The sequence below is a fragment of the Rhodospirillales bacterium genome (assembly GCA_016699855.1).
Lineage (GTDB): Bacteria > Pseudomonadota > Alphaproteobacteria > Reyranellales > Reyranellaceae.
On record CP064988.1, the window covers coordinates 852255 to 909925 of the forward strand.

49 protein-coding genes, 1 tRNA gene and 2 pseudogenes (2 of these 52 cut by a window edge) are annotated in these 57671 nt (G+C 70.4%); 16 read left to right on the forward strand and 36 right to left on the reverse strand.

All coding sequences use genetic code 11. The features are described from left to right. The 5 genes and pseudogenes from IPK81_04070 to fgd form a co-directional block, all read right to left on the reverse strand. Positions 1–349, reverse strand: a pseudogene (locus tag IPK81_04070) (alanine--glyoxylate aminotransferase family protein); it reaches 838 nt to the left of the window's first position. Positions 350–430: 81 nt separating this feature from the next. Next, positions 431–1090: a 2-phospho-L-lactate guanylyltransferase gene (gene cofC, locus IPK81_04075; protein ID QQS13432.1), complete on the reverse strand. Its 660-nt coding sequence runs from the start codon at positions 1088–1090 to the stop codon at positions 431–433. After that, complete coding sequence (locus IPK81_04080; GenBank protein ID QQS13433.1) at positions 1087–2037, reverse strand: 2-phospho-L-lactate transferase; 951 nt, start codon at positions 2035–2037, stop codon at positions 1087–1089. The genes cofC and IPK81_04080 overlap by 4 nt, the downstream gene beginning before the upstream one ends. Further along, positions 2034–2807: a coenzyme F420-0:L-glutamate ligase gene (cofE, locus tag IPK81_04085; GenBank protein ID QQS13434.1), complete on the reverse strand. Its 774-nt coding sequence runs from the start codon at positions 2805–2807 to the stop codon at positions 2034–2036. The genes IPK81_04080 and cofE overlap by 4 nt, the downstream gene beginning before the upstream one ends. Positions 2808–2824: 17 nt before the next feature. Further along, positions 2825–3829: a glucose-6-phosphate dehydrogenase (coenzyme-F420) gene (fgd, locus tag IPK81_04090; GenBank protein QQS13435.1), complete on the reverse strand. Its 1005-nt coding sequence runs from the start codon at positions 3827–3829 to the stop codon at positions 2825–2827. Positions 3830–3936: 107 nt separating this feature from the next. Here fgd and IPK81_04095 point away from each other — a divergent pair, with 107 nt between their 5' ends. Next, on the forward strand, positions 3937–4821 hold the full coding sequence (locus IPK81_04095; GenBank protein ID QQS13436.1) for an LLM class F420-dependent oxidoreductase: 885 nt from the start codon (positions 3937–3939) through the stop codon (positions 4819–4821). Between the two features lie 12 nt (positions 4822–4833). On the opposite strand, the gene IPK81_04100 is transcribed toward IPK81_04095, so the two are convergent. Further along, positions 4834–5694, reverse strand: coding sequence for a TIGR03620 family F420-dependent LLM class oxidoreductase (locus IPK81_04100; protein ID QQS13437.1), 861 nt, complete (start codon positions 5692–5694; stop codon positions 4834–4836). Positions 5695–5728: 34 nt separating this feature from the next. Continuing rightward, positions 5729–6829 carry a TIGR03617 family F420-dependent LLM class oxidoreductase gene (locus tag IPK81_04105; GenBank protein QQS13438.1) on the reverse strand — a complete coding sequence of 367 codons (1101 nt, stop codon included), beginning with the start codon at positions 6827–6829 and terminating at the stop codon, positions 5729–5731. Between the two features lie 198 nt (positions 6830–7027). Here IPK81_04105 and IPK81_04110 point away from each other — a divergent pair, with 198 nt between their 5' ends. Further along, positions 7028–7861 carry a hypothetical protein gene (locus tag IPK81_04110; protein ID QQS13439.1) on the forward strand — a complete coding sequence of 278 codons (834 nt, stop codon included), beginning with the start codon at positions 7028–7030 and terminating at the stop codon, positions 7859–7861. A gap of 6 nt (positions 7862–7867) precedes the next feature. Here the strand turns inward: IPK81_04110 and IPK81_04115 are convergent, their stop codons facing one another. From IPK81_04115 to IPK81_04130, 4 genes are all read right to left on the reverse strand, one after another. After that, the gene (locus IPK81_04115; protein QQS13440.1) at positions 7868–8038 is read right to left on the reverse strand and encodes a hypothetical protein; all 171 of its coding nucleotides are present in this window, start codon (positions 8036–8038) and stop codon (positions 7868–7870) included. 72 nt (positions 8039–8110) lie between these two features. Next, on the reverse strand, positions 8111–8392 hold the full coding sequence (locus IPK81_04120; protein ID QQS13441.1) for a hypothetical protein: 282 nt from the start codon (positions 8390–8392) through the stop codon (positions 8111–8113). Positions 8393–8427: 35 nt separating this feature from the next. Continuing rightward, a complete protein-coding gene (locus tag IPK81_04125) occupies positions 8428–9453 on the reverse strand; it encodes a hypothetical protein (GenBank protein ID QQS14948.1) in 1026 nt (341 codons plus the stop codon). Positions 9454–9535: 82 nt separating this feature from the next. After that, positions 9536–11068: an ABC-F family ATP-binding cassette domain-containing protein gene (locus IPK81_04130; protein QQS13442.1), complete on the reverse strand. Its 1533-nt coding sequence runs from the start codon at positions 11066–11068 to the stop codon at positions 9536–9538. A gap of 422 nt (positions 11069–11490) precedes the next feature. On the opposite strand from IPK81_04130, the gene IPK81_04135 reads away from it, so the two are divergent. After that, positions 11491–11820, forward strand: a complete 330-nt coding sequence (locus IPK81_04135) for a hypothetical protein (protein ID QQS13443.1) — start codon at positions 11491–11493, stop codon at positions 11818–11820. Position 11821: 1 nt separating this feature from the next. Then, positions 11822–14065, forward strand: coding sequence for a N,N-dimethylformamidase (locus tag IPK81_04140; GenBank protein ID QQS13444.1), 2244 nt, complete (start codon positions 11822–11824; stop codon positions 14063–14065). 15 nt (positions 14066–14080) lie between these two features. Here the strand turns inward: IPK81_04140 and IPK81_04145 are convergent, their stop codons facing one another. The 5 genes from IPK81_04145 to IPK81_04165 form a co-directional block, all read right to left on the reverse strand. Beyond that, a complete protein-coding gene (locus IPK81_04145; protein QQS13445.1) occupies positions 14081–15604 on the reverse strand; it encodes a long-chain fatty acid--CoA ligase in 1524 nt (507 codons plus the stop codon). A gap of 219 nt (positions 15605–15823) precedes the next feature. Beyond that, positions 15824–18187, reverse strand: coding sequence for a hypothetical protein (locus IPK81_04150; protein QQS14949.1), 2364 nt, complete (start codon positions 18185–18187; stop codon positions 15824–15826). Positions 18188–18367: 180 nt separating this feature from the next. After that, the gene (locus IPK81_04155) at positions 18368–20686 is read right to left on the reverse strand and encodes a mechanosensitive ion channel family protein (protein ID QQS13446.1); all 2319 of its coding nucleotides are present in this window, start codon (positions 20684–20686) and stop codon (positions 18368–18370) included. Between the two features lie 70 nt (positions 20687–20756). Continuing rightward, the gene (locus tag IPK81_04160) at positions 20757–21524 is read right to left on the reverse strand and encodes a hypothetical protein (GenBank protein ID QQS13447.1); all 768 of its coding nucleotides are present in this window, start codon (positions 21522–21524) and stop codon (positions 20757–20759) included. A 306-nt stretch (positions 21525–21830) separates the two neighbouring features. After that, on the reverse strand, positions 21831–23264 hold the full coding sequence (locus IPK81_04165; GenBank protein QQS13448.1) for a DUF1254 domain-containing protein: 1434 nt from the start codon (positions 23262–23264) through the stop codon (positions 21831–21833). Positions 23265–23529: 265 nt separating this feature from the next. On the opposite strand from IPK81_04165, the gene IPK81_04170 reads away from it, so the two are divergent. Further along, on the forward strand, positions 23530–25659 hold the full coding sequence (locus IPK81_04170) for a HAMP domain-containing protein (GenBank protein QQS13449.1): 2130 nt from the start codon (positions 23530–23532) through the stop codon (positions 25657–25659). A 19-nt stretch (positions 25660–25678) separates the two neighbouring features. Here IPK81_04170 and IPK81_04175 read toward each other — a convergent pair whose 3' ends face one another. From IPK81_04175 to IPK81_04195, 5 genes are all read right to left on the reverse strand, one after another. Next, positions 25679–26440 carry a hypothetical protein gene (locus IPK81_04175; protein QQS13450.1) on the reverse strand — a complete coding sequence of 254 codons (762 nt, stop codon included), beginning with the start codon at positions 26438–26440 and terminating at the stop codon, positions 25679–25681. A 171-nt stretch (positions 26441–26611) separates the two neighbouring features. Next, positions 26612–27514 carry an OmpA family protein gene (locus tag IPK81_04180; protein ID QQS13451.1) on the reverse strand — a complete coding sequence of 301 codons (903 nt, stop codon included), beginning with the start codon at positions 27512–27514 and terminating at the stop codon, positions 26612–26614. A 359-nt stretch (positions 27515–27873) separates the two neighbouring features. Then, positions 27874–28647 carry a DUF3313 family protein gene (locus IPK81_04185; protein ID QQS13452.1) on the reverse strand — a complete coding sequence of 258 codons (774 nt, stop codon included), beginning with the start codon at positions 28645–28647 and terminating at the stop codon, positions 27874–27876. Positions 28648–28679: 32 nt separating this feature from the next. Then, positions 28680–29495, reverse strand: a complete 816-nt coding sequence (locus IPK81_04190; protein QQS13453.1) for a DUF2950 family protein — start codon at positions 29493–29495, stop codon at positions 28680–28682. Between the two features lie 118 nt (positions 29496–29613). Next, positions 29614–31044, reverse strand: coding sequence for a DUF3300 domain-containing protein (locus IPK81_04195; protein ID QQS13454.1), 1431 nt, complete (start codon positions 31042–31044; stop codon positions 29614–29616). Positions 31045–31383: 339 nt separating this feature from the next. Between IPK81_04195 and IPK81_04200 the strand changes: the two genes are divergently transcribed. The 4 genes from IPK81_04200 to IPK81_04215 all read left to right on the forward strand — a co-directional run bounded on the left by IPK81_04200 (position 31384) and on the right by IPK81_04215 (position 36091). Next, entirely contained in the window at positions 31384–32475 is a 1092-nt protein-coding gene (locus IPK81_04200) for a patatin-like phospholipase family protein (GenBank protein QQS14950.1), read from the forward strand. 358 nt (positions 32476–32833) lie between these two features. After that, on the forward strand, positions 32834–34138 hold the full coding sequence (locus IPK81_04205; protein QQS13455.1) for an efflux RND transporter periplasmic adaptor subunit: 1305 nt from the start codon (positions 32834–32836) through the stop codon (positions 34136–34138). Continuing rightward, positions 34135–35382 carry an ABC transporter permease gene (locus IPK81_04210; protein ID QQS13456.1) on the forward strand — a complete coding sequence of 416 codons (1248 nt, stop codon included), beginning with the start codon at positions 34135–34137 and terminating at the stop codon, positions 35380–35382. The genes IPK81_04205 and IPK81_04210 overlap by 4 nt, the downstream gene beginning before the upstream one ends. Next, on the forward strand, positions 35375–36091 hold the full coding sequence (locus tag IPK81_04215; GenBank protein QQS13457.1) for an ABC transporter ATP-binding protein: 717 nt from the start codon (positions 35375–35377) through the stop codon (positions 36089–36091). Before IPK81_04210 ends, IPK81_04215 begins: the two co-directional genes overlap by 8 nt. 119 nt (positions 36092–36210) lie before the next feature. Here the strand turns inward: IPK81_04215 and IPK81_04220 are convergent. Beyond that, positions 36211–36286 (reverse strand) — tRNA-Phe (locus tag IPK81_04220). 237 nt (positions 36287–36523) lie between these two features. On the opposite strand from IPK81_04220, the gene IPK81_04225 reads away from it, so the two are divergent. Beyond that, positions 36524–37627: an amidohydrolase gene (locus tag IPK81_04225; GenBank protein QQS13458.1), complete on the forward strand. Its 1104-nt coding sequence runs from the start codon at positions 36524–36526 to the stop codon at positions 37625–37627. Between the two features lie 24 nt (positions 37628–37651). Here the strand turns inward: IPK81_04225 and yacG are convergent, their stop codons facing one another. The 13 genes from yacG to IPK81_04290 all read right to left on the reverse strand — a co-directional run bounded on the left by yacG (position 37652) and on the right by IPK81_04290 (position 46363). Beyond that, positions 37652–37843 carry a DNA gyrase inhibitor YacG gene (gene yacG, locus IPK81_04230; GenBank protein QQS13459.1) on the reverse strand — a complete coding sequence of 64 codons (192 nt, stop codon included), beginning with the start codon at positions 37841–37843 and terminating at the stop codon, positions 37652–37654. Then, positions 37840–39060, reverse strand: coding sequence for a ribonuclease E/G (locus IPK81_04235; protein ID QQS13460.1), 1221 nt, complete (start codon positions 39058–39060; stop codon positions 37840–37842). The genes yacG and IPK81_04235 overlap by 4 nt, the downstream gene beginning before the upstream one ends. After that, positions 39042–39620 carry a septum formation protein Maf gene (maf, locus tag IPK81_04240; protein QQS14951.1) on the reverse strand — a complete coding sequence of 193 codons (579 nt, stop codon included), beginning with the start codon at positions 39618–39620 and terminating at the stop codon, positions 39042–39044. The genes IPK81_04235 and maf overlap by 19 nt, the downstream gene beginning before the upstream one ends. 70 nt (positions 39621–39690) lie before the next feature. After that, on the reverse strand, positions 39691–39909 hold the full coding sequence (gene infA, locus IPK81_04245) for a translation initiation factor IF-1 (GenBank protein ID QQS13461.1): 219 nt from the start codon (positions 39907–39909) through the stop codon (positions 39691–39693). 75 nt (positions 39910–39984) lie between these two features. Beyond that, a complete protein-coding gene (locus IPK81_04250) occupies positions 39985–40428 on the reverse strand; it encodes an arsenate reductase ArsC (GenBank protein QQS13462.1) in 444 nt (147 codons plus the stop codon). A 12-nt stretch (positions 40429–40440) separates the two neighbouring features. Then, on the reverse strand, positions 40441–40920 hold the full coding sequence (locus IPK81_04255; GenBank protein QQS13463.1) for a UPF0262 family protein: 480 nt from the start codon (positions 40918–40920) through the stop codon (positions 40441–40443). Between the two features lie 13 nt (positions 40921–40933). Next, positions 40934–42235, reverse strand: coding sequence for a histidinol dehydrogenase (hisD, locus tag IPK81_04260; protein ID QQS13464.1), 1302 nt, complete (start codon positions 42233–42235; stop codon positions 40934–40936). Then, positions 42225–42920 carry an ATP phosphoribosyltransferase gene (locus IPK81_04265; protein ID QQS14952.1) on the reverse strand — a complete coding sequence of 232 codons (696 nt, stop codon included), beginning with the start codon at positions 42918–42920 and terminating at the stop codon, positions 42225–42227. The genes hisD and IPK81_04265 overlap by 11 nt, the downstream gene beginning before the upstream one ends. A 109-nt stretch (positions 42921–43029) precedes the next feature. Further along, positions 43030–43776 carry a ubiquinone/menaquinone biosynthesis methyltransferase gene (locus IPK81_04270; protein QQS13465.1) on the reverse strand — a complete coding sequence of 249 codons (747 nt, stop codon included), beginning with the start codon at positions 43774–43776 and terminating at the stop codon, positions 43030–43032. After that, positions 43766–44233 carry a DUF2948 family protein gene (locus IPK81_04275; protein QQS13466.1) on the reverse strand — a complete coding sequence of 156 codons (468 nt, stop codon included), beginning with the start codon at positions 44231–44233 and terminating at the stop codon, positions 43766–43768. Before IPK81_04275 ends, IPK81_04270 begins: the two co-directional genes overlap by 11 nt. Continuing rightward, complete coding sequence (gene murA, locus IPK81_04280; protein ID QQS13467.1) at positions 44230–45513, reverse strand: UDP-N-acetylglucosamine 1-carboxyvinyltransferase; 1284 nt, start codon at positions 45511–45513, stop codon at positions 44230–44232. The genes IPK81_04275 and murA overlap by 4 nt, the downstream gene beginning before the upstream one ends. 21 nt (positions 45514–45534) lie before the next feature. Further along, a complete protein-coding gene (locus tag IPK81_04285) occupies positions 45535–46089 on the reverse strand; it encodes a dCTP deaminase (protein QQS13468.1) in 555 nt (184 codons plus the stop codon). A gap of 85 nt (positions 46090–46174) precedes the next feature. Further along, positions 46175–46363: a hypothetical protein gene (locus IPK81_04290; GenBank protein QQS13469.1), complete on the reverse strand. Its 189-nt coding sequence runs from the start codon at positions 46361–46363 to the stop codon at positions 46175–46177. Positions 46364–46427: 64 nt separating this feature from the next. Here IPK81_04290 and IPK81_04295 point away from each other — a divergent pair, with 64 nt between their 5' ends. The 5 genes from IPK81_04295 to IPK81_04315 all read left to right on the forward strand — a co-directional run bounded on the left by IPK81_04295 (position 46428) and on the right by IPK81_04315 (position 51239). Beyond that, positions 46428–47330: an alpha/beta fold hydrolase gene (locus IPK81_04295; protein QQS13470.1), complete on the forward strand. Its 903-nt coding sequence runs from the start codon at positions 46428–46430 to the stop codon at positions 47328–47330. 124 nt (positions 47331–47454) lie between these two features. Then, positions 47455–48264: a hypothetical protein gene (locus tag IPK81_04300; protein ID QQS13471.1), complete on the forward strand. Its 810-nt coding sequence runs from the start codon at positions 47455–47457 to the stop codon at positions 48262–48264. Between the two features lie 45 nt (positions 48265–48309). Further along, positions 48310–49113, forward strand: coding sequence for an alpha/beta hydrolase (locus IPK81_04305; protein ID QQS13472.1), 804 nt, complete (start codon positions 48310–48312; stop codon positions 49111–49113). Positions 49114–49125: 12 nt separating this feature from the next. Continuing rightward, complete coding sequence (locus IPK81_04310) at positions 49126–49803, forward strand: VOC family protein (protein QQS13473.1); 678 nt, start codon at positions 49126–49128, stop codon at positions 49801–49803. 410 nt (positions 49804–50213) lie between these two features. Continuing rightward, positions 50214–51239, forward strand: a complete 1026-nt coding sequence (locus IPK81_04315) for a hypothetical protein (protein ID QQS13474.1) — start codon at positions 50214–50216, stop codon at positions 51237–51239. A gap of 15 nt (positions 51240–51254) precedes the next feature. On the opposite strand, the gene typA is transcribed toward IPK81_04315, so the two are convergent. Further along, complete coding sequence (gene typA / locus IPK81_04320; protein QQS13475.1) at positions 51255–53075, reverse strand: translational GTPase TypA; 1821 nt, start codon at positions 53073–53075, stop codon at positions 51255–51257. A 329-nt stretch (positions 53076–53404) separates the two neighbouring features. Between typA and gltB the strand changes: the two are divergent. Further along, a pseudogene (gltB, locus tag IPK81_04325) lies at positions 53405–57671 on the forward strand (glutamate synthase large subunit); it runs 381 nt beyond the window's last position.

The following is a 57671-nucleotide window of genomic DNA, read 5'->3' on the forward strand; positions in this document are numbered from 1 at the left end:
CCCGGCGCATGCCGCCCTGGAGGACCTCGACCTCGACGCCCATGCGGCGGGCGGCGTCGCCCCAGCCGATCGCGAAACGGCCGCTCTCCAGCACCAGGACCTTGTCGCCTTTGGACAGGGTGTTGGTGAGGGCCGCCTCCCAGGCGCCGTGGCCGTTGGAGATGTAGATGTAGGTCCGGCCCTTGGTGTTGAACACGCGGCCGAGATCGCGCAGCAGGCCGTCGGTCAGCGCAAGCAGCGGACCGGAATAGATGTCCACCGCCGGCCGGTGCATCGCCCGCAGCACCTCGTCCGGCACCACCGTCGGCCCGGGAATCGCCAGGAACTCTCGACCCGCGCGCACAGTCATCCCACAAGTCCTCCTAGGAAGGCAGCCCCTATACCACGCGCCGACTCGGATGGAAGGGGCGCGCGCCCAAGCCGGCCGCCCCTACTCCAGTCCGAACCCCTCCAGCAGCGCCCGCGTGCGCGTGCCCCGCGACTGCGGCAGCCGCAGGAAGGTCCGGAGATCGACGGGATGGTCGATATCCATGGCGATACCGGGCTGGCGGACCACCACGGGCTCGATGCCCTGCCGGCGGGCGGCGTCGAGGTGGGGGAAATAGCTATCCTCGCCGAACCGAAGCGGCACCGAATCCGGCGGCGAGCAAACGACGGCGTTCGACCCGAGATCGTCGTGCGCCGGCGAGATGGTGAACGACGGCGCCGGCAGGTGGGCGGCCAGCACCGCGTCGATCTCCGCTCCGGTGGCCGCCGGGATGTCCCCGGGCATCGTGATCATCCCACCGCGTCCCTCGCGGGCGAGAATCCGCAGTCCCGCCGTGACGCTGCCGGTGTGGCCGTCGCGCGCGCCCTCGGTCTCGACCCGCGCGCCGATCCGTTCGGCGAGCGCACGGGCCCTCGGCTCCAGCGTCACGACCATCACGCCGGCGAGGCGGCGCGCGGCGGCGACGGCGTCGAGAACGTCCGTCAGCATCGTCTCGGCGAGCGCGCGGCGTTGATCCGGCGACAGCAAGCCCGACAGCCGGTGCTTGGCGCCGTCGAACTCCTTGACCGGGATGACGGCCCAGATGTCGCCACCGGCGCTCATCCGGGGCGGCGCGCGGCGTCTGCGGCGTCGAGCGCGACGCGCGCCAGCGTCTCGCGGTCCTCCAGCGTCGTCATCAACGTCCGGGTGGAGGCGACTGTGATGCCCAGGTCCGCGACGCCTTCGGCGTCTGTGTGGTCGACGACGTAGGCGTCGAGCAGGTCGCCGTAGCGCCGCGCGACCGCGGCCGCGCTGACCTCGAGGCCGAGTTCCGACATCATCTTCGCGGTCGGACCCTTGACCGCCGCGCCGCCGATGATCGGCGACACCGCCACCACGGGCGCGCCGCTCCCGCGGATGGTCTCGCGCATGCCCGGAAGCGCCAGGATCGGCTCGACGCTGATGAACGGGTTGGACGGGCAGACGACCACCGCGCGCACGCCGCCAGCCCGCAACGCGGCGATCGCCGCGGCTTGCGGACGCGCTTGCGCGGCGCCCTCGAACGCCAGCTCGCGCACCACCGGCCGGCATTGCTGGCGCACGAAATAATCCTGGAAGTCGATCCACCCGGCATCCGTCCGCACGCGCGTGCGCACGCGGTCGTCGGTCATCGGCACGATGGGCGCGCCGATCCCGAGCCGGCGGCGGAAATCGTCGGTGACCTCGGACAGGGTGGCGCCGGCGCGCAGCCGACGGGTGCGCTCGACATGGGTGGCGAGATCGCGGTCGCCGAGGCGAAACCAGTCCTCGCCGCCCAGCGCCGCGAGGCCCTCCATGAAGGACCAGGTCTCGTCGCGCCGTCCCCAGCCGGTGGCCGGGTTGTCGATGCCAGCCAGCGCGTAGGTCAGCGTGTCAATATCGGGCGAGACGCTGAGGCCGAGATGCTCGAAATCGTCGCCGGTGTTGGCGATCACCAGAAGCTCGTCGGGCGGCAGCACCCGGCTCAGGCCGAGCGCCAGCTTGGCGCCGCCGACGCCGCCGGACAGCGCCACCACCAACCCGCCGCTCATCGGAACATGTCCTCCGAGGCCGGCCGGACCAGCTCGGCCGCGCCGGTCGGCGCGCCACGCCACGACAATCCGCGCACGACGACGACGGGCTGGCCTTCGGCGCCCTGCCCTTGGACCAGCGACGCGGCGGCGGCGATCTCGTCGGCGTGGCCTGTGATGCTGACCTGCAGCGTGCGGCCGAACAGATCGGGATCGCCGCGCAGATCCATCAGCGCCGGCAGTCCCGCGGCGCCGAGCGCGACGCCGACGGTGCCGCGGCGCCAGGCGCGCCCGAAGCTGTCGTTGATGATCACCGCCAGCCTGGCGCCGAAGCGCCGCGACAGCGCCGCGCGCAGCGTCTCGGCGCTGCCGTCGGGATCGACCGGCAGCAGCAGCGCCATCTGCGGGCCATCGGGATTGGCGACATTGGACTGGTCGATGCCGGCGTTCGCCATGACGAAGCCGAGGCGGTGCTCGACGATCAGCACGTTCGGCCGCGCGCGCACGACCCTGACGGCCTCCGACAGGATCAGGTGCACCAGACGCGGGTCCTTCTGCGTCGTCTCCGCGAGCGCCACCGACTCGGCGGACGGCGTGACAGTGGCGAGGTCGACCATCCGGCCCTCGGCCTTCGACACGACCTTCTGCGCGACCACGAGCACGTCGCCGGTACGCGGGACGATTCCGCCGCGCGTCAATCCATCCGCGATCAGCGCCGCGAGGTCGTCGCCGGCGCGCACAAGCGGCACGCCGGGCACGGCGATGATCTCGACGCCGCCCGTCCGGTCCATGCCGCCGCTCCGTCCCGTCAACCGAACCGCTTGCGCAATCGCGGCAGCACGTGCTCGCCATAGAGCCGCAGGAAGCGCGCCTGGTCGGGCCCCGGCGCGTGGAACACGAGGTGGTGGAAGCCGAGACCGACATAGTAGCCGATGCGCTCGACATGCTCGTCGGGATCGCTCGACACGATCCAGCGGCTGGCGGCGCGCTCCAGCGGCAGCGCGTCGGCGAGGCGCTGCATCTCGACCGGATCCTCGACCGTCATCTTCTCCTCGGGCGTCAGCGCCAGCGCGGCCCAGTGCCGCGTGTCCTGGAGCGCCCGCTCCTTGTCGGTGTCGAACGACACCTTCACCTCGATCATGCGGTCGTAGCCGTCCGAGGGCTTCTCGGCGGCGGCCAGACCCTCGGCCACCTTCGGGAGGAGCGTCTCGGTGTAGAGCTCCTTCTTCTTGCCGCTGGTGCAGATGAAGCCGTCGCCGGAGCGGCCGGCGTAGCGCGCCACCAGCGCGCCGGCGGCCGCCACGTAGATCGGCACCAGCGCGTCGGGCCGGTCGTAGATGGTGGCGTTCTCGGTGCGGTAGTACTGGCCCTCGAAGCTGACCCGCTCCTGCGTCCACAGCGTGCGGATCAGGGTCACGGCCTCGCGCATGCGCGCGAAGCGTTCCTTGAACTCGGGCCAGGGCTGGCCGGTCGAGGGCACCTCGTTGAGCGACTCGCCGGTGCCGATACCGAGGATGACGCGGCCCGGGAACATCGAGCCCAGCGTGCCGAACGCCTGCGCCACGATCGATGGGTGGTAGCGGAACGTCGGCGTGAGCACGCTGGTGCCCATGACGATGCGCGACGTGCGCGCGCCCAGCGCGCCCAGCCACGCCAGCGAGAACGGGGCGTGGCCGTCGACGTGCTTCCACGGCTGGAAATGGTCGCTGACGAACACCGACTCGAAGCCGGTCTCCTCCGCCAGGCACGAGAATTCCAGCAGCTTGCCCGGCGCGAACTGCTCCGCCGAGGCCTTGTATCCGAGCTTGAGCACCGCGCCGCCTCCCGCCCCGCGCCGGGTGGGTCCGGCGCCGTGGTTCCGAGCGCGGAAATCTATAGACTGCCGCCCCGCAGGCAAACCGCCAAAGCGAGGAAACGACCATGCGACTTGGAATCGCCCTGCCCTTCGGCGATATCGGTGGCGACGGCCCGACCGTGCGGGAATACGCGCAGCTCGCGGAGGCCGAGGGCTACGACGGCCTGACCCTGGCCGACCATGTGCTCGGCGGCGCGAAGGCGCCCACCGGACGGCCGGTCGCCTCGCAACTCTTCCATGACCCCTTCGTGGCGTTCGCCTTCATCGCCGCCTGCACCGAGAAGGTCGAGCTATCGACCCAGGTGCTGATCCTGGCGCAGCGCCAGACCGCGCTGGTGGCCAAACAGGCGGCCAGCCTCGACGTGCTCAGCGGCGGGCGCTTCCGCTTCGGGGTCGGCGTCGGCTGGAACGAGCTGGAGTTCACCGGCCTGAACGAGAATTTCCACGACCGCGGCAAGCGGTCGGAGGAACAGGTCGTCCTCATGAAGAAGCTGTGGGCCGAGCCGTTCGTGAAATTCGAGGGCAAGTGGCACACCATGCCCGACGCCGGCATCAACCCGCGGCCGGCCAAGGGAAGCATCCCGCTGTGGTTCGGCGGCCACATGGACGTCACGTTGCGGCGCATCGCCAAATGGGGCGACGGCTGGATGATGCTGTCGCAGCCGCCGGGCGACGCCGCCGTGGCGGAGTTCGACAAGCTGCGCCGCTACGTCGAGGCCGAGGGCCGCGACCCCGCCTCGGTCGGCCTCGAGGTCTGGACGTCGACGGGCACCGGCGACGAGTCGGACTGGCGCCGCGAAATCGCGTTCTGGAAGAAAGCCGGCGTCACCCACGTGACGCTGCACAACACCTTCGGCGGCTACCACCACCGCCGCATGAAGGGCACGACCATGGCCGAGCACGTCGATGCCATGCGCCGGTACCGCAACGCCGTGGTCGACCTGCTGTAGCCCCGCCGGTCCTCAGGTGTCGGCCAGCGCCGCCAGCATCGCGTCGCGGGCGGCGAAATCGCCGTCGGCGTGGACGGGCTGCAGGCACACATGCGTCGCGCCGGCGTCGAAATGCGCCCGCAGACCGCGCTTGATCGTGGCGGCGTCGCCCCACAGCACCATGGCGTCGATGAAGGCGTCGCTGCCGCCGTCGGCCAGATCGGCCTCGGTGAAGCCCTGCCGCAGCCAGTTGTTGCGGTAGTTCGGCAGGACCATGTAGCGCGACAGCTCCTTGCGGCCGAGCGCGCGGGCCTTCACGGGGTCCGTCTCCAACGTCACCTTCTGCTCGACCGCCAGCCATTTCGACGGTCCGAGGATCGCGGCGGCCTCGGCGGTGTGCTTCGGCGTGACGTTGTACGGCACCGCGCCGCGCGACCGCTCGGCGCTCAGCGCCAGCATCTTCGGTCCCAGCGCCGCGACCACCACCGGCGGCGCCTCGCCCGCCGGCAGGTCCTTGTGGACGGCGTCGAGATAGGCCCGCATCGTCGCGACCGGCTTGTCGTAGCGGTGGCCGCGCAGGCCCTCGACCATCGGGATATGGCTTACGCCGAGGCCGAGGATGAACCGGTCGCCGTGCAGCGCGTTGAGCGACACCATGGCGCGGCGCGCCGTGAAGGCGTCGCGGGCGTAGATGTTGGCGATCGAGCTGCCGACCACCAGCTTCGCGCTGTTCGACAGCAGATAGGCCGCCAGCGACATCGATTCGTAGCCGCGCGACTCGGGGTACCACAGCGCCGCGTAGCCGTTGCCTTCGACCGTCCTCACGAGGTCGCGCAGCTGGGAACCGTCGAGCTTGTCCGTCGAATACCAGACGCCGAGGCGGCCGAGTTTCATGGCGTTTCCCTTCCGTTTGCTATGGCGGCGCCGGCTAGGCCGCCGCGCCCGATATCGTCCGCCGCGCCCGCGCGGTGCCTTCGGCTTGGATGTCCTTCGCGAGCCCGCGCAGAATCTCCCGATCGGCGTCGTTCTTCACCGCGATCGAGAATTCGCAGTTGGTCACGACGCCGCCGTAGCGGTCGCACAGCTTGCGCGCGACCGTGTCGTAGGTCGCGATCGTCACGAAGGTGTGGAGCACCTCGTCGTCGATGTGCTGGGGCATCTCCTCCCAGCGCTGCGCCCGCGACAGAAGCTTCAGCCGGTCCGCCAGATCGCCGAGGCCGAGATGGTCGAACGCGGCGCGGTATTGCGGCGTCGAGGCGTAGAAAGCGATCCGCGCGCGGGCGTCGCGCACCTTGGGGACGAGCTCCGCCTCGTTGGCCGCCACCGCGACCAGCGGCTTCATGCAGACCTGGAACGCGTCGAGCGGGCGGCCGGCCTTGGCGGCGCCGGCGCGCGCCGCCGGCAGCATGACCTTCTCGATGTAGGACGGCGTGCACACGGGATGCGGACGGATACCCTCGGCCACCTCGCCCGCCACATGGCACATCACGGCGTTGACCGCCGCGATGTGGATGGGGATGCGGGGATGCTCGATCGGACCGGGGTCGAACAGCGGCGCCATGAGGTTGATGTTGTAGTGCGCGCCGCGCACGTCGAGCGGCGTGCCGTTCTGCCAGCGGTCCCACACCGCCCGCACGGCCGCCACGTACTCGCGCATCCACGGGCCGGCCGGCGACCAGGGCATGCCGAAGCGGCGCTCGATATGCGCCTTGACCTGCGTGCCGAGGCCGAGCGTGAAGCGGCCGCCGGAGAGCTTCTGGAGCGTCCACGCGCTCATCGCGGTCACGGTAGGGCTGCGCGGGAACGCTATCGCGACGGAGGTGCCGAGCTTCAAGGTCCGCGTGGTCTGCGCCGCCAGCGCCAGCAGGACGAAGGGATCGTCCTTGGTCTCCTCGACCACGAGGCCGTCGTAGCCGATTTCCTCCAGCAGGCGCGCGTCGGCGGCGATGCTGTGGAGATCGAGCGGCGTCTCCGGCGCGCGTAGACCGGGGTCGACCTTGCCGAGCGGAAGAAGCGTCTCGAGGCGCACGTCGTGGCTCCATGGCGTCGCGGCCCGTCGTCCGGCCGTCGCGGCGCATCATGGCAGGCGCGCGGACGGAGGCAACCGCCCGCCCGGCGTGCCGGCGGTCATGTCCGCTTTGCGCCAAGGCCATCGGCACCCTAGGCTCGCCGACTAGCGGGCGGTGGACTCCGATATTTGCCGCGAAGCGACCGACGGAGCGACGACGTGGACGCATCTTCGAGGATCGAGGCGCCGCCGGGCGGCTGGATCGAGCCCTACGCCGGACTCGCCTACAAGCCTCGCCAGATGGCGGTGGAGGCCGCGACCGAGCATCGGGCGCTGCGGCTCTGTGGCATCGATCCCGACGTGTTCGGCGACGCGGTCGATCCATCGACGTTCATCTCGTACGCGATTCAGGAGGGCGTCCGCAACGGCGTCCACGCCAACGGCACGGTCAACATGGCGCAGCGCCTCGTCCAACGCGACAAACTGCGGCTCGGCGAACGCCTCACTGTCACGGGTACGATACACACGGTCGAGGAGGTGCCGCGGGGCAAGGTCGCCGTGAGCGAGACCTGGTTCGCTGGCGCCGACGGGCGCCCCGGCGTGATGTCCGGCCGGCGGTCGTTGCGACCCGATCCGGCCAAGGTCGAGGCGCGCGGCGCCGGCACGCGGACTGCGCCGATCGTCGACAATCCCCTGGCGCTGCGAGTCCTCGGCGAGGTCGCGCTGACGCCCGCGAACGTCGTGGCCTACGACTCCGAGGGCGTGAACCCGATCCACTCCGATCCCGACGCGGCGCGGCGTGCCGGCTTCCGCGCGCCGATCATCGGCGGCGGCATGGGTGTGCGCTTCCTGACGGCCGCGATCTGGCGGCGTTTCGCGCCGGTCGGGATCGAGCTCGACATCCAGTTCCGCCGGCCGATCTTCTGGGACGATTCGCTCGAGATCCGGGTCGACGAGCGCGACGGTGAATGGCGGGCGATCTGCCTCGTCAAGGACGGCAAGGTGGCGACCGAGGCCGCGATCGCCGGGCTGACACCCGGCGCCCGCGTCTGATCCCCGTCACGGCCGCAGCAGCAGGCGGCGGACCTCGCCGGCGGCGACACGTGCCATGGCGCGCAGTCCCTCGTCGGTGGCGCTGCTGACCGGGTGGTCGATGACGGCGAAGCGGTAGCCGGTCATGCCCAGGGCGCGGGCCATGATCTCGGCGGCGGTCGTGAAGCGCGTGGTCATCACCCCGAAGGCGGGGACGCCCAGGCGCTCGGCGGAGACGGCGTCGTGCAGACTGCACGATGAGCAGCTGCCTCAATCCCCTATGCCGGAGACCACGGCGTCCCAGCGGCGCATCTCGGCCACGATCGGCGCGTCGGCCGGCGCGCTGTAGTTGGACTTCACCCGCGTCACCACCTCGGCGACGCCGAACTCCTCGCGCAGCATCCCGTCGAGATGGGCGAAGAATCCCTTGGAACCCTCCTTGCCGTTCGACACGAGGCCGACGGTCTTGCCGCGCAGCGTGTCCAGACGCGGCGCCGACAGGCCGGCGGCGGTCTTGAGCTCGGGCGTGGGGTCGAGGATCTGGATAGTCATGGAACCTCCCGTGGAATCTGCGGACCGGCGGCGCGCTACGGCGCGTCGAGCGGCATGGTGACGGCGTGGCTCTTGTGGCCGAGCCAGGGCGGGATCACGGCGCCGAAGCCGCCGGCCGGGCCGCCGGCCGCGACCACCAGAAGCTGGTCCGCCGTCTCCATCGCCGGATAGACGCTGTCACCGCGGTCGCGCACGACGGCGCCCTTGCCGACCTCGGCCCATTCGCGCCGGTGGATGCGCGCGCGTTCGTGGACGAAGGCCGCGATCTCCGTCTTGCCCCAGCCCGCGTCCTGAAGGTGGTCGCGCAGCTGCTTGGGCACGACGATGGCGTAGTTGCCGGCATGGATGGAATAGTGGCGCAGATTGGCGCGCATCTCGGCGGCGAAGGTCTCGAGGATCTCCTCGGGCTTTGTCGTCCACTCGTTCATGATCTGGCGCGGCGCGCCCGCGGCCATGACGGTGACGGCCGACATCCCCGGCGGCAGGCCGCGGCGGGTCGCCAGCGGCGCCCACGAAGTGTCCTCCTCGTCCTCGGCGACGCAGTACGTGAACTTGCCGGGATGGCCCAGCGTCGAGCGGTCGATGGCGCCGGGCCGCACGTCGAGCAGATTGATCAAACCCAGCCGGATGGCTCGGCCGATCGCCGCCGTCGCCCGGTCGCCGTTGCCCAACGCGTTGAACGTGCCGTCGGCGCCGATGGCGCGCCGGACCGGCCCATTGACCACGACCAGCACGGCGCAGCCGCCGGTGCTCGCGGTGGCGCCATGCAGCAGGAACTCCTCGCGCAGCATCGCCCGCCACGCCGCCACCACGACCGGGAAATGGATCGGCAGGCACCCGGCCATCACGGCGTTGACGGCGATCTTCTCCGCGACCAACGGACGTTCGCGCACCGGCTCGACCCCGAGCACCGCGTCCGGCGCCAGCGCCGCGCGTTCCAGACAGGCCACGACCGCGTCGGCGGTCGGCGGCACGACGGGGAGCCCGTCGGTCCAGCCCTTGCCGTGGTAGAATTCCTGCGCGGCGGCGAAATCCGCCGCCTCGTAGGCTTTCGACGCCAGTCGCACAACGTGTCTCCGTCATCCTCGCGCTCGCGTCAGCATAGCGTGCCGGCCGGCCTCGGGCCACGCCGGCGGCGACGCGTCAGACCTGCGCGTCGAAGAACGCGTCGGCGCTCTCGACCTCGATCAGCCGGCCCTTGCGGATCTCCAGGAACCGCGTCGCCGCCGTGCGCGTGAAATACCGGTCGTGCGAGACGAACAGGCACGACACCTCTGTTTCCTCGAGCTGCGCCTCCAGCGCCTCCTGCCCCTCGATGTCGAGATGGCTGGTCGGCTCGTCGAGCAGGTAGATATTCGGCCGCAGCAGTTTCATCCGCAGGAACACCAGTCGCGCGCGCTCGCCGTGGCTGAGCGTGCCGATCGGCTCGCGAACGCGCGCGAAGGCGAAACCGGCCTGCGCGAGCAGACGGATCGCCTCCCTCTCGCCCGCGCCCCCGGCGCCGGCGACGTGGTCGAGGATCGCGGTGTCGAGCGGCAGCTCGCGCATGGTCTGGTCGAAATGCACCAGGCGGCAGGACGGGTTGAACCGGATCGCGGCCTTGCCGTCGTAGTGCCGCGACGCGGGGTCGTAGGCGCCCGCCAGCGCCGCCAGCAGCGTCGACTTGCCGGCGCCGTTGGCGCCCAGCAGGGCCACGCGGTCGCCGGCGGCGACCACGAGGCGGTCGATCGTCAGCAGCTTGCGGCCGCCACCCGGGACGACGACGTCGAGCCCGGAGACGCGCAGCGCGACCTTGGCGTCGATCTCCTCGTCGCTCAGCTCGAGGCGGCGCTCGCGCGGCGCGTAGGCGCGCGTACGTCCGGCCTCGATGCGGGCGATCCGCGTCTCGGTCGCGTTCTTGCGCTTGTTGAGATCGGGATTCTTGACCGCCCAGGCCTTGTAGCGCGCCGCCACCTGCTCCAGCCGCTTGATCTCCCTTTCCTCGAGCTGGCTCTTCGCGGCGGCGGCGGCGTCCCGGCGCAGCAGCTCCTCGCGCGCCAGTGAGAAGCGCGTCTTGAACGCGTGCAGCCCGTCGCGCCGCAGGAACAGCGTGCGCTCCGTCACGCGGTCGAGGAACTCCCGGTCGTGCGACACGATCAGCATCGGGATCTTGAACTCGGCCGTCAGCCAGCGTTCCAGCGTGTTGATGTTGACGAGGTCGAGATGGTTGGTGGGCTCGTCGAGGATCAGGAGGTTCGGCTCCTCCAGCCGCGCCGCCGCGGCGATCAGGATCAGACGCTGCCAGCCGCCCGACAGCGCGCCGAAGCCGCGCTCCGCGGTCTCCGGCGCGACGCCGATCTCGTCCAGCAGCACGTCGATGCGCCAATCCTCGCCGGCGAGGCCGACCCGTTCCAGCGCGCTTTCGAGGATCCGCCGCACCGACAATCCGGCGAGCCTGTCGGGGATGTCCTGCGGCAGACTACCGATCCGCAGCCCGCGCGAGCGGATCACGTTGCCGCCATTCAGATCGAGCTCGCCGGTGAGGCACTTCAGCAGCGTCGACTTGCCGGCGCCGTTCTCGCCGACCAGCGCCGTCCGCGCGCCGTCTAGCAGGAACGACACGCCGCTGAACACGCGCGACGCCCCGTGGAAAAAGCTGGCGTTGTCCATGCCGAGGACGGCGTGACGCGGCGCCATGGTGGTTCCCGAGTATCCCCGTCGACGTCCCGGCGTCCGCCGCCGTCGCGCCGACGCTTTTTGACCACTTCCCGCGCGGGTGTCCACACGTGCGCGGCGCACCGCACGCTTGCCGCGCGGCGCCGGCGCGTCCATGATCCAGCCTCCGTTCCAACAACAGAGAGGAGGTGGTCCAGTGTCTCATTGTCATCGTCGGCCCGTTTCGGCCAGGACCTGGATCGTCGTCGCTTCCTTCGGGGACGCCGGCTGATCGTGAATTCTGGACCTCGGCGCGATCCGGGGCCGTGACAATGGAAGGGCCGCCCCGCAACCGGGAGCGGCCCTTCTTGTTGCCAGCGTCGTCGAAAATCTCCGAGGCGCCCGCCATCCGGATTCCCTAGGATGGCGGCGCCGGCCGCGGGCCGGCGAGGAGACGACCCCGCATGCTGAACAACGCGCCCGATGGCGCCCATTTCCCCGTCGACGCCGGCCGGACCGATCTCATCGAGGAATTTCGGCGCAGTCCCAAGGGACCGCACGGTCGCGAGCTGCAGATGCTGCTGCACCGCATGCGCTGGGAGTCACCCGGCGGCCGCTACGTGCTGGTGACGATCGAGCCGGGCCGGCGCTGGATCCTCGGCCGGCTGACCGGCGCGCGCGGCGAACCCATCGAGCTGTTCCGCAACAAGACCTACGAGTCGCCGGCGGCGGCGGAGTGGGACGTGTTCAAGCTGCGGTGGGAAGCGCTCACCGGCCGGACGATCGGGGGCTGACATGCGGCTCGGCGGCATCGATACGACCTCGGTCCTCGGCTACGCGTCCCCGTACATCGTAGAGCCTGGCGGCCGGATCTCGTTCCATCTGTCGAGCGCGACGCCGCGCGAGGTCGACGTGGCGCTCGTCCGCGTGCGCTGCGGTGATCCCGATCCGGCCGGGCCGGGCCTGAAACTGCTGCCCGTGAAATCCGCGATCGACGGCCGCCACGCGGTGCGCCACCAGCCGATCCGGCCGGGATCCTGCGCCATCGTCGCCGACCGCGGCGCCCTCCGCGGCCTCGCCGGCTTCAGCGTCGGCGCCTTCATCTGGCCGACGATGCCCGGCGCGGCGGCGCAGACGATCATCTCCCGTTGGCGCGACGACTCGCAGGCCGGCTGGCGCCTCGGTCTCGACGCCGACGGCCACCTCGAACTCGCGGTCGGCGACGGCAAGGGCGCCGTCGCGGTGGCGCGCGGTGAGCGCACCGTGACACGGCGGGAATGGCTGTTCGTCCACGGCGCGTACGACGCGGCCAGCGGCGCGCTGCGCGTGACGCAGGTCAGCCTCGACCCGCAGGCCGGCCGCGACCGTTCCTGCGTCGGCCGTGCCATCGCCCGCGTCGGCATCGAATGGCCGGACGACACGCCGCTGGTGATCGCGGCCCGAAGCGCGCCGGACACGACCACGCATTTCGACGGCAAGCTCGACCGGCCCCGCCTCCACCGCGCGCCACTCACGGCGGACGCCATGCGCGCGCTGTGCGAGGCGGTCAATCCGCCGCCGGGCGATCCCGACCTCGCCGGCGCCTGGGATTTCTCGATCGACATCCCGGGCCTGTCCATCCACGACCGTTCCGCCAACCGGCTGCACGGGCGGCTCGCGCAGATCCCCGCGCGCGGCGTGACCGGCGCGAACTGGGACGGCACGGTCAACGACTGGCGGTCGCTGCCGGCGCACTACGGCGCCATCCATTTCTGTTCGGACGACATGGTCGATTGCGCCTGGTCGCCGGACTTCATGCTCGACGTGCCGACCGATCTGCCCGGTGGCTACTACGCGCTGCGCATGACCGCCGCGCCGCCCGACGGCGATCCGGTCGAGAGTTACGTCGGCTTCTTCGTCCGCTCGCCACGCGGGCGCACCGCGGCGAAACTGGCGATCGTCGCGCCGGTCGCGACCTACCTCGCCTACGCCAACGGCGCGTTGCGCATGGACCAGGTGCACGCCGAGTCGATGCTCGAAGGGCTGATCGTGCTGTCGCGCGACGACCTCTACCTCCAGGAGCACCGCGAGGTCGGGCTGTCGACCTACGACACGCACGCCGACGGCAGCGGCTGGCGCGTCAGCGGCGCGCGGCGGCCGATCCTCAACATGCGTCCGCGCTGCAACACCTTCAACTACGGCAACGACACGCACCTGATCGACTGGCTCGAGGAGAAGGGCATCGCCTACGACCTCGTGACCGACGAGGATCTGCACCGCGACGGGCTCGACGCGCTGCGGCCCTACCGCTGCGTCATGACGCTGTCGCATCCCGAGTACTATTCGCGCGAGATGTGGGACGCCATCGACGCCTACCAGCGCTCCGGCGGCCGGCACATGTATCTCGGCGGCAACGGCTTCTACTGGCGCATCGCCTTCCACCGCGATCTACCCGGCGTGATCGAGGTGCGCCGCGACGTCACCGGCGTGCGCACCTGGGAGGGCGAGGCCGGCGAGGCGCATCTGGCGTTCACCGGCGAATCGGCGGGGCTGTGGCGCAGCAACGGCCGGCCGCCGCAGCGGCTGGTCGGCGTCGGCTTCGACGCGCAGGTGTTCGACCGGTCGGCCGGCTACCGCCGGATGCCGGACGGCGAGGATCCGCGCGTCGCGTGGATGTTCGAGGGCATCGCCGCCGGCGAGATGATCGGCGATTTCGGGGCCCGCAACGGCGGCGCCGCGGGTCTGGAGATCGACCGCGCCGATCCCGAGCTGGGGTCGCCACCCGACATGCTGCTGGTCGCCAGCGCCGACCGCATCGGCTACGGCGGCATGCCGGCGCCGGAGGAGTTCCGCACCTTCCACCGCGGCCTCGACGGCGAGCAGAACTCGCGCGTGCGCGCCGATCTCGTCTATTTCCCGACGGCCAACGGCGGCGGCGTGTTCTCGACGGGGTCGATCGCCTGGGTCACGGCGCTCTCGCACAACCACTACGACAACAACGTGTCGCGGCTGATGGGGAACGTCGTGAGGCGGTTCCTCGACCCCGCACCGCTCCCCTGACTCGCGCGCCGCGCCTCACGTGCGCGGCAACTGGTGCTTCAGCACCTTGCCGGTCGCGTTGTGCGGCAGCTCGTCGATGAATCGGACCTCCTTCGGCACCTTGTATCGGGCGAGCTGGGAGCCGCAGTGGTCGATCACGGCGGCCTCGTCGAGGTTGGCGCCCGGCTTCAGGACGACGTAGGCCCGACCGATCTCGCCCCACTTCTCGTGCGGAATACCGACCACCGCGTTCTCAAGGACGCCGTCGAGCTGGAAGATCACGTTCTCGACCTCGGCGGGGTAGACGTTCTCGCCGCCAGAGATGAACATGTCCTTCCACCTATCGACGATGTAGTAGTAGCCGTCCTCGTCCTGGCGCGCCGCGTCGCCGGTGTGGAACCAGCCATCGGCCGTGAACGAGGTCCGGTTGGCCTCGGGACGGTTCCAGTAGCCCGGCGTCACCGTCGGCCCCTTGATCATCAGCTCGCCGGTCTCGCCGCGCGCGACCAGGTTTCCCTCCGGATCGCAGATCCGCAAGCCCACGTAGAGCGGCGGCAGGCCCGACGACCCGACCTTGGAGAGCGCCTTCTCGCCCGACAGCATCAGGCCGAGCGGCCCGGTCTCGGTCATGCCCCAAGCCTGCTGCAGCTTGATGCCCTTGCGGCCGTACTTCTCGATCAGCGCCAATGGCGCCGCGGCGCCGCCTACTCCCATGCAGGCGATCCGCGACAGGTCGGCGGCGGCGAAGCCCGGCTCCTGCGCGAGCATCAGGAAGTTCGTCGGCACGCCGAGCAGATGGGTGACGCCGAGCCGCTCGTCGGTGAGGATCTCCAGGAACCGGCGCGGATCGAAGCTCCGCATCACCAGATTGCATCCCCCGGTGTGGAAGGTCGGGTTGGCGTAGACGTTGAGACCGCCGGTGTGGAAGGTCGGCAGGAACACGAGGTTCCGCGTCGCGGCGGTCAGCCCGACCGTCATCGCGCAGTGGATGTTGTTGAACACCGCCATGCGGTGGGTGATCTGCGCGCCCTTCGGGCGCCCCGTCGTGCCCGACGTGTACATGATCGTCCAGACGTCATCGAGATCGGGACGCGCGGCGTCCAGCGCGCCCGTGGCCGCCGCGAGGCCGGCCTCGTAGGCGCTGGCGCGTCCGTTGGCGAGGTTCGCGGTGCGCGGCACGCCTGCCAGCCTGGCGACCTCGAGCGCGGCGTCGGCGAACTCGTCTCCGTGTATCAGGGCCACCGGCCGCGCGTCGGCGCAGATGAACTCCAGCTCGGGAACCGCCAGACGCCAGTTGAGCGGCAGGAACACGGCGCCCAGCCGGCGGCACGCGAACTGCAGCTCGAACACGTCGGTGTCGTTCATGCTGAGCACGCCGACGCGGTCGCCGGCGCGGACCGCGAGCGAACGCGCGAGCCAGAGCGCCGCCCGCGTGATGCGATCGTCGAACTCGGCGTAGGTGAAGCGCCGGCCCGATTCGAGATCGTGCGCCGCCTCCGCCCACGGCGCGAACCGCGCGTGATGGGCGATCCAGTCCTCGGCGATGATACCTGACGTCATGCCTACCCTCTTCGACGTGCGAACGACGTTCCCGTGAAGGACGACGGGAAGAGTGGATTTACGTGGCGGCGGTCGAGGCTGGCAAGCGTGACACCGTAGCCGGCGTCGGCGGCGCGGCGGACCGCGAGACCATCGCCCTCGTCCTGCCTGACGCGCCCGTGGACGGGGCCACAAGGCGAGCGACGGGGCGGAAAGCGCCCGGCCATGGAACGCCCCACGCTACCGCGCGCGCTCGAGCTCGCGCACGGTGGCGGCGACGGCGGGATCGTCCGGCAGGATCTCGGCCATCGTGCGCGCGTGGACGAGCGCCTGGGCGGGCGCGCCGCGCTCGCGGTTCAACGACACCAGCGCGCCGAGCACGTCGATATCGTAGGGATGGCGCGCGACGGCCGCCTCCAAGGCCGCGAGCGCCTCGTCGCGGCGGCCGGCCGAGTGGAGCGCGATGGCGTGGACGTAGGCGTAACGTGCGACGTCCGGCGCGGCCTCGGCGGCCGCGGCGAGTTCCTTCAGCGCGTCCGCCCGCTCGCCCTTCCGGACGAGCAGCAGCCCCAACGCGTGGCGCAGTTCCGCCGCGCGCGGGACCGCGGCGAGGCCGTCGCGCAACACCCTCTCGCCCTCCGCGTCGCGTCCTTCCTGCCGATGGAGGTCGGCCATGTTGACGTAGCCGCCGACGAAGCGGGAATCGAGCCGCAGCGCCTCGCGGTACGCCGCCCACGCCTCGAACCGCTTCCCCTGGCGCAGATACAGATTGCCGAGGTTGACGTTGGTGGCGGGCCAGTCCGCCTCCTGGCGCAGCGACGCGAGGAGTTCCGCGACCGCTCTCTCGCGCGCCGCCCGCCGAGCCGGCGGAAACTGGGCGTCGGGGATATCGGCGAGCAGGCGGGCGGCCTCGATGCGCACGCCGCGCACGGAGTCGTCCACTAGCGCCGCCGCGGCCTCGACGCGGACGGCCGGCGGAAACGGGTCCAGCATTCCCAGCGCGGCGATTCGCACGGCGGGATCGGGATCGCCCGACAAGACGCGCGCCAACGGCAGCAGCGCGGGCCGCATGTGGGCCTGCGCCGCCGTCGCCGCGGTCGCGCGCACGATCGCCGGCCGCGCCGGATCGCGCGCCAGGTCCAGCAGCGTCGGCAGGGCGCGCGCGCCTCCGGTCAGGACCGCGTGCAGGACCGGCCCGTGCTGCGGTCGATCGCGCCACGTCGTCCCGTACCATCCGTCCATCGCGGCGGCCGCCCATGCCGCGTCGCGGCCGGCGTGGCACGACACGCAGGCGTCGGGCGATCCGACCGCCGCGGAGATGTCCGGCCGCGGCACGCGGAAGCCATGGTCGCGCCGGGCGTCGATCACCATGTATTTCTGCGCCGGCATGTGGCATTCGACGCACTCCGCGCCTTTGCTCCCCGCTGCGTGGAAATGGTGCCGCGGCGTGTCGAAGGCGGCGGGGTCGTGGCATTGGCCGCACACGCCCTTGCCTTCGATCCGCAGCTTCAGCGAATGCGGTTCGTGGCAGTCGACGCACGTCACGCCACGCTGGAACATCCGGCTCTGCAGGAACGAGCCCCAAGTGTAGACCTCGTCGCGTTGCTGGCCGTCGGCGTGATAGTTCGGCGGCAGCAGCGGCGCCAAACGATGGGTATCCTCGAGCGGAGCGCCCGGCGCGCCGCCCTCGGCGAGGGTCGAGCGCCGCGCGTGGCAGGCGGCGCAAACGTTCGCCACCGCCGCCTCCGGCGGCCGGTCGCGCTGGGCGATCGGCGCGCCGGTCGCGGGGAACCGCCACGCCTCGCCCCAGCGGCTGCGCAGCTGGACGACGAGTCCGTTGTCGCCGCGTGGACGGCCCGCCGCGCCGGACGGCCGCGCCCAATCGACGTGCCGCGACCCCGGCCCGTGGCACGCTTCGCACGCGACGTTGATCTCGCTGAACGTCGTCTGATACGTCCGCCGCGTGGCGTCGTAGTTCTTGCGGAGATTCGTCGAATGGCACTCCGCGCACTGCAGGTTCCAGTTCTGGTAAAGGCCGGTCCAGTGGAGCTGGTCGTCGTGCGCGATCCGCTCGCCGGGATAGAGGTGGAACCAGCGTTGCCCGCCCTCGTCCTTGGGCCGGCTGTCCCAGGCGGTGGTCAGCGCCTGGAAGCGTCCGCCGGGAAACGCCACGAGGTACTGCTGCAGGGGAAAGACGCCGAACGTGTAGGCGATCTCGAAATCCGCCGGCGCGCCGTCCGGACCCTCGGTCCGCACCATGTACTTGGCCCCGCGCCGGAAGAACCGCGACTCCATGCCGTGATGGACGAGCGTCGCGTCCTTGAAGTCGCCCAGCACCGAACGTTCGCTGGCCTCCTGCATCGCCATATCGTGGTGCGATCCGCGCCACGCCTTGAGCTGGTCCTGATGACACTGTCCGCACGCGGCGGCGCCGACGAAGGTCGCCGCGGCGGCGGTCACTGGAGGGAGCGCGGCGGCCGTGACGGCGGGCGGTGGCTGCGACGGCGATGGAGCCGACGGCGAGGGAGGCGGCGCGAACGCGTAGTACCCACCAGCGACGATCAATACGGCGATGAGCGCCGCGGTGACGACACGCCAGTCCATATGTGCGCGACGCCTCGGCGCGGCGGCCGGCATGCCGGCCGAAGCCGCCGCCGGCGCCTTCACGCCGACGGAGCGCTTCGCCGCCGCACGACCGCGACCAGCGGCGCCGGCGGACCTGCTCTTACGACGCGCCATCGCAGGCGGGCCCGCCAAAGCGGCGCAGCGCGCCCGCAGCGGCGGTCACGTGGGTCCGCTTCTGCCGGCGGATGCGCCCCCGGCGGCGGCCGCCGCCGCATCGTCGACGGTCGCGCCGTCGCGGTCGACCCTCACGGTCACCTCACGGCTGGCCATCCGGACGCCCTCCTTGCTGAAGGCGTCGCGGATGCGCTGGTAGGCCTCCCGGCGGATCATCCAGACCTTGGCACCCGGCTTGGCGATGTACTTGACGCCGATGATCAGCGCGTTGTCCTCGATGCGGCGCACCCCCTGCGACTTGATCGGGACGATGAATTCCTGCGTGTACTGCGGATCCTTCAGCAGGTCGGCGCCGATGCCCTTGACGATCTTCTTGATCTTCTGCAGGTCGCTGTCCGGCGCGACGCTGAACTCCAGCCGTATCAGCATCCAGTCCCGGCTGGTGTTTGTGAGCGCCTTGATCTGGCCGAATGGCAGCACGTGCACCGCGCCGCGGTGGTGGCGTAGCCGCAGGGCCCGCAGCGAGATTCCCTCGACCGTCCCCCGGATGTTGCCGACCTCGACGTAGTCGCCGACGCGGAAGGCGTCCTCGAGCAGGAAGAACACGCCCGCGAGGATATCGGATATCGTCGACTGGGCGCCGAGGCCGATCGCGATGCCGATCACGCCGGCGCTGGCCAGCAGCGGGCCGATATCCAGACCGATCGCTGACAGACCGATCATGATGCCGAGCGTGAAAATGGCGATCTGGAGGAAGCGTCGGAACAACGGCAGCAGGGTCATGTAGCGCTGGGCGTTGGGGTTGCCGCCGCTCTGCACGAGGCGTACGTGCAGCATCAGGACCCAGAGGCCGATCAGGCCCCAGACGATGTAGCCGACCAGCAGCAGGCCGACCAGCTCGCCGGTCACGACCAACAGCCATCCGCCAAGTCCGAAATGCGCCGGCCGCAGACCCCACAGACCTCCGATGACGACGATCGCGCCGAGTCCGAGCGCGAGCCAGATCGCGCGCATCAGAGGCCCCGCGCCCGGGCTGCCGGCGAAGCCCGCCGTCGGCTGCGCGGCCGGCTGATCGTCGTCACCTGGCGTCGGCGCGACGGCCGCGGTCGTGGTCGACGCGCGCGCGACCGAACGGTCCACGGCGCGACGCGCGGCGGCGCCCAGCGCCACGACCAGCGCGGGAAGCGCGAAGGTGGCGAGCACCTTCTGCGCGACACCACCCTGGTCGCGCATCATCGCGTTGATGGCGAGCAGCCAGACGACGGCGAGGAAGACCACAGCGACCGGCATCCACGCCCGCGCGAACGACCTACCCCAACGGTCGTCTGCCGCGAGGGCGTACGTGACCGCGGAGACGGCGGCGGCGCGGTAACGCCACACCAACCAGCCCATGCACAACCAGATCACCGGACTGAGCGAGCCGCCGACCATGAGCGCGGATTCGCGGGGCGCGCCAAGGATGCCCAGCGTCTGCGCGAAGACGAAAATGGCGGCGATCAACCCGCACGCGGCCGCCACGACGCGGTAGAGGTCGCGCGCCAGTCCGTCGTCCATCGCGACCCGCCGCCGCCCGGACGCGCTCCGGCCGAGCAGGGCGTTCGCGAGCGCGACGGGAACCGCCACCATGAGACAGGCGCTCAACGCGACCGCTAGAAACGCCTTGGCCTCCGGTCCGAACGGCGCCTGGAGCCACCATGCGATGAACCAACCGGCGATGAACGCCGCGATCCCAGCGGCCTCGGTGGCGATCGCCGACGCGATCCCCGAGGGCGCTTCGCCCGACGCGTCCCGCCGTTCCGCCGCGCCCGTGAGGGCGCGCCGGCCGCGCGACCGCGCGGCGACGAGGAGGATGATCCCGACGGCGGCGCATATGAGAGCCGCCTCGAGCCGCACGAGCCCGGCGAGACTCCGGCCCGCCGTCCGCGCTTCCGAGGCCTTGCGTTCGATGACGCCGGGCAATCCGGCCCACGCGCCGCCGGCCCCCGTCAGCAGATTGGCCACCGACTCGAGCACCTGCGCGCCCGCGGTGGCGCCCCCGGTCGCGTTTCGCCGGAGAAGATCCGCGCCGACGAGGTGCATGACCTGGCGGACCTGCTCGTCGGTCAGGCGCGCGAGCACGGCCTCCACTTTTCCGGCGTCGGACGTCCTGAGAATCTCCGCGGCGGCCGCCTCGACGGTGCTTTCCGTCCCACCGGAGCGCGCTTTCGCCCATCCCGGCGTCGCGGCGAACGCGGCCATCAGCACCAGGAACGCGACGAACGCGCGCGCGAGCCACGGGGCGACGGCGCGACGCGCCACGGCAGTCGCCGGCGCGATCCCGACGCACGCGAGGCGCGTGGCGGCCTCGGTCCTCCCTGTCGACATCGCGCCCTCCCACTCCGAACGCGCCACGGGGTGTCCGTCGGGGCCGGCAGTCGTGCCGACGCGCCCCCGATCAGAAGCGGAACGTGGCGCCGAGGATCGGCCCGCCGACATCGACGGCGATGTTGCCGCGGTCGACGGCGATGTGGCGCCAGCCAGCCCTCAGATCGACCCATTCGGCGGCGCGGTAATTCACGGTGCCGAGAAGTTGCCACGTCACCTTGGTCTTGCCGAGGTCGAAGCCGCCGATATCGAAGTAGCCGGAGACGCTCCAGCGGTCGTCGAGCGAGAGCGTCACGCGCGCGGCAAGGACCGGATCGACGAAGGTCTTGTCGAACTTGGCCGATTCGGCTGGCAGAAGAGCCGCGTTCAGCGTCGTCTTGGACGAGATCGACCACAGCCGGAAGCCGGCGCCGACGTCGGCCTTGATGGCGGCGTCGTCGGCGACCCGGTAGAACCCGATGCCCGACACCGTCAGCGTCGACAATTTGGCCTTGCCGTCGTTGAAGAGCAGGTTGCGCGTGTCTATCCGCGAGGCGACGGGCAGGTAGATCACATCGCCGACAAATCCAAAGCGTCCGTTGCGGACCTCGCCAGCGAGCATTATCGGGGGGCCGTCGAGAATCTTCAGAATATCCGTGAAGGACTGGCTGACGCTATGCGATCCGACGGTACCCGGCGGCGAGACCTTGGTCTTGATCCCGGACATCCAGAGATAGGACGTCGCGCTGAACTCCCATGGCGCGTCCTGCGCCACGGCCGGCGACCCCGCGCCGATGGCGAGCGCCAGCGATCCGCCGATCGCGGCGACGGCGATGCTATGCGTACCTCTGAATTTCATTTCTTCCCCCGATAGAGCGTCAGCCACACGACGACGACATGACCCCGACGATGGCGGCCCCCGGCTTCGCGCCGAGGTTCAGCGCCTCTTCCCACGCCCGTCCCGCGGCGACAGAATCGCGGATCGCGGCATCCGCATCGCCTCCCTAGAGCACAATCCTCCACAAATTCATAGCGATTCGGGCACAGGTCAGCCCTCGGCTCAACTGTGCGCGCCAGCCCGCGTGACGCCATCGGGAATGAACGCCTCCGTCGAGAGGGCCCCGCAAATCGACTTCGCCGGGCGCCGCCCGGCGCGTCGGCCGCGCTACTGGGGCAGCGCCCCCGCGCCTCCCTGGAGCTTCGTCACCGACGGCGGGCTCCACTTCCCCGTGAGCGCCTCCGGTCTCGGGGCGTATAGGCGCATCGTCAGGTTGAAGGGGCCCTTGGGCGCCGGAAGCCAATTGGCCTCCTTGCCGGGCCCCGGACTGGCGTTCTGGATATAGAGATCGAGCGACCCGTCCGCGTTGTAGCGGAAGGGCATCCAGCTGCTCACCGCGAACCGGTTCAGCGGGTTCGCGACCTGGAACCCTTCCGGATCGTACAGGGTGATCGACCAGAACGCCTCGGCCGCCGGCGTGGCTCCTTTCGGGAAATGGATCACATACCGGTTCGCGCCGTCGAGCGGCCTGCCGGCCTCGTCGCCAAGGTTCAACGGATAGATGGCGTCCTCGGGGAGATTCGCGCCAAGTCCGACCTGCGCGACGATCGCCCGCTTCAGATAGTAATTTCCGTAGACGCCCATCGTGTCGGTGTTCATCGACCAGCCGTTGACGACCGTCGCGAGAGTCCTGACCTTCCATTCCATCAGAGCCTGCCCCGCCTCGGGCGCGGCCTCGAACGCCTTGCGTGCCACGGGGCTGGCCTTGGCGATGTCGAAGCTCTTGCCCGCCTCGAGACCGATCCGCCGCATGCGCGCGACGATCGGCTGGTCCGTCACCTGCGGCGGATGCAATTTCAGCAGCTCCGCCGCGTAGGCGAAGTACGCGCCCGCAGCCATCGTGTCGACCTGCGTCTTCGGCGGCGTCTTCATGTCGACGGAGGGGTCGACCGCGCCACCGACGGCCGCCGGCGGCTTGCCCCAGCCGGAGAGCGGCGTGACCTTGTATCCGGCCTGAATCTTATGGACCGCCGGATAGTCGGACGGGCCGTCGGTCTTCGTGCGGCCGATGATCCAGACGTACGGCGTCGGCGCGTCGATCCGGGTGACGCCGGCCGGCACCGCGCCCGTCCAACCCCGCGGCGCGACGAGGTAGTCGCCGGCCGTGGTGCCGGTCGTGCGCCAGCCCGGCGACGCGAACACGTTCGACCACATGTCGAGCATCGGCAGCAGGTAGTAGCGCCCGCCCGTGTCCGGCACGGACACGACCATCGGCTCCTTCGTCAGATCGAGCCAGGCACTGGAGTAGAGCGTGTCGAAGTTGGGCCGCACGACCGCCTTCATGTCCGCGGGCGGAAACGCCGGGATGTTGGCGAACGTGTTCGGCGGCGCCGCGATGCCGCCGGCGGCGTGGCGCTCGACGTTCGTGAGCTGCTTGCGGGTCACGTCCATGGTGACCAGCGGATAGAAGTACACGTACGCCTCGACCGCGATCGCGTGCGCCTCCTGCTCGGAAAGCGCGGGCGTCTGCGCGACCGCGACCGGCGTCCGCGCGTGGCCCAGCGCGAAGCCGAGAAACAGCGCAATGACAAGTCTAAGCATGGGCACCCTCCAATCGGACCCTGTCGTCTCCTGGACACCGCAGCTCCCGCCCGCGTGGGTTCCACGATATTAGCCACCGTTCGTCCAGTGTTTCTAGCGTGGACTTCGACGACGGTGGAGCGGCGGCCCCGATCCGGGCGGCGAGCGGTCGCGAGCGCCCGGCGGAGAGGTCGACCGGCGGATCGACAGCGTTCCCCGCGCCGGGACGGGCTGGCTGACGACCGGGCGGTGCCTCTTTCGCGACCGGATCGTGTATGCTGGCGCCATGGCGGCGTCCGGCAAGGCGAACATCGGCTCCACCGCGCGCATTGGGCTCGCGGCGAAGCTATTCGCCATTCTGATCCTCTTGGGAGCGACCGGCGTGCTGATCACGGGCGTGCTCGGCTACGTCCGCGCCCGCGACGCGCTCGAGGAAGCGACCTACAACCAGCTCACGGCGGCCCGCAAGACCAAGACGCGCCAGATCGAAGCCCACTTCCGCCAGGTGCGTGACGAGGTGCGGCTTCTCGCCGCGACCAGGATGGTTGTCGACGCGACGCGCGCGTTCACCGCCGCCGTCGACAAACTCGACCGCATCGATGTTCCGTTCGAACTGCGCCGCAAGGTCGGAGAGTGGTACGCGAGCAACTACGTGCCGGCGCTCGCCCGTGCCACCGGCGAGGAAAGAAACCTTCCCGACTACCTTCCCGTCGGCCCGGCTTCATACCATCTCCAGTACCACTACGTCGTCGCGAACCCGCACGAGCGTACCCGGCGCGACCTGCTCGTCGATCCGGGCGATGGCAGCGCGTATAGCGCGGTGCACGCTGCTTACCATCCATTGATGCGCGAGGCCGCCGCGACCGTCGGGTTCGTGGATTTCATGCTGGCCGACCGATCCGGCCGCCTCGTCTACACGGTCGACAAGGAGGTGGATTTCGCCACCTCGCTCCACGGGGGCCCGTACCGGCTCTCCAACGCCGCCGCCGCCGCCGCCCGCTGCGCGGGCGCCGCGGACAGGTCGACGACCTGCCTTGAGGATTTCGCCTTCTATGCGCCGGGCCGCGGCGAGCCGACAACCTTCCTGGCCGCGCCCGTGGTCGACGGAGGTGTCGTCATCGGCGTCTTGATCGCGCAATTGTCGATCGCGGAGATAGACGGCGTGATGACCGGCGACCGGCGCTGGCCGCAGGAGGGATTCGGCGCGACCGGCGAGGCGTATCTCGTCGGCGCCGATCACCGCCTGCGCTCTGGACCGCGGGCGTTCTACGAGGACCGCGAGGCCTACCTCGCGGGGCTGAAGGCGAAGGGAGAGCGGGAGTCCGTCATCGACGCGATCCGGCGGTACGATACCCCGGTCCTGCTCCAGATCGTCGAAACGCGGGGCTCTCGCGCGGGGCTCGCGGGCAGCGAGGGCACCGGTGAGAACGTCGACCATCGCGGCGTTCCGGTCCTCGCCTCGTGGGGCCCTGTAGCCGTGCCGGGCGTGAGATGGGCGGTCGTCGCCAAGATCGACATCGCGGAGGCGTTCGCGCCGATCCACCGGCTGCGGCGGGATCTGGCGACCGTCGGCGGTCTCGCGCTGCTGGTGGTCGTCGCGACCGGCGCGTGGTTGTCGCGCGCGCTGCTCGGACCGCTGCGCGAGCTCACCGCCGGCGTGACGCGGTTCGCGTCGGGCGACTACGACGCCAAGGTGGCGGTGCGCACGCGCGACGAGATCGGGCAGCTCTGCGCCGCCTTCAACGGCATGGTCGACGAGCTGCGCGGCAAGAACGTCGTCATCGAGCGCAAGAATCAGGAGAACGAGGAGCTGCTGCTCAACGTCCTGCCGGCGCCGATCGCCAACCGGCTGCGTGGCGGCGAGGCGGGCATCGCCGACGGCTTCGCCGAGGTCACCGTCGCCTTCGCCGACCTGGTCGGCTTCACGGCGATGACGTCGGAGATGCCGCCCCAGGAGGTCGTGACCCTTCTCAACGGGCTGTTCACGCGCTTCGACATCGCCGCCGCCGATCTCGGCATCGAGAAGATCAAGACCGTCGGCGACGCCTACATGGCGGTGTGCGGCCTGCCCGACCCGGTGGCCGACCACGCCGAGCGCATGGTGCGCATGGCGATCCGCATGGTCCACATCACGCGCGAGCACGCCTTGGAGCACCGCGTCTCGATGAAGCTGCGCGTCGGCGTCAACAGCGGACCGGTGGTCGCCGGCATCATCGGCAAGAGCAAGTACATCTACGATCTGTGGGGCGACACCGTGAACCTGGCCAGCCGGATGGAATCCGGCGGCGTGCCGGATTCGGTCCAGGTCACGCGTCCGGTCTACGAGCGGCTGAAAGACCAGTTCTCGTTCGAGCCGCGCGGCGGGATAGAGGTGAAAGGCAAGGGCGTGGTCGAAGCCTGGCTCCTCAGGCTGTAGGCGCCACCGCGCCGCGCTCCTACCGGCCGAGGCGGCCGAGGGCGTCGACCAGCGGGGCCGTGGAAACCGTGATCAAGCCCCCGGACGCGCGGTCCGTGTCGATGATCACGAGGATCGTGCCGACGAACGACAGCGCGGAGACGAACATCACGGCCCAGACCGTGCCGTTGTGCGGCGCGATCATGCCGAAGAGGGTGTAGATCGCGACGAGCCAGAGCACGACGAGGACGAGGAACGGCGTCGGGATCGAGTTCGTGTCGCGCTCGACCAGCGTCCAGCGGATCGCGCCGACGTCGCGCGCGAGCGACACGATCTCGGCCTTGAGCGCGCGCTGCTCGTCGTCCCGAGGCGCGAGCCCGCGGACGGCTTGCTGGAATTGCTCGATGAGCCGCGTCGGCGCGCGTTCGCCCCGCGCGGCGGCGGCGCGCGGCCCCTCGGCGGCGGCCGTCGCCAGGAGCTGCGCGAGTCCGCCGCGGAGCAGCTCGCGGGCGGCTCCCGCCTCCGGTCCATACCGGGCCAGATCGCTGTCCACGACGAGGATCTTCACGGCGACCTGCATGATGTCGGCGTTCTTCGCGTCGAGCGATCCCTTCGCCGTCGACACCAGCATGCCGAGCACCAGCGCCGTGAGCGTCGCGATCACCCCGGCGCCGAGCTTCACGACGTCCTTGGAGTCCTGCGCCAGGTGGCTCTCGGGAAGCACGCGCTGCAGGGCCAGGCCGAGCGGCATGCCCGCGAAGACAAAGGCGAGGATCACGCCCGCCAAAGCCCACTCCGACACAGCGAACCTCCCGTTCGACCGCCCCACCGCGCCGGCCCCTCGACCGGCGCTGGACCCCGCCGTCGGCTGGAACTCGGCGGCCACCACGCGCGATGATCGCCGCGCGCCGCACAACAAGAAACGGCCGGGTTTCCCCGGCCGCTCCCTGAAACCTCCGTCGGAGGATCGCGCTTAGTTCAGCACGATCTCGACACGACGGTTCTGCGGCTCGCGGACGCCATCGGCGGTCGCGACCAGCGGCTGGCTCTCGCCACGGCCGACGACCGCGATGTTGGCGGCCGGGATGCCCTCGCGGACGAGCGCGTCCTTGACGGCGTTGGCGCGGCGCAGCGACAGGGCCATGTTGTAGGCGTCGTTGCCCGAACGGTCGGCGTGACCGGTGACGCCGATGCGGGTCTTCTTACCCGCGGTCGCGGCGGCGGCGGCCTGCTTGATCGTCGTCATCGCCTGCGGCGTGATGTTCGCCCGGTCGAAGTCGAAGAACACGATGTAGTTGGTCGACGGGGCCGGCGGCGGCGGCGGCGGCGCGACGCTCATCGCGGGGCCGAACTTGTAGCCGATCATGATCCGGCCGCCGAAGTTCGTGATGTCCTTCTGCGGGACGAACACGTTCATCGCGTACAGGTTGGTGCGCAGGAAGAACCCGTCGCCCAGCCCGATCCGCATGCCGATCAGGGCCTGCGCGGCGAACTTGGTCGCGTTCGCGCTGAGGCCGCCCGACGACGCCTGCAGATAGTCGACACCGGCGCCGAGGCCGAGGTGGAAGCGCCAGTTCGACTCGGGGTTGAACTCGTAGAGGGCGTTCAACATGCCGGTCCACTGGTTCAGGCCGGTGCTGGCGACGGTGTTCCGCCGGTAGCCGCCCTCGACCTCGACCATCGGACCGATAAAGTCGTAGCCGACGACCGCTGTGATGTTGAACCCGAGCTTCTCGCTCGACGTGCGCGGGAAGTTGACATGGTTCAACCCACCGCCGGCGGCGATGTAGAAGCCGGGCTGATTCATCTGCGCGCTGACGGACAACGGCGCCGCGATCAGCGCCGCGGCAGCGAGCGCCGCGATCTTCATCTTCATCAAAAACCTCCTCGTGGACGAAATGCGCCTGACGACGCCGAAAACGGCACCTGAACCGAGTGGCGCCAGCACCGAACCCAAGATATGCCGCATCGCACTTCCGGGCAAAGGCCTTTCGCGTCCGGAGAGTCGTTCTCATGCGACCCGTGGCAAATCCGCAACACCATAGGCGGCGGCGCCCGGAGATTCATCAGTCCGGCCGGATGCCAACAAGGACAACAACCGGCGCCGCGTCGAGCGTCCGCTCATCGAGCCGACTTCCCACCGCCTGGCGGTTCGGTACACCGCCCTCGGCGGCGAGACTCGCGCACCGGCCAGAAAACGGCGCCGGTCGGTCTTCCGCCGGCGGCACCGCAGGCCTACCAGGGGCGGAGCGTGAACGGCCGCGTGTCGTCGATGACCTGGCCGGCGGCGCGGTCGCGATTGACGACTTTGACGAACTGGTCCGCCCAGTTGTTGATGATCTGGTGCGCATGGCCGTACCAAGTCAGTCCGCGCAGATTGCCCGGCGCGATCACCTGCGCCTCCCGGTCGGCCATGGCCGCCAGGATCAGACCCGACGAGGCGTCGCGCAGACGCGCCTCGATCGCCACCGTGCTCTTGTCGCCGGCGATACCGCGGACGGCCGAGATGCCCAGGCCCACGCCCCACGGAACGTGCTGCAGCATGTTGAGGACGACCTTGCTCGGCACCACTTCGATCAACGCGACCTCGAGCGACAGCGTGTCGGCCGCCGCGTCGGTCGTCTCGAGCACCCGGAGGCGGCGCTTCGGATCCTCGCGGAACGCCTTCTTGAGGGCGTTCTGGGTGTACACTGCCAGGTTGCGGACATCGCTCTCGATCTCGGCGCGACGGACGCCTTCCTGCCACTCCGTCATGCGCAGCATGTGGTTCGTGTCGACGGGCGCCACGTAGAGCTTGCGGTACTTGTCCCAGTTCAAGTCCGGCCGCCGCCAGACCCTCTGAAACGGCAGCGCGGGGTCGTGGTACATCGGCTCCGCGGCGACGAAGCTGGTCGTCGGCGCCGGCTTCGCCTTCAGCATGTCGCAGCCGGCGACGCCGACGCCACCGACGACGGCGACCGCGGTTAGCATCCGGCGCCGCGACACGACCACCGTCGGCTCCACGCTCATGACAGGCGACATATGGGGACTTCCTTCCACGTCTACTCGGCGACCGGCTTCCAGGTCGCGTCGGGGTTGAATTCAGCGAGCTGCCGCGCCAGCGCCGCGGTGTTCGGTCCAAGGTTCTTCTGGTAGACGCGTCCATTGACGCCGACGATGAACGTCATCACGCCGGACTCGCCCCAACGCTCGGGAAACGCGACCATGGCGTGCCCCGCGATCATGTTGCCGTTGATGACGTAGCCATGGGCGCCGCCGGGCGCCGCCGCGCCTTGGCGCGTGAGGATCCGGAACAGGTAGCCATAGGAGGGATCACGCTTGACGGCGGCGACGCCGGGCACCGCGGGATCGAAGGCCGCGTTCGCGAACCACGACGGCAGCGGCCCGCGGTCGCTCTGACGCTCGCCTTCCCAGTACAGCCCGTCACGCTTGCCCGGCGAGCTGCCGAACCGTTGCGCGTACTCGAAAACACCGTCGCCGTCGCGGTCGGCGAGCATGTACTCGAGCTGCGCGCGGACGTACGCGCCGCACGCCTCGATCGCGGCCAGCTCGTTCTCGCCGACGACGCGGTTGAGGATCTCGTCCTTGCCGGCGACCAGGTCGAACTGCCACGTCTGGCCGCTGCGCGTGATCGGGATCGCCAGCGGCCACGCGACCTTGCCGATCTGCACGACCCGCGTGTTCTCGTCCTTGGCCACGAGGTTCACGGCCTCCTCCGCCAACGCGAGGAAGCGCAGGCGTTGCGCAGCTGAACGCTCGGGTTCCGTCAAACCCACGAAGAACTGCGCTTCCGGCCCGAACAGCGACTTGAACCGCTCGGGGTCGTTGGCCCGAACGGCCTCGACCACGGCGGCCACCGCAGCCTCGGGCGTCGGGAACTCTGCTGCGCCAAAGGCGCCGCCAGCGCCCGCGCCATCACCGCAGCCGCCATGATCGCGGCGAGCCGGCGGCGGATTGATCCGGAACGATCCATCGTCAGTCTCCAAATCTGTCGCGCGGCGCGAAGTCCGGCATCGGAGGTGGTTGTCGTCCTAACGCCGGCCACCGCCACCGCCTCCGCCACCGCCGCCGCGACCACCGCCACCGCCACCGCCACCGCCCCCGACCGCCGCCCTGTCCGGCGGCCGCGCGGCTGGAGGCGCCACGGCTGCTTTGCGCCTGGGTCCGTTGCGTGTTGCCGACATGCTCGAACGCGGAGCGCTGCGGTACCCCGGCAGGTCGCGCGGCCGGCGCCTGGGGCCGCGCGGCTGGCGCCTGAGGCCGTGCGACGGCGCCGCCCGGACTGCCGACACCGCCTGGCCGACCCGGACCGCCTACCCCTCCAGGGCCACCGGGGCCGCCTACGCCGCCCGGCCCGCCGGGACCACCGACGCTACCGACGCCACCCGGCCCCCCCACGCCGCCGGGTCCGCCGACGCCACCGGGACGGCCGGGACCACCCACGCCACCGACACCGACGGGCCCGCCGACACCTGCGGGGCGGGTCGACGGCCGGTACCGGTAGGGATCAGGACGCCACGGCACGCCGACGCCGGGCGGGTTGTAGCCTGGCGGATTCACGCCCGGGCGATATCCCGGCGGGTTGTACCCCGGTGGGTTGTAGCCCGGACGATACCCGGGATAGTACCCCGGGGGACGCGCCCACACCGGCGGATACACGTAGCCGCCGCGCCAATCCCAGTAATCGTCGTCCGCCAGCGCAGCGCCGAGCAGGATCCCGGCGCCGAACCCGATGAGGCCGGCGGCGGCCACCGTTGAGCCGGAGTAGACCTGCTCGGGATTGTATTGCGGTACGTAGATGACCTCGGTCTTGGCTGGCTGGATCACGACGGCGCCGCCCTTCTCGAGGACCGTCTGCTCCGGGGTCGACCGCAGCGCGCCGGACTCCTTGGCCTTCTTGCGCAGGCGCTGGATCGAGTCCGAGACGTCCTTCGGCTGCTCGACGAACGCCTCGCCGAGATCGGTGGTCCAGTCGAGGTCGTCGCTCATCTTCTTGATGAGATCGGGGAAGCGCGCCATCGACTTGACGCTGATGTCCCAGTCCTGCTTGTCGGCGTCAGTGAAGTCCTGTTTGTCGACCGCGGCCTTGTTCTTGACGATCCAGCGGTGCGCTTTGACGATGTCGATGGGGTACGCCGACGCCGGCAGCATCTGCGCCAGAAGGGCGTCGGGATACAAGGCGATCGGCGCGAGCATCTTGTCGAGCGCCTCGGCGCTCAAGAGCTCGGGCTGCGCCGCGGGCGCGGGCGCGGGCGCCGCCGCCGACGGCGTCGCGGCCGGCTGCGCCTGCGCGAACACGGCGGACGACGCCGACATCATCGCGAGCAGCGCGATCATCGAAATCGCGCTCGAGCGCATGCGGGGCGGCGACCAACGCGCCGACGGCATCGTGGAGAAGAACGTCATCGTCGCTCCTTCGGCCAACGGCCCATGACCGCAGGTCGCATCCGGCATCAACGTCGAAGGTGGGTTGATCCATAACGGAAAATCACAGAGGATTGAATCGATTTTTCTCAACGCGCCGACGGCCGAATAGCTTCGGCACATGGACCCGGGGGATCGTCGATGTCACTACCTCAGCGGACGCGCGCGGACCGTCCACGATCGATCGGTTGGACGCGGTCGTTGGCACGCGCGGCGCGGTTCGGAATCGCGGCCGGCGCCGTGGCGTTGACCGCCTGTTCCGCGCCCGAGCGCCTGACCGCCGTCCCCGCCGCCGACCAGACGCGCGCCGAGGCCATCGGCATACCCGGCGTCCGCTACTCGTCGCCGGAGCACATGAAGCGGCTCGAGCAGGACGCCTTGGAATCGGTGCAGCGGGACCTCGCCCACCGCAAGGCCATGGGCCAGACCGGCCCGCTGCCGGCCGCCGAGTTTCTCGCGATCTCCGGCGGTGGCGAGGACGGCGCCTTCGGCGCCGGCCTGCTGCTGGGCTGGACGGCGCACGGGTCGCGGCCGACATTCAAGCTCGTCACCGGCGTAAGCACCGGCGCGTTAAGCGCGCCGTTCGCCTTCCTCGGCCCCAAGTACGACCCCCAGCTCCGCGAGGTCTATACGCGGATCACCGCCAAGGACATCCTGGAGCCCCGTGGCATGCTGCGGGCCATCTTCAGCGACGCGATGTCGGACACCACTCCGCTGCAGCGCCTGGTCCAGCGGCTGATGAACGCCGACATGATGAAGGACATCGCGGCGGAGCACGCCAAGGGGCGCATCCTGCTGATCGGATCGACGAACCTCGACGGCCGCCACGGCGTGATCTGGAACGTCACCAAGATCGCCGCCAGCGGCCATCCCGGCGCGCTCGACCTGATCCACAGGATTCTCGTGGCGTCGGCGGCCGTGCCGGGCGCGTTCCCGCCGGTCATGATCGACGTCGAGGTCGACGGCAGGCGCTACCAGGAGATGCACGTCGACGGCGGCGCCACGGCGCAGGTGTTCGTCTACCCGCCGAGCCTCCACGTCGGAGAGTTGTCCCGCCAGCACCAGATCACACGCCAGCGGCGCATGTACGTCATCCGCAACGCCCGGCTCGATGCCGACTGGGCGCAGGTCGACCGCCGGTTGATGTCGATCGCCGGGCGGTCGATCTCGTCGCTCATCCAGACCCAGGGGGTTGGCGATCTCTACAAGATCTCCGCCGAGGCCAAGCGCGACGGAATCGATTTCAACCTCGCGTTCATCCCCTCGACGTTCAAGGTGGAGCTCAAGGAGCCCTTCGACACCGTCTACATGAACGCGCTGTTCGAGGTCGGCTACGACCTGGGCAAACGCGGCTACGTCTGGAACAAGGCGCCACCGGGAATGGCGGGGTCGGCACCGCCCGCCACGCGCTGAGCGCGCCCGCCGCGGCTGTCGTCGGCGACTTCCGCCGTCCCCGGAAATCGCACCGGCGCCGTCTGCCCTGCCCTTAGGTCCCGACCTGATCGCTCGGCGGGCCATGCCGCCGGCCGATCAACGAGGCGGCGCGCCTCGGCGAGATGAATTCCGGCGCGCGCGGCGCACCGAGCGCGCCGGTCGGCCACACGCGGCCGGAAGTGCCCGCCCGTCACGGAAGGTCGGGCGCAGGTCCGCCGGCGACGCCCGGCGGATTCCCGGCGCATACCCGGAAGGTTGCCGGCCTCTCCGACGGCGGACACGACGCCGAGGCCAGAGGTGTCCAGAACGGGGCAGTCCGGCCCCGTTGACATATGTCATGTACCCGCCGACCACGACGCACGATAGAGGCCCCACACGGGCGGAATCGGGATCGCGCCGTGGAGGGGCGATTGTGACCGCTGCCGAGTTCCTCAACCGCGCGCGCCGTTACCGCTGGCCGCTCGCCGCCCTGGTCGCGGCTCTCGTGATCACGGGCTACTTCGCGCCGGCGGCGATCTCCGGACCACGGGTGGCGGTCTATGTCGCTGCGCGCCATGACATCGTCCAGACGGTGGTCGCCAGCGGCCGCGTCGAGACGCCGTTCCGCATCGACATCTCCAGTCAGATAGCCGGCATCGTGGCCGAGATTCCTGTCGACGAGGGTCAGTTCGTGACCGCGGGCCAGCCGGTGATCGTCCTCGACGATCGCGAGGAGGCCGCCAACGCGGACCAGGCCGGCGCCGCCGTCGCGCAGGCGGAGGCGAAGCTGCGCCAGTTGCGCGAGACGGTACGCCCGATCGCGGAGGAGACCCTCACGCAGACGCGCGCGACGCTTCTGAACGCGAAGCAGAACGCGGAGCGGGTAGAGGCGCTTTTCGGCCGGGGCGTCGTCCCGCGCGCCCAGGTCGACGAGGCCCGCAAGTCGCTCGACGTGGCGGCCGCGCAACTGCGCGCCGCCGAGCTTCAGGCCGCCAACCTCCGACCCGGCGGCAGCGACGACGCCATGGCCGAGGCAGCGTTGAGGCAGGCGAACGCGGCGCTGCGCACCGCCAGGGTGCGGCTCGACCACATGGTGATCCGCGCGACCCGCGACGGCACGCTGATCGAGCGCGCGGTCGAGCGCGGCGAGGTGGTGCAACCCGGAAAGACGCTGATGGTGCTGGCTCCGGTCGGGGAGACCCGCATCGTCGTCCAGATAGACGAGAAGAACCTCGGATTGCTCGCCATCGGCCAGAAGGCGCTGGCGTCGGCCGAGGCGTTTCCCCTACGGAGCTTCAGCGCCGACCTCAGCTACATCAATCCCTCGATCGACGCCCAGCGCGGCGCTGTGGCGGTGCGCCTGCGCGTCCCATCGCCCCCCCCGTACCTGCGCCAGGATATGACGATATCCGTCGACATAGAGGTGGCGCGGCGCGCCGGCGCGCTGGTGGTGCCGGCCGACGCGGTCCGCGACATCGCGGGCGCCGCCCCCTGGGTGATGGCGGTGGTCGACGGCCGCGCGACGCGGCGGCCCGTCGCGATCGGCGCGCGGTCGGTCGCCATGGTCGAGATTCTCGACGGACTCAAGGCCGGCGACCGCGTGATCCCGGCGACCCGGGTCGACATCGCCGAGGGAAGGCGCCTGCGCGCCAATCCGCCATGAACCGGCTGCTGCCGTTCGAGTGGATCGCGGCGGTCCGCTTCCTCTACGAAGGCCGCGTGCAGACGACCCTCATCGTCCTAGGCGTCGCGATCGGCGTCTCGGTGATCGTCTTCATGTCCGCCCTTCTCACCGGGCTGCAGGCCAACATCATCCGGCGCACGCTGACCGCCCAAGCGCCGATCGTCGTCCTGCCGCGCGAGGAGGTCGCGCGCCCGCTGCGCGGCGCGGACCGTCGTCCGGCCGACCCCGACGGCGCCCTGCAGATCGCGCAGGTGCAGGCGCAGGCGCAGCGCCTGAGGTCGATCGACCAATGGCAGGCGGTGGTCGAGCGGGCACGGCGCATGCCGGGCGTGGTGGCGGTGTCGCCCGTGGCGGCCGGCCCCGCCTTCGCCGTGCGCGGCGACGCCAGCAGGCCGGTCACGATCTACGGCGTCGAGCCCGAGCACCATTTCCGCATCGTCCTCGTCGGCGAGAAGATCGTCGCCGGCGCCCTGGGAATCACCAGCCAGGACATCCTGATCGGCACGGAGCTCGCGCATGATCTCGGCGTCACGCTCGGCGACAAGATCCGGTTGGCGACGGCCGCCGGACAGGCCGAGACGCTCAAGGTCGCGGGCATCTTCGATCTGGGGAACAAGGGCGCCAACCAGCGCAACGTCTACATCGCACTGCGCACGGCGCAGCCGCTGCTCGACCTCGCGGGCGGCGTGTCGGACATCGAGATCGGCATAGTCGACGCGTTCGCCGCCGACGACACGGCGCGCACGCTGGCCGCGATCACCGGACTCCAGGTCGACAGCTGGATCACGACCAACGCCCAGTTCTTCGTCGCCATCAACGCGCAGTCGCTATCAAGCGTGATCATCCGTCTGAGCGTGGCGCTGTCGGTCGCCTTCGGCATCGCCAGCGTCCTGGTGGTCTCCGTCGTGCAGCGCTCGCGCGACATCGGCATCCTGCGCGCCATGGGCACGTCGCGCGGCCAGGTCCTCCGCATCTTCCTGATCCAGGGCGGCATCGTCGGACTCGCCGGCTCGGTCCTCGGCGCCGCCCTGGGCGCCGGCTTCGTGATGTTGTGGCGCGCCGCGGCGCTCAATTCCGACGGCACGCCGATGTTCGCGCTCGACATCTCGCCGGCTCTATTCGCCTCGACCGCCGTCATCGCCACGGTCGTCGGCGTGTTGGCCGCCGTCGCTCCGGCGCTACGCGCCGCGCGTCTGGACCCCGTGGTGGCGATCCGTGGCTGAGCCGGACGCGACCGGCGTCCGCCCCGTCGTCGCCCTCGCCGGAATCCGCAAGACGTTCAATCCCGGCACTCCGGCCGAGACCGAGGTCCTGCACGGCATCGACCTCGCGCTCCGTCCCGGCGAGTTCTGCGCGCTCATCGGCCCGTCGGGATCAGGCAAGAGCACGCTGCTCAACATCGTCGGCCTGCTCGACCGTCCGACCGCCGGGTCCTTGGCGATCGAGGGCGCCGAAACGTCGGGTCTCGACGATTCGGCGCTGACCCGCCTGCGTGGCCACAGCATCGGCTTCGTGTTCCAGTACCACTACCTGATCAGCGCGTTCACGGCGCTCGAGAACGTGATGATGCCGCTCCTGGTCGGCCGCGGCCGCGCCGACGACGCGATGCGCCTCGCCGCGGAGGCGCTGCTCGACCGCGTCGGTCTGACGCCATGGAAGGACAGCAAGGCGGCCAACCTGTCCGGCGGCCAGCAGCAACGCGTCGCCGTCGCCCGGGCGCTCGTCGCCGGCCCGGCGCTGGTGCTCGCGGACGAACCGACCGGCAATCTCGACACCAAAGCCGCCGACGGGGTCTTCGAGCTGATGCGCGACGTCAACCGCGAGCGAGCCACCGCGTTCCTTTTCGTGACCCACAACATGGCCTTGGCGAAACGGTGCGACCGGATCGTCGAAGTGGTCGACGGGCGCGTGGTCTCGGACCGCGCGCCGTAGTCCCCGCTCGGCCGGTCGGCGGGTGCCCTCGCGGACGTTGCGGATCGCCGTCGCCCGAATTGCCGCATCCGAATCGAGCCAGGCCGGCGTCGGCGTCGACGGGTGGGAATATCGGGGAATGGTGCCCAGGGCCGGAATCGAACCAGCGACACTGCGATTTTCAGTCGCATGCTCTACCAACTGAGCTACCTGGGCCCGTCCGCGCCGGAATCGTCGAAGCGCCGGCGCCGGGCTCGGCGGATCGCTCCGCCGGCTGGCGCGCCGCTTATAGAAAAAGCCATCCGGGCTGTCCAGTGCCGCCGCCGGTCCCGTCCGGCGCAGGGCTGGACTGCGCGCCCGCCGCGTCGACGCGCGCCTGACGGCTTGCGTCGCACCGCCGCCGGCCGCACACTTCCGTTAACGTAAAGCAAAATGAACGATGGAGGAGCGGATATGGCCGGATTGCCGATCTCGGCGGACTCGCATGTGGTCGAACCGCCGAACTGCTACATCGACTTCATCGATCCGAAGTACCGCGACACCGCTCCGCACCTCGCGCACGACCCCAAGAAGGGCGACGTGTTCCTCATCCCCGGCATGGGATCACCGATGCCGATCTCGCTGGCGGCCGGCGCCGGCGTGCCGCCGCAGGACCTGAGCGTCAACGGCGCGAAATTCGAGCTGCTGCACCGCGGCGGCTGGGATCCGAAGGCGCGCATGGCCGACCAGGACCGCGACGGCGTCGCCGCCGAGTTCATCTACCCCTCGGTCGGCATGATGCTCTGCAACCATCCCGACCTCGACTACAAGAAGGCCTGCCTCGACGCCTACAACCGCTGGCTCCAGTCGTTCTGCGAGGGCGCGCCGGACCGGCTCTACGGGCTGGGCCAGACGGCGGTGCGCTCTGTCGCCGAAGGCATCGAGGACCTGCGCCGCATCAAGGCGCTGGGATTCAAGGGCGCGATGCTGCCGGGCAACCCCGGCGTCGAGGACTACGACAGCGCGATCTACGATCCATTCTGGGAGGCCGCCATCGACCTCGGCCTGCCGCTGTCGTTCCACATCCTCACGTCGAAGAACGACTCGATCGGCCGCACCCGCGGTCCGAAGATCAACGGCTTCCTGTCGATCATCCGCGGCAACCAGGACATCCTGGGCATGCTGATCTTCAGCGGCGTGTTCGAGCGCCATCCAAAGCTGAAGATCGTCTGCGTCGAGGCCGACGCCGGCTGGGCGCCGCACTACATGTACCGCATGGACCACGCCTACAAGCGGCACCGCTACTGGCTGACGGGCGCCAACGTTCCGCGGCTGCCCAGCGAGTACTTCCGCGACAACATCTACCTCACCTTCCAGGACGACTGGACGGCGTTCAAGTTCGCCGGCGACGTCAACCACGAGCGGCTGATGTGGGCGAGCGACTTCCCGCACAGCGATTCGACCTGGCCCGACAGCCGCAAGGTGATCGACGAACAGACCGCCGGCATGGACGACGCGGTGCGCCAGCGCATCCTGCGCGGCAACGTCGTCGAACTCTACGGTCTCACGATCCAGTAGGCGCGGACGCGCGGCGGCGGGCGCTCAGCGCCCGTCGTCCTCGCTCCCGGGCTTCTCGTCGGTCTCGACGCGGTAGCCCTCCTTGAACCAGCGGCCGAGATCGACGTCGACGCACCGCGCCGAGCAGAACGGCCGGAAGCGCGGCTCCTCCGGTTTGCCGCAGATCGGGCACGGGCGGCGCGCCGGCACGACGCGCAACGGCGGCTTGTCGCTCATGCCGCCGCCCCGTCGCCACCGCCATCCTGGGCGCGCTGGAACGCCTCGAGCGCGTCGCGCAGCGTCGGCCCGCGCCGCGCCCGCGTCATCTCCATCAGTCCCAGCCGCGTCATCCCCACGACCTGCGTCGACACCGGATCCTCGGCGGCGTGGCGCGCCAGCTCGGCTTGGACGCGGTTTCGGTCGCCCAGCGCGCGCATGTCGATGAAATCCACCACGACGATCCCGCCGATGTTGCGCAGGCGGAGCTGACGGCAGATCTCGGCGGCGGCATCGAGGTTCACGTCGACCGGCGTGCGCGGCCCCTGCCCCGGCCGCGCACCGGCCGAGCCGCTATCGACGTCGATGGCGCACAACGTGCGTCCGGCCTCGAACAGCAGCTCGACGCCGGACGGCAGGACCAGCCGGGGCGTCAACGCCGCCTCGATCTGGCCGGCGACGTCGTGGACGTCGAGCGCCGCGCCGCCGGGATCGACGACGCGCAGCTCGGCGCGGTCGCCGTACTGGTCGAGCGCACGGCGCGCGCGCAACGCCAGCGGACGGTCGTCGACCACCACCTCCGCCAACGTCGCCCCGGCGTCGCGGATGACGCGCAGCAAGGGATGCGGCTCGGCCAGCAGCACGGCTGGCGGCCGCACCGCCAGCGCCCGCGCGCGCAGCGAGTCCCACCGCGCCAGCAGGGCGCGCCCCTCCGCGACGACCGGCTCGCCCGGCGCCACGGCGGCGGCGGTGCGCAGCGTCCAGCCGCCCTCGTCGGCGCCGACCTCGCCGACGGCGGCGAGAAGGCGCTCGCGCGCCGCGGCGTCGGCGATACGGCGCGAGAACTGGACGGCCTGGCCGTGCGGATGGAACACGAGGAAGCGGCCGGCGAGCCCGATGTTCATCGTCAGCCGGGCGCCCTTGTCGGCGGCCGCGTCGCGCACGACCTGCGCCAGCACCGGCATGCCCGCCGGCGGACGCTCGCGGTCGGCGCCGACGAGGTCTGCGCGCTTCAGGAAACCACCGCGTTCGGTCCCGATGTCGACGAAGGCGGCGTCGAGTTCCGAGGCGAAACGCTCGACGCGTCCGATCACGATCGCGCCGGCGAGATCGGACCGGTCGCGCGGGGCCACGGCGACGTCGACCAGCCGGTCGCCCGCCAGCGACGCCAGCAGCGTGCCGGCGGCGGTCTCGTGGCAGACGAGGCGGTCGATGGTGGTCACGCCGGCCCGCGCCACCAGCCGGCGCTCCGCAGCAAATTCACCGTCTCGTGCAGCGGCAGTCCGACGACGTTGCTGTACGAGCCGGACAGGAAGGCGACGAACGCGGCGGCCCGGCCCTGGATCGCGTAGCCGCCGGCCTTGCCCCGCCACTCGCCCGCGCGGAGATAGGCGTCGACTTCCGCCGTGGTCAGGCGCTTAAAGCGGACCACCGTCGTGACCAGAGCGTCGCGAACGGCGCCCGGCGTGGCGACATGGACGGCCCCCAGCACGCGGTGCCGCCGGCCCGACAGCAGCTCGAGGCACCGGCGCGCCTCGGCCTCCGTCTCCGCTTTCGGCAGGATGCGGCGGCCGCAGGCGACCACGGTGTCGGCGGCGAGGATCGTCCCGCCGGGATGGCGCGCCGCGACCGCGCGCGCCTTGTCCCCCGCCATGCGGGCGGCGAAGGACGCCGGCAACTCGCCACGCCGCGGCGTCTCGTCGATCCCGGCGGGATCGATGGCGGCGGGCGCGACCCCGACCTGGCGCAGCAGCTCGACCCGGCGCGGAGAGGCGGAAGCGAGGATCAATGGCGATATGACGGCGTCGGACACGGTCGGCGGCCCCGGAAGCGCGGCCGACGCCGCCCCGGACTCGCCGGCGGCGCGGTCACTTGAATCGGAAAATGATGCGGCCCTTGGTCAGATCGTAGGGCGTCATCTCGACGCTCACCTTGTCGCCGGCCAGCACGCGGATGCGGTTCTTGCGCATCTTGCCCGCCGTGTGCGCGAGGATCGAGTGGTCGTTGTCGAGCCTCACCCTGAACATCGCGTTCGGCAGAAGCTCCGTCACCGTCCCCGCGAACTCTATCAAATCCTCTTTGGCCATACGCGCCCGACCGCGGCTGTTGCGACGCGCCCGGAAGATGGCAACCGCTCCAGCGCGAGTCAAGGCGGCGGCGCGCTACAGGTCGACCCCTCCCGGCGCGCCGAAACGCGCGCGCAGGCGGCGCTGGATCAGGTCGCGCAGCGCCCGGTACGCCTCCAGCCGCCGTTCGCGATCACCGTCGACCGCGCTCGGGTCGGGCAGCGGCCAGTACTCGACCCGCGTCGCCACGTCGCGGGTCGCCTCGAGCGCGCGGTGGTGCGCCTCGGGCGACAGGGAGACGATCACGTCGAACTCGCCGGGATCGACGTCGTCGAAAGTCTTGACGTGATGGCGGTGCAGATCGACGCCGATCTCGTCCAGCACGGCGACCGCGAATCCGTCGATGTCGCCGGCATGGACCCCGGCGGAGTCGACGAAGACGCGCGCCCCGTAGAGGCGTTTGGCGAGCGCCTCGGCCATAGGCGAGCGCACGGAGTTGAGGGAACAGGCGAACAGCACGCTCGATGGCAGATCGTCCATCGCGGCGGCCCGTCAGCCCTTGGCGAGGAGCGCGCAGACCAGCGTGAAAAGCCGCCGGGCCGTGTCGAAATCGACCTCGATCTTGCCGGCGAGCCGCTCGCGCAGCACCTCGGAGCCCTCGTTGTGCAGTCCCCGCCGGCCCATGTCGAGCGCCTCAATCTGCGAGGGGCTCAGCTTCTTGATCGCGTCGTAGTAGCTCTCGCAGATCATGAAGTAGTCCTTCACGACCTTGCGCAGCGGCGTCAGCGACAAGACGATGTCGCGGAGCTTGCGGTCGTCGTCGGCGCGGACGTCGAACACCAGCCGGCTGTCCATGATCGTCAGCCGCAGCCGGTAGGGTCCGCGCTCGCCCGCCAGCGCGAAACTGTTGTCCTCGATCAGGTCGAAGATGGCGACGCGGCGGTCGTGCTCGGCCTCGGGCGAGCGCGGCGGCATCGAGCCCTCGTCGAGGGCGATGTCGAGGATGCGGTCGGCGCGGGCGTCGTCCGGCATCGTGGCGCCGCCGCTACGCCCGGTTGGTCCGGATCGAGATCGACCGGCCGTGCGCCGGCAGGCCTTCGGCCGCCGCGAGCGTCGCGGCGGCCGGGCCGAGCCGCGCCAGCGCGTCGGCGTCGCAGGAGACGATCGACGTCCGCTTCAGGAAGTCCGCGACGCCCAGGCCCGACGAGAAGCGCGCCGTGCGCGACGTCGGCAGCACGTGGTTGGTGCCGGCGACGTAGTCGCCGACGGCCTCGGGCGTGTGCCGGCCGATGAAGATCGCGCCCGCGTGCCGGATGGCGCGCGACAGCGCCTCGGCCGGCGCCGGCTCCATGCAAAGCTCGACATGCTCCGCCGCCACGCGGTCGACGATCGGCGCGCACGCCGCCAGCGACGCCACGACGATCACGGCGCCGTTGTCCTCCCAGCTCCGCCGCGCCCGCGCGCCGGTCGCCAGGACCGCCAGCTCGCGCTCGACGGCGGCGCACACCGCGTCGGCGAACGCCGGGTCGTCGCACACGAGGATCGATTGCGCGGCCTCGTCGTGCTCGGCCTGCGACAGCAGGTCGGCCGCGATCCACGCCGGATCGTTGGCGGCGTCGGCGACCACCAGGATCTCCGACGGCCCGGCGATCAGGTCGATGCCGACCCTGCCGAACACCAGGCGCTTGGCGGCGGCGACATAGGCGTTGCCGGGCCCGACGATCTTGTCGACCGGCGCGATCGAGGCGGTGCCGTAGGCCAGCGCCGCGACGGCCTGGGCGCCGCCGACGCGGTAGATCTCGTCGACCCCGGCGACGCGGGCGGCGCACATCACCAGCGGATCGATCTCGCCGCCCGGCGTCGGCACGACCATGGCGACGCGGCGCGACCCCGCGACCTTGGCCGGCACCGCGTTCATCAGGACCGACGATGGATACGCCGCCTTGCCGCCGGGGACGTAGAGGCCGACCGCGTCGATCGGCGTGAAGCGGGCGCCGAGCCGCACGCCGGCGTCGTCCGTGAAATCCACGTCCACCGGCAGGAGGCGGCGGTGGTAGGCCTCGATCCGCGCGGCGGCGAACTCGATGGCGGCGCGCTGCGCGGCCGGCGCCCGCGCCGCCGCGGCGTCGATCTCTGCGTCCGGGATCCGCAGCGTGGCGGCGGTGACGTCGATGCGGTCGAAGCGGCGCGTGTACTCGACGACCGCGGCGTCGCCGCGGGCGCGCACGTCGGCGACGATGTCGCGCACGACGCCGTCGACATCGGCGCCTGAATCGCGGTCCTTGGCGAGAAAGGCCGCGAACCGCGCCTCGAAGTCCGCGGCGTCGGCGTCGAGCCTAAGCGGCATCGGCGACCTCGCCGCGCGACACCGCGCGGACCCGCTCGATCCAAGCGCCGAGCGCCTCCGGGCGCGTCTTCAGCGCCGCGCGGTTGACGATCAGGCGCGACGAGACGTCGAGTATCTTCTCGACCTCCTTGAGGCCGTTCTCCTTCAACGTGCGGCCGCTCGACACCAGGTCGACGATCCGGTGGCACAGGCCCAGCGTGGGCGCCAACTCCATGGCGCCGTTGAGCTTGATGCATTCCGCCTGCACGCCGCGCGCGGCGAAATGCCGGCGGGTCAGCTCCGGGTACTTGGTCGCGACCCGGATGTGGCTCCAGCGCGATGGATCGTCGCGCTCGGCGAGGTCGGTCGGCTCCGCCACCGAAAGCCGGCACAGGCCGATGCCCAGGTCCACCGGGGCGTAGATCTCGGGGTAGTCGAACTCGCGCAGCACGTCGCTGCCGCAGATCCCGAGATGGGCGGCGCCGAACGCGACGAAGGTCGCGACGTCGAACGAACGCACGCGGATCAGATCGATGTCAGCCCGGTTCGTGGCGAACCGCAGCGCGCGGGAACTCTCGTCGTGGAAAGCGGGCTCCGGCTCGATCCCGGCGGCATGGAGCACCGGCGCGGCCTCGGACAGAATCCGACCCTTCGGCACCGCTATCACCAGCTTGCCGTCCGCCCCGTCGCCGCCCTCGATCGCCACAGACACGTCGCCCTCCGCGCCGGGACGCCGTCCGCCGCCCCGAAAGGACGTGGTTGTCGGACCATGTCCGCGCCTTGTCAAACCCCGCGGCCGGGCCGAACGGGGCGCCCTACAGGGGCTTGGTCGCCCGGTGCAGAGCGACGATGCCGAGGCTCAGGTTGCGGTACCCGACGGCGGTGAAGCCGTGGCCGCGCAGGTCGTCGCAGAACGCGCGCTGGTCCGGGAAGTCGTGGACGCCGCGCAGCAGGTAGTCGTAGGCGCCGCGGTCGCCGCCGGTCGCCAAGCGGGCCATGACCGGAAGGCACCAGTCCATGTAGCGCAGGTAGAGGGCGCGCAGCCACGCGGCGGGGATGTGCGAGGCCTCCAGGCAGAGCAGCAGACCGCCGGGGCGCAGGACCCGGAACGCCTCGCGCAGCGCGCGGTGGCGGTCGCAGATCTTCATGCCGAACGCCATCGAATAGACGTCGATCGAGCCGCTCTCGAACCCGCGCAGGTCGTGCGCGTCGGCGACGCGGAACTCCGGTGCCGAACCGGGCGGCGCCAGCTTGCGGCGCGCCACCCCCAGCATCTCCTCGCAGAGGTCGGTCGCCACGATGCGTTTGCGGGCGGCCGCCCGCTCCTGCCGCCGCGCCACGCGCAGGGCGATATGGCCGGTGCCGGAGGCGGTGTCGAGCAGGACGGCCCCCGGCGCGCGCACGATCTCCTCGACCATCGCCGATTTCCAATGGCGGTGGGCGAACAGGCTGAAGATGTCGCACATCAGGTCGTAGCGGCCCGCGATGCGGGCGAAGACGTCGTCGCGCGCGGGATCGAACCCGGCGGCGTTGGCGGTCGGTTCCGGCGGCTCAGCCGCCATCCCGCCCGTCCGCGGCCTCGTGCGCCGGTCGCCACGGCGTCGGCCACGGATCGCCGAGGTCGGCCATATGGCAGAGCAGACGCGCCGCCTCGATCCGGATCGCGCGACCGGCGGCGAAGCGCAGGACCACCGCCACGCCGCCGCCCGCGCGCGCGTCGACCGAGACGGACAGCAGGTCGAGGACGCGGTCGGGCTCGCCGAGCGGCATCTCGGCGTGGCGCACGGCCTCGACGTCCTCGAAGGACAGGGCCGCGTGGGTCCGCGACCAGGCGCCGTCCGTGTCGGCCGGAATCTCCCAGCGGAACCGGTTCGCGACGAGCGCGAAGCGGCGCTCGGCCGCGAACCAGCCGATGTCCTTCACCGCGACCAGCGCGTCCTGCATCGCGGCCGAGACGACCGCGAGATCCTCGGCGTCGAGCGCCCGCAGCACGAGCCGTCCGGATGGCGCCGCGCTCATCCGCGGACGCGCTCGATGTCCGCGCCGCAGGCCGCCAGCTTCTCCTCGAGGCGCTCGTAGCCGCGGTCGAGGTGGTAGACCCGGTGCAGCACGGTGTCGCCCTTGGCCGACAGCGCCGCGATCGCCAGCGACACCGACGCGCGCAGATCGGTGGCCATGACCTCGGCGCCGCGCAGCTCGCGCACGCCGCGCACCATCGCGGAGGCGCCGTGGATGTTGATGTTGGCGCCCATGCGCGTGAGTTCGGGCACGTGCATGAAGCGGTTCTCGAAGATCGTCTCGGTGATCATGGCGGCGCCCTCGGCCCGCGTCATCAGCCCCATCATCTGTGCCTGCAGGTCCGTCGGGAACCCGGGGAACGGCTCGGTCATCACGTCGACGCCCTTCAGGGCGCCGTTGCGGCGCGACACGCGGAAGCCGCGCGGCGTCGGGACGCAGTCGACGCCGGCCTCGCGCAGCTTGTCGACGGCGGCCTCGAGCAGGTCGATGCGGCCGTTGACCAGCTCGACGTCGCCGGCCGTCATCGCCACCGCCATGGCGTAGGTGCCGGTCTCGATGCGGTCCGCGACGACCTGGTGGTCGGCGCCGTGGAGCCGCTCGACACCCTCGATCCGCAGCGTCTCGGTGCCGATCCCGGCGATGCGCGCGCCCATCTTCACGAGGCAGTCCGCCAGATCGCCGATCTCCGGCTCGCGCGCGGCGTTGTCGAGGACCGTCGTGCCCTTCGCCAGCGCCGCAGCCATCATCAGATTCTCGGTGGCGCCGACCGATACCTTGGGGAACACGTACTTGGCGCCGCGCAGCCCCTTGGGGGCGCGCGCGACCATGTAGCCGCCGTCGAGATCGATCTCGGCGCCCATCGCCTGCAGGCCGGCGACGTGCAGGTCGACCGGCCGCGTGCCGATGGCGCAACCGCCGGGCAGCGACACGCGCGCCTCGCCGAAGCGGGCCAGCAGCGGTCCCAGCACGAGCACCGACGCGCGCATCTTGCGCACGATGTCGTAGGGCGCGGTGGTCGAGACGATGTTCCGCCCGGTCAGCACGATCGTCTTGGCGCGGCGGTGGCCGTTCTCGCCGGGATCGGCCGAGACGTCGACGCCGTGCTGCTGCAGCAGCGCGATCATGGTGTCGATGTCGGCCAGCCGCGGCACGTTGCGCAAGGTCAGCGGCTCCTCGCTGAGCAGCGCCGCCGCCATCAGCGGCAGCGACGCGTTCTTGGAGCCGGAGACCTCGATCACGCCGCCGAGGGAGCGGCCGCCGCGGATGCGGATGCGGTCCATTTTCTATCTGCCTTCCGTGCGTCAGATCTTGGGCAGCGTGACGCCGCGCTGGCCCTGGTACTTGCCGGCCTTGTCCTTGTAGGAGACCTCGCAGGGCTCGTCGCCGCGCAGGAACAGGAACTGGCAGGCGCCCTCGTTGGCGTAGATGCGCGCCGGCAGCGGCGTGGTGTTCGAGAACTCCAGCGTCACGTGGCCCTCCCACTCCGGCTCGAGCGGCGTGACGTTCACGATGATGCCGCAGCGCGCGTAGGTGGACTTGCCGACGCAGATCACGAGCACGTCGCGCGGGATGCGGAAATGCTCGACCGTGCGCGCCAGCGCGAAGCTGTTGGGCGGGATGATGCAGATGTCGGTCCGCCGGTCGACGAAGCTGTTCTCGGCGAAATTCTTGGGATCGACGATCGCGCTGTCGACGTTGGTGAATATCTTGAACTCGTCGCCGACCCGCGCGTCGTAGCCGTACGACGACACGCCGTACGAGATGACGCCCTGGCGCTTCTGGGAATCGACGAACGGCTCGATCATGCCGTGTTCGAGCGCCATCCGGCGGATCCAGCGATCCGACATGATCGCCATGCCACACCTCTTGCGCGCCGCCGCGAGGGGGGAAGGGGCCGGCCGGGGCGCGTGGGCGCCTTATTAGACCCGCGAACCGCCCGGCTCAACCGTCGCCACCCCCGTCGCGGCGCGACGGCGCGGTGGCGGGCGGCGGGCGGGCCGGGGCGTGGTCCGCCTCCGCCTTGGCGCGGGCCTGCGCCTTGCGCCGGCGCAGGTTCTGGCGCAACGCGTCGGCCAGCCGCGCCGAGCGGTCGTCGGCGGCGGGCACGCCTTGGCTTTTCCTCTTGTCCATAACGGCTTGACTTGTAACGTGTTTCCGCCGCCCGACAAGAGCGGTGGGGTGGAGGATCTAGGCCATGTTGGAAGCGTTGCGGACGGCCGATGCACGGTTCGACGGGCTGCCTGACTTCCCCTACGCCCCGCGCCACGTCGACGATCTCGGCGGACCCTGCGCCGGCCTGCGGCTGCACTATGTCGATGAAGGCCCGCCGGACGCGGCGGTCACGTTCCTCTGCCTGCACGGCCAGCCGACCTGGAGCTACCTCTACCGGCGGATGATCCCGGTCCTCACCGAGGCCGGCCACCGGGTCGTCGCGCCGGACTTCTTCGGATTCGGCCGCTCCGACAAGCCGGTCGCCGAGGCCGTCTACACGTTCACCTTCCATCGCGAGACATTGCGCCGGTTCGTCGAACGGCTCGAACTGAAGGGCGTTTGTCTCGTCTGCCAGGATTGGGGCGGTCTGATCGGTCTGACGCTTCCCATGGACATGCCGGCGCGGTTCGATCGGCTGCTGGTCATGAACACGACGCTGGCCACTGGCGACGAGCCTTTGGGCAAGGGATTCCTGGACTGGCGCGCCTTCAGCAACCGGTCGCCCGATATGCCGGTCGGCGGCCTGATGCGACGCGCCTGCCCGCATCTGACCGAGGCCGAGGGCGCCGCCTACGACGCGCCATTCCCGGACGCCGCCCACAAGGCCGGCGTGCGGCGGTTCCCCAACCTCGTCTGCGACCATCCCGAGGCCGACGGCGCGGCGCTGTCGCGTCGGGCGCGGTCGTGGTGGTCGGAAGGCTGGCGCGGCGAAAGCTTCATGGCCGTCGGCATGAAAGATCCCGTCCTCGGACCGCCGGTGATGGTCGCACTACGGCGCCACATCCGCGGCTGCCCGGCGCCGTTCGAGGTCGCCGATGGCGGCCATTTCGTCCAGGAGTGGGGCGCCGACATCGCCCGCGCCGCTCTGCGCAACTTCCGCCTTTGATCAATCAATGGTAAATAAGCGCCTGAAATGCTGTGAATAGACGCGGTCGCCCGACGAACGAGGGGTGACGGCGGCGGACCATCACCTCCCGCCGGCCAGTCCGCGTCCCACCGCGAGGTCCGAGATGCTGCACTACGTGAAACGGAGCCCGGAACCACCGCGCACCGGCCGCACGGTCGAGGTCGGCTGGTTGCTCAAGGCGCAGCAGGCCGGTTTCATCTGGGAGGAACCGCGCCCGTTCAAGCGGCCGGACGTCCAGGATCCGAAGAACGCCAAGGCGCTGCAGAACTGCCCCTCGGTGGTCGACTTCGAGGCGCGGCACATCGTGGTGCCCTGCCCCATCGACCTGAACATCCGTATCGTGCGCGACAAGGACGGCAAACCGGCGATCCAGAATCTCGACGGTCCGCAGAGCGCGATCACCGGCACCCATCTCAACAAGCTGCTGCATCTCAACGGCCCCGGCCAATGGCGTCATCCGCAGCGGCCGGTGATCCAGATCAGCACGCCCTACTACTTCGTCGCCGACGAGGTGTGCTGGATGAACCAGCTGCCGCCGTACCTGAACTACCGCGATCCGCAGTGGCCCGGCGTGTTCGTCGGCGGCCGCCTGCCGATCCACATCTGGCCGCGCGTCATGATGTGGGCGTTCGAATGGCACGACGTGTCGAAGCCGCTGATCCTCAAGCGCGGCGAGCCGTGGTTCATGTGCCGGTTCGAGACCGATGATCCGACACGCCCGGTCCGTATGGTCGAGGCGGAGTGGACGCCGGAACTGACGGAGTTCGCCAACGGCGCCGAGGCGGTGACGAACTACATGCGCCGTACGTGGTCGCTGTTCAAGGTCGCGGAGAAACGCCGGCCCGACAAGCTGGTGAAGCGCGCGGAGCGCGGCCGGACGACGTTTACCCGCGAGACCGCGGGCGAGCCCTAACGCGGCGATGCCAAGCCCTGGCGCCGTCGTACCCGAAGCGCGCACGTGAGCGTCGCCGCGCGCCGGGCGACGCGCCGATCGGCGCTGGCCGGCGCGGCCGCCGCTCTGTCCGCGCCGTCGGTCGCGCGTGCCCGGCCCGAACGACGGAATTTCGTCCTGATCCACGGCGCGTGGCACGGCGGCTGGTGCTGGGACCGCGTCGCCCGGCGGCTGGAGGCCGCCGGCCACCGCGTCGTGGCGCCGTCGCTGACGGGCCTCGCCGACAAGGCCGCCGCGCTGTCGCGCGCCGTCGACCTCGAGACCCATATCGGCGATGTCGTCGCGGCGCTGCGGTCGGTCGGGCCCGACAAGGCGACGCTCGTCGGACACAGCTATGGTGGTCTACCGATCACCGCCGCCGCCGACCGCGCGCCCGAACGCGTGGCGCGGCTGGTGTATCTCGACGCGGTGATCGTGGCCGATGGCGGGCGGTGGAGCGACACCCACACCCCCGCGCTGGTCGCGGCGTGGGAGCGCGCGGCGGCGGCCAGTGGCGGCGTTTCGGTCCCACCCGTCGACGCGCTCTCGTTCGGGGTCACGGATCCGGTCGACCGAGCCTGGGTCAACAGCCGCCTGACGCCGCACCCGTTCGCGACCTACCATCAACCCCTGCGCCTGTCGCGCCCCGCCGACGCGTCGCTGCCCAGACTGAACATCGTCTGCCAAGGTCGCTCGGCGCTGCCGGCGTCGGCGCGGAGGGTGCCGATGCACGCTGCGGCGGGCTGGTCGAGCCGGACGCTCGACGCCGGACACGACGCGATGGTCACCGCGCCCGGGGCGCTCGCGCGCCTGCTGCTCGAACCCATCTGACAGGAGGACGCCATGGATCTCGCCAAGCCGCATCTCGATCTCGGCCTGTTCAGCAACCAGCTCGAGCCGCAGCTCGAATTCTGGCAGCGGACGGTCGGCCTGCCATTCGACCACATCGGCAAGGTCGGCGGCGGCACGTGGCAGCACCGTCACCACATGCTCGGCTCGATCCTCAAGATGAACCACGCGCGCGCGCCGTTGCCGCCGGCGCCGCCAAGCGGCTACGTCGAATTGCTGATCGCACGCGACGACCTCGACGCGCCGCGCCACCTGATCGACCCCGACGGCAACCGGGTCACGCTCGTGCCACGCGGCTGCGAGGGCGTCGAAAAGATCGGCATCGTCATGACCGTCAACAACCGTGATGCCCACGACCATTTCTGGCGCGCCGCCATGCAGTTCGAGTCGCCGCGCAAGGGCGTCTACCGCTGCGGGGATTCGCTGCTGATCGTCGGCGGCGAAGGCAAGGTCGATCGCTGCGACGAGTGGCGCAGCCAAGGGTTCCGCTACATCACGGTGCAGATCCGCGATTGCGTCGCCGAGCACACGGGCATCCTCGCGAGGGGTGGGACCGAAGGTCGCGCGCCGATCGTCCTGGGCGACACCGTCCGATACTCGTTCGTCCGCGATCCCGACGGCAATTTCATCGAGATCTCGCAGCGGGCCTCGTTGACTGGCGGTCACCTGTAGCCGGCGAACTCCGGCTCCTGCCTCCGGGGCTACCCACGGTCGCGACCAGACGCCGCTGGCGCCGCCGGAGTCGCGACTAAAATCCACACTTCAAGCATCTAACTCTCTGAATATAAAAGAACTTCATCGAATAATTTGCGTTTCAATTGCGAATTCATCAGAGGAGTTGCAGCCGGATTTTCACAGTCATTTGATAAAATAGATGAGAAATATCTTATATCATATTGATATTATGATAAAATTCTATATCATTAAGGTGTTGTGTTAATTGTATTGAAGAAATGAACCGCCTCCTTCTTAGCATTGCGATTGCGACAGCTTCCTCGCTGCTCACGCCGTTCGCACACGCCACGCCGCCGGCGATCCACGTCGCGCTGGCGCCGGGCGAGAGCGCGCGCGTCGGCGAGATCGTGGAAGCGATCGCGACGGACGCGCCGGGCTGGCGCGCCGAGGCCCGCGATTTCATCGCCAACGGCGTGGCCGCGCAGCCCGATGGCAACCGTCAGGCGGCGACGGCGCGCTCCATCGAGTTGCTGCGCGCCGTCCACCGTCGGTGCCAGGCCGCGCCGTGCGCCAACGCGCCGTCGGTGGCGACGGCGTTCCGGGGCGCGACGTTCACGCAGCAGAGCCCGCTTTCCCGTCCTTCTCGGGGCGGCGATCCACTGTCCACCGTCGGCGACATCGCGCGCTCTTCCGCCTGCGCCGCCTATCCCATCCGGGCCGTCGGCGTGCGCGACTGGACTGTGCCGCCCGGCATCCAGGCGTTCGACTTCCTGCCGCGGGGCGGCCGCGTCCATCCCGGTATGACGCCCGTGGCGCCGAGTGATCCGCGCGTGACCGGTGGCCGCGCCGGCGCGACGTACGATCCGAACCATCCCGCGTCCGGCGAGACCCTGCTCGAGGTGCTGGGGTTCAAGGCGGCGACCACGTTGACCGGTCGGCTGCGGATCACGCTGATCGGCGGCCTCCGGCCGCAGCAAGAGGCCCAGGCGGCGCCGTTCGGGAGCCAGGTGGTGGTCGGCGGGCGGGTCATCGAGGTCGCGCACGGCAAGCCCGGGCGCTGGCTTCCGGTCGGCGCCCTCGCCGACGGCAAGCCGGAGGACGTGTTCACGCCCGCCAAGCTACTGCCGGGCTCCGCCCCGGCGCTCACATTCGAGGTCTCGTCGAGCGGGCGGGAGATCGAGTTCCGCTTCCCGCAGGGCGCCGAGATCGGCGCGATCCTGATCGAACCGGCGGACCGGCCGTCGTCGTTCATGCTCGACGACACGGCCCGCGCGCATGGGACGATCAGCGACGCCAGCTGCCTGGCGCAGCGGCAACTGGTCGACCGCGCCATCGGCGCGCTCGGCGGCCGCGTCGTCCAGGCGACGCGCATATCCGGCCAGCTCGGTCCCGACTCCCGGCCGCCGGCGGTCGGGCCCCTCAGCGCGCAGTGACGATCGCGCGGCGGCTCAGGCCGCCGCCAGCTTCCGCGCCCGCTTGCGGTCCTCCGGGTGGAGGTGGCGCTTGCGCAGCCGGATCGATTTCGGCGTGATCTCGACCAGCTCCTCATCCTCGATGTAGGCGATCGCCTGCTCGAGCGACATCCGCCGCGGCGGCGTCAGGCGGATGGCCTCGTCCTTGGACGTGGTGCGGATATTGCTGAGCTGCTTTTCCTTGAGCGGATTGACGTCGAGATCGGAGTCGCGCGAGTTCTCGCCGATGATCATGCCCTGGTAGACGGCGACGCCGGGATCGATGAACAGCGGACCGCGCTCCTCGATGTACCACAGCGCGTAGGCGACCGAGGTACCGGCGTCGGTCGAGATCAGCACGCCGTTGCGCCGCCCCTCGATCACGCCGCGGAACGGGCCGTAGCCGTGGAACAGGCGGTTCATCACGCCGGTGCCGCGCGTGTCGGTCAGGAACTCGCCGTGGTAGCCGATCAGGCCGCGCGACGGCGCGTGGAACACCAGCCGGGTCTTGCCGCCACCGGACGGGCGCATGTCCTTCAGCTCGCCCTTGCGCTGGCTGATCTTCTCGATAACGACGCCGGAGAAATTCTCGTCGACGTCGACCACCACCTCCTCGATCGGCTCCGTGCGCTGGCCGGTCGTCTCGTCGGTGCGGAACAGCACGCGCGGCCGCCCGACCGCCAGCTCGAAACCCTCGCGGCGCATCGTCTCGATCAGCACGCCGAGCTGCAATTCGCCGCGTCCGGCGACGTCGAACGCCTCGGCGCTCTCGGTGTCGGTGACGCGGATCGCGACGTTGCCGTCGGACTCCCGCATCAACCGCGCGCGGATCATGCGGCTCGTGACCTTGTCGCCCTCCCGGCCCGCCAGCGGCGAGTCGTTGACCTGGAAGGTCATCGCCAGCGTCGGCGGATCGATCGGCTGCGACGGCAGCGCCGCCTCGACGGCCAGGTCGCAGATCGTGTCGGCGACGGTCGCGGTCTTGAAGCCGGCGATGGCGACGATGTCGCCGGCGGCGGCCGACTCGACCGGAATGCGCTCCAGTCCGCGGAACGACAGCAGCTTGGTGATGCGCGTCTGCTCGACGACGCGGCCGTCGCGGGCCAGCGCCTTGACGGTGGTGTTGTGGCGGACCTGGCCGGACTGGATGCGTCCGGTGAGGATGCGGCCGAGGAAAGCGTCGTACTCGAGCGTCGTCACGAGCATCTTGAACGCGCCTTCGACCTCGACGGTCGGCGGCGGCACGTGGCGCACGACCAGGTCGAACAGCGGCGTCAGGTCCTTGCGCTCGCCGTCGAGCGCCTCCGTCGCCCAGCCCTGGCGGCCCGACGCGTACAAGGTCGGGAAATCGAGCTGCAGATCATCGGCCTCCAGCGCCACGAACAGGTCGAATATCTCGTTGAGGACGTCGTCGGGCCGCGCGTCGGGCCGGTCGATCTTGTTGACGACCACGATCGGACGCAGACCCAGGCGCAGGGCCTTGCCGGTCACGAACTTGGTCTGCGGCAGCACGCCCTCGGCGGCGTCCACCAGGACGACGACACCGTCCACCATCGACAGGATGCGCTCGACCTCGCCGCCGAAATCGGCGTGGCCAGGCGTGTCGACGATGTTGATGCGCGTGCCATGCCAGTCGACCGAGGTGCATTTGGCGAGGATGGTGATCCCGCGCTCACGCTCCAGGTCGTTGGAATCCATGGCCCGTTCCTGGACCTGCTGGTTCTCCCGGAACGTGCCGCTTTGCTGCAGCAGCTTGTCGACGAGCGTGGTCTTGCCGTGGTCGACGTGGGCGATGATGGCGATGTTGCGAATGGACATGTTGCTCCGGGGGCGCGTGCGCGGCTTATAGGCGCCATGCCGCGTCGCAGCAAGGCGCGGCCTCCGCCCGGCCGTTGGCGACCGCGTGTCGATGACGGACCATTGAAGTTATTGGGGTTTTCATACCGTGCCGAGAATATTCGTGTAATTAACTTTTAATATGGCGCGCCAAGCGGACTTGAATGAACCGTGATTCAAAAAATAAGACAGAAAGGCTGACAAATCGACTCGCACGCCGGAAATCTTTGCGGCATATAACGTGCACGTGGAAACGGCGCGGGAACGCCGTTCCGGCGTCGCTCGTCACTGTAGTACCGAGGATTCCAGCCATGGCGTTGCCGCCGGCACAGGGTCTCTATGACCCGCGCAACGAGCACGATTCGTGCGGAGTGGGTTTCGTCGCCAACATCAAGGGCGCGAAATCGCACGACATCGTGCGTCAGGGGCTGCAGATCCTGGTCAACCTCGACCACCGCGGCGCCGTCGGGGCCGACCCGCTGATGGGCGACGGCGCCGGCTGCATGATCCAGGTGCCGGACAGGCTGCTGCGCGACTGGGCGCGCAAGGCCGGCGTCGACCTGCCGCCTCCCGGACACTACGCCGTCGCGATGTGTTTCATGCCGCGCGACGCCAAGGCGCGCGAGTTCGCGGTCAAGCAGCTCGAGCACTTCGTCAAGGTCGAGGGCCAGACGCTGATCGGCTGGCGCGACGTGCCGGTCGACACCACCGGCCTCGGCCAGAGCGTGCTCGAACAGATGCCGGTGATCCGCCAGGCGATCGTCGGACGCGGGCCCAAGGTCAAGGACCAGGACGCGTTCGAGCGCAAGATCCTGGCGATCCGCAAGCAGACCCAGAACCCGCTGGCCGAGCTGGAGAAGAAGAAGGGCCTGCCCGGCCTGACGCAGCTCTACATGCCCTCGGTGTCGACGCGCACCGTCGTCTACAAGGGCCTGTTGCTGGCGCACCAGGTCGAGAGCTTCTACGCCGATCTGCGCGATCCGCTGACCGAGTCGGCGCTGGCGCTGGTCCACCAGCGGTTCTCGACGAACACCTTTCCGTCTTGGAAGCTGGCGCACCCCTACCGCTTCATCGCCCACAACGGCGAGATCAACACGGTGCGCGGCAACGTCAACTGGATGTACGCGCGCCGCCGCACGATGGAGTCGGAGCTGCTCGGCCCCGACCTCGACAAGATGTGGCCGCTGATTCCGCACGGCCAGTCGGACACCGCCTGCCTCGACAACGCGCTCGAGCTGCTGGTCGCCGGCGGGTACTCGCTAGCGCACGCGATGATGATGCTGATCCCCGAGGCGTGGGCCGGCAATCCGCTGATGGACGGAAGCGCCGCAAGGCCTTCTACGAATACCACGCCGCCCTGATGGAGCCGTGGGACGGCCCGGCCGCGATCGCCTTCACCGACGGCCGCCAGATCGGCGCGACGCTGGACCGCAACGGACTGCGGCCGGCGCGCTACATCGAGACCGAGGACGACCTCGTCATCATGGCGTCGGAGTCCGGCGTGCTGCCGATCCGGAAGAGAAGATCACCCAGAAGTGGCGCCTGCAGCCCGGCAAGATGCTGCTGATCGATCTCGAAAAGGGCCGCATCATCGACAACGAGGAGATCAAGAGCGCGCTGGCCGAGGCCGAGCCCTACGAGGAGTGGCTCAAGGCGACGCAGTACAAGCTCGAGGAGCTGGGCGAGCTGCCCGACGCGGTGGCGCCGGCGCCGACCAACGATCCGGCCGGGTTGCTCGACCGCCAGCAGGCGTTCGGCTACACGCAGGAGGACGTCCAGTTCTTCCTCGAACCGATGGCCAAGGAGGGCGACGATCCCATCGGCTCGATGGGCACCGACACGCCGATCGCGGTGCTCTCGAAGAAGCCGAAGCTGCTCTACAACTACTTCAAGCAGAACTTCGCGCAGGTCACCAACCCGCCGATCGATCCGATCCGCGAGGAGCTGGTGATGTCGCTGGTCTCGATGATCGGACCGCGGCCGAACCTGCTCGGCCACCACGCCGGCTCGCACAAGCGGCTCGAGGTGTCGCAGCCGGTCCTGAGCAACGCCGATCTCGAGAAGATCCGCTCGATCTCGGAGCTGCTCGACGGCGCCTTCCGCACCGCCACGATCGACGCCACCTGGCCCGCATCGGAAGGCGTCGACGGGCTGGAGAAGGCGCTCGACCGGATCTGCCGCGAGGCGACCGAGCTGGTGCTGGCCGACAACAACATCCTGATCCTGTCGGACCGCGCCGCGTCGGCCGACCGCATCCCGATCCCGGCGCTGCTGGCGACGGCGGCGGTCCACCACCACCTCATCCGCCAGGGCCTGCGCATGCAGACCGGCCTCGTCGTCGAGACCGGCGAGGCGCGCGAGGTCCACCATTTCTGCGTGCTGGCCGGCTACGGCGCCGAGGCGGTGAACCCGTACCTGGCGTTCGAGACGCTGGAGCAGATCCGCGTCCAGAACGGATTGTCGCTCAAGGCCTACGAGGTCCAGAAGAACTTCATCAAGGCGGTCGGCAAGGGCCTGCTGAAGGTGATGTCCAAGATGGGCATCTCGACGTACCAGTCGTACTGCGGCGCGCAGATCTTCGACGCGGTCGGCCTGTCGACGGCGTTCATCGACAAGTACTTCACCGGCACCGCCACGACGATCGAGGGCGCGGGGCTGCGCGAGATCGCCGAGGAGTGCGTGGCGCGCCACCGCGACGCCTATGGCGACAATCCGATCTACCGCAACCTGCTCGATGCCGGCGGCGACTACGCCTTCCGCCTGCGCGGCGAGGATCATGCCTGGACGCCCGAGTCGGTCGCGCGTCTGCAGCACGCCGTGCGCGGCAACCTGCCGGAGGAGTACGCCGCCTTCGCCGCCTCGATCAACGAGCAGAGCGAGCGGCTGCTGACGATCCGCGGCCTGATGTCGTTGAAGGACGCCGACGCGCCGGTGCCGCTGGACGAGGTCGAGCCGGCGAAGGACATCGTGAAGCGGTTCGCCACCGGGGCGATGAGCTTCGGCTCGATCAGCCGCGAGGCGCACACCACGCTGGCGATCGCCATGAACCGGATCGGCGGCAAGTCGAACACCGGCGAGGGCGGCGAGGAGCCGGACCGCTTCAAGCCGCTGCCGAACGGCGATTCGATGCGCTCTGCGATCAAGCAGGTGGCGTCGGGGCGCTTCGGCGTGTCGGCCGAGTACCTCGTCAACGCCGACGACATCCAGATCAAGATGGCGCAGGGCGCCAAGCCCGGCGAGGGCGGCCAGCTGCCCGGCCACAAGGTCGACAAGAACATCGCGCGCGTGCGGCACTCGACGCCGGGCGTCGGCCTGATCTCGCCGCCGCCGCACCACGACATCTATTCGATCGAGGATCTGGCGCAGCTGATCTACGACCTGAAGAACGTCAACCCGGCGGCCGACATCTCGGTCAAGCTGGTCGCCGAGGTCGGCGTCGGCACGGTCGCGGCCGGCGTCAGCAAGGCGCGCGCCGACCATGTCACGATCTCGGGCTACGAGGGCGGCACCGGCGCCTCGCCGCTGACCTCGCTGACCCACGCCGGCTCGCCCTGGGAGATCGGCCTCGCCGAGACCCAGCAGACACTGGTCCTGAACGGCCTGCGCGGCCGCATCGCGGTGCAGGTCGACGGCGGCCTGCGCACCGGGCGCGACGTCGCCATCGGCGCGCTGCTCGGCGCCGACGAGTTCGGCTTCGCCACCGCGCCGCTGATCGCGGCCGGCTGCATCATGATGCGCAAGTGCCACCTCAACACCTGCCCGGTCGGCGTCGCCACGCAGGACCCGGTGCTTCGCAAGCGCTTCACCGGCCAGCCCGAACACGTCATCAACTACTTCTTCTTCGTCGCCGAGGAACTGCGCGCGATCATGGCGCGGCTGGGCTTCCGCACGCTGAACGAGATGATCGGCCGCGTCGACCGCATCGACATGCGCCGCGCCGTCGACCACTGGAAGGCCAAGGGCGTCGACCTCACGCGGCTGCTGTACCAGCCCCCGGCGAAGACGGGTGTGGCGATCTGGAACACCGAGCGCCAGCAGCACGGGCTGGAGCGCGCGCTCGACCACGAGCTGATCGCGGCCGCCGCGCCCGCGCTGGAACGCCGCGAGCCCGTGCGCATCGAGCTGCCGGTGCGCAACGTCAACCGCACCGCCGGCGCCATGCTGTCGGGCGAGGTGGCGCGCCGCTACGGTCACGCCGGGCTGCCCGAGGACACCATCGCGATCCGCATGACGGGCACCGCCGGCCAGAGCTTCGGCGCCTTCCTGGCCCGCGGAATCTCGCTGGAGCTGATCGGCGACGGCAACGACTACGTCGGCAAGGGTCTGTCCGGCGGCCGCATCGTCGTGCGCCCGCCCGATGGATCGACGCGCGAGCCGACGACCAACATCGTGGTCGGCAACACCGTGCTCTACGGCGCGATCGCCGGCGAGGCGTATTTCTCCGGCGTCGCCGGCGAGCGCTTCGCGGTGCGCAACTCCGGCGCGGTGTGCGTCGTGGAGGGCACCGGCGACCACGGCTGCGAGTACATGACCGGCGGCGTGGTCTGCGTGCTCGGCGACACCGGCCGCAACTTCGCG

What these genes read in the sequence shown, in the direction of transcription:
- IPK81_04195 (QQS13454.1), bottom strand. Translation starts at nt 31,044, where the DNA reads ATGACGTTCTTCTCCACGATGCCGTCGGCGCGTTGGTCGCCGCCCCGC.
- cofC (QQS13432.1), bottom strand. Translation starts at nt 1,090, where the DNA reads ATGAGCGCCGGTGGCGACATCTGGGCCGTCATCCCGGTCAAGGAGTTC.
- IPK81_04270 (QQS13465.1), bottom strand. Translation starts at nt 43,776, where the DNA reads ATGGCGGCTGAGCCGCCGGAACCGACCGCCAACGCCGCCGGGTTCGAT.
- IPK81_04150 (QQS14949.1), bottom strand. Translation starts at nt 18,187, where the DNA reads ATGGACTGGCGTGTCGTCACCGCGGCGCTCATCGCCGTATTGATCGTC.
- IPK81_04285 (QQS13468.1), bottom strand. Translation starts at nt 46,089, where the DNA reads ATGGCGATCATGTCGGATCGCTGGATCCGCCGGATGGCGCTCGAACAC.
- IPK81_04250 (QQS13462.1), bottom strand. Translation starts at nt 40,428, where the DNA reads ATGGACGATCTGCCATCGAGCGTGCTGTTCGCCTGTTCCCTCAACTCC.
- IPK81_04300 (QQS13471.1), top strand. Translation starts at nt 47,455, where the DNA reads ATGCTGCACTACGTGAAACGGAGCCCGGAACCACCGCGCACCGGCCGC.
- infA (QQS13461.1), bottom strand. Translation starts at nt 39,909, where the DNA reads ATGGCCAAAGAGGATTTGATAGAGTTCGCGGGGACGGTGACGGAGCTT.
- IPK81_04115 (QQS13440.1), bottom strand. Translation starts at nt 8,038, where the DNA reads ATGACCACGCGCTTCACGACCGCCGCCGAGATCATGGCCCGCGCCCTG.
- IPK81_04210 (QQS13456.1), top strand. Translation starts at nt 34,135, where the DNA reads ATGAACCGGCTGCTGCCGTTCGAGTGGATCGCGGCGGTCCGCTTCCTC.
- IPK81_04295 (QQS13470.1), top strand. Translation starts at nt 46,428, where the DNA reads ATGTTGGAAGCGTTGCGGACGGCCGATGCACGGTTCGACGGGCTGCCT.
- typA (QQS13475.1), bottom strand. Translation starts at nt 53,075, where the DNA reads ATGTCCATTCGCAACATCGCCATCATCGCCCACGTCGACCACGGCAAG.
- IPK81_04140 (QQS13444.1), top strand. Translation starts at nt 11,822, where the DNA reads ATGCGGCTCGGCGGCATCGATACGACCTCGGTCCTCGGCTACGCGTCC.
- murA (QQS13467.1), bottom strand. Translation starts at nt 45,513, where the DNA reads ATGGACCGCATCCGCATCCGCGGCGGCCGCTCCCTCGGCGGCGTGATC.
- IPK81_04155 (QQS13446.1), bottom strand. Translation starts at nt 20,686, where the DNA reads ATGTCGACAGGGAGGACCGAGGCCGCCACGCGCCTCGCGTGCGTCGGG.
- IPK81_04185 (QQS13452.1), bottom strand. Translation starts at nt 28,647, where the DNA reads ATGAGCGTGGAGCCGACGGTGGTCGTGTCGCGGCGCCGGATGCTAACC.
- IPK81_04120 (QQS13441.1), bottom strand. Translation starts at nt 8,392, where the DNA reads ATGACTATCCAGATCCTCGACCCCACGCCCGAGCTCAAGACCGCCGCC.
- IPK81_04205 (QQS13455.1), top strand. Translation starts at nt 32,834, where the DNA reads ATGTACCCGCCGACCACGACGCACGATAGAGGCCCCACACGGGCGGAA.
- yacG (QQS13459.1), bottom strand. Translation starts at nt 37,843, where the DNA reads ATGAGCGACAAGCCGCCGTTGCGCGTCGTGCCGGCGCGCCGCCCGTGC.
- IPK81_04160 (QQS13447.1), bottom strand. Translation starts at nt 21,524, where the DNA reads ATGAAATTCAGAGGTACGCATAGCATCGCCGTCGCCGCGATCGGCGGA.
- hisD (QQS13464.1), bottom strand. Translation starts at nt 42,235, where the DNA reads ATGCCGCTTAGGCTCGACGCCGACGCCGCGGACTTCGAGGCGCGGTTC.
- IPK81_04310 (QQS13473.1), top strand. Translation starts at nt 49,126, where the DNA reads ATGGATCTCGCCAAGCCGCATCTCGATCTCGGCCTGTTCAGCAACCAG.
- IPK81_04080 (QQS13433.1), bottom strand. Translation starts at nt 2,037, where the DNA reads ATGAGCGGCGGGTTGGTGGTGGCGCTGTCCGGCGGCGTCGGCGGCGCC.
- IPK81_04135 (QQS13443.1), top strand. Translation starts at nt 11,491, where the DNA reads ATGCTGAACAACGCGCCCGATGGCGCCCATTTCCCCGTCGACGCCGGC.
- IPK81_04180 (QQS13451.1), bottom strand. Translation starts at nt 27,514, where the DNA reads ATGAAGATGAAGATCGCGGCGCTCGCTGCCGCGGCGCTGATCGCGGCG.
- IPK81_04275 (QQS13466.1), bottom strand. Translation starts at nt 44,233, where the DNA reads ATGAGCGCGGCGCCATCCGGACGGCTCGTGCTGCGGGCGCTCGACGCC.
- IPK81_04100 (QQS13437.1), bottom strand. Translation starts at nt 5,694, where the DNA reads ATGAAACTCGGCCGCCTCGGCGTCTGGTATTCGACGGACAAGCTCGAC.
- IPK81_04225 (QQS13458.1), top strand. Translation starts at nt 36,524, where the DNA reads ATGGCCGGATTGCCGATCTCGGCGGACTCGCATGTGGTCGAACCGCCG.
- IPK81_04255 (QQS13463.1), bottom strand. Translation starts at nt 40,920, where the DNA reads ATGCCGGACGACGCCCGCGCCGACCGCATCCTCGACATCGCCCTCGAC.
- IPK81_04095 (QQS13436.1), top strand. Translation starts at nt 3,937, where the DNA reads ATGCGACTTGGAATCGCCCTGCCCTTCGGCGATATCGGTGGCGACGGC.
- cofE (QQS13434.1), bottom strand. Translation starts at nt 2,807, where the DNA reads ATGGACCGGACGGGCGGCGTCGAGATCATCGCCGTGCCCGGCGTGCCG.
- IPK81_04130 (QQS13442.1), bottom strand. Translation starts at nt 11,068, where the DNA reads ATGGCGCCGCGTCACGCCGTCCTCGGCATGGACAACGCCAGCTTTTTC.
- IPK81_04290 (QQS13469.1), bottom strand. Translation starts at nt 46,363, where the DNA reads ATGGACAAGAGGAAAAGCCAAGGCGTGCCCGCCGCCGACGACCGCTCG.
- IPK81_04165 (QQS13448.1), bottom strand. Translation starts at nt 23,264, where the DNA reads ATGCTTAGACTTGTCATTGCGCTGTTTCTCGGCTTCGCGCTGGGCCAC.
- IPK81_04170 (QQS13449.1), top strand. Translation starts at nt 23,530, where the DNA reads ATGGCGGCGTCCGGCAAGGCGAACATCGGCTCCACCGCGCGCATTGGG.
- IPK81_04145 (QQS13445.1), bottom strand. Translation starts at nt 15,604, where the DNA reads ATGACGTCAGGTATCATCGCCGAGGACTGGATCGCCCATCACGCGCGG.